The organism is Rhizobium sp. Leaf311 (genome assembly GCF_001423445.1).
Lineage (GTDB): Bacteria > Pseudomonadota > Alphaproteobacteria > Rhizobiales > Rhizobiaceae > Agrobacterium.
On the sequence record NZ_LMNZ01000007.1, the window covers coordinates 87,753 to 144,730 of the forward strand.

The 56,978-nt window shown below is 58.8% G+C and carries 56 protein-coding genes and 1 tRNA gene (2 of these 57 cut by a window edge); 37 read left to right on the forward strand and 20 right to left on the reverse strand.

Annotated features, from left to right (window positions below; genetic code table 11):
* The 3 genes from ASF69_RS10815 to ASF69_RS10825 all read right to left on the reverse strand — a co-directional run.
* Positions 1-417, reverse strand: the 5' portion of a protein-coding gene (locus ASF69_RS10815) for an ATP-binding cassette domain-containing protein (RefSeq protein ID WP_062587349.1). Its footprint begins 375 nt before the window's first position; only the first 417 of its 792 coding nucleotides appear in the window; it begins with the start codon at positions 415-417; its stop codon lies beyond the left edge, outside the window.
* Positions 417-1,481 (reverse strand): ABC transporter permease, encoded by a 1,065-nt coding sequence (locus tag ASF69_RS10820; RefSeq protein ID WP_062587350.1) that lies wholly within the window; start codon positions 1,479-1,481, stop codon positions 417-419. The genes ASF69_RS10815 and ASF69_RS10820 overlap by 1 nt, the downstream gene beginning before the upstream one ends.
* 136 nt (positions 1,482-1,617) lie before the next feature.
* Positions 1,618-2,640 (reverse strand): sugar ABC transporter substrate-binding protein, encoded by a 1,023-nt coding sequence (locus ASF69_RS10825; protein ID WP_062587351.1) that lies wholly within the window; start codon positions 2,638-2,640, stop codon positions 1,618-1,620.
* Positions 2,641-2,913: 273 nt separating this feature from the next.
* Here ASF69_RS10825 and ASF69_RS10830 point away from each other — a divergent pair, with 273 nt between their 5' ends.
* From ASF69_RS10830 to ASF69_RS10840, 3 genes are all read left to right on the forward strand, one after another.
* Positions 2,914-4,146: an ROK family transcriptional regulator gene (locus tag ASF69_RS10830; RefSeq protein ID WP_062587352.1), complete on the forward strand. Its 1,233-nt coding sequence runs from the start codon at positions 2,914-2,916 to the stop codon at positions 4,144-4,146.
* 91 nt (positions 4,147-4,237) lie between these two features.
* On the forward strand, positions 4,238-4,900 hold the full coding sequence (locus tag ASF69_RS10835; RefSeq protein ID WP_062587353.1) for a TetR/AcrR family transcriptional regulator: 663 nt from the start codon (positions 4,238-4,240) through the stop codon (positions 4,898-4,900).
* A gap of 217 nt (positions 4,901-5,117) precedes the next feature.
* Complete coding sequence (locus tag ASF69_RS10840) at positions 5,118-6,257, forward strand: serine hydrolase (RefSeq protein ID WP_062587354.1); 1,140 nt, start codon at positions 5,118-5,120, stop codon at positions 6,255-6,257.
* A gap of 121 nt (positions 6,258-6,378) precedes the next feature.
* Here ASF69_RS10840 and ASF69_RS10845 read toward each other — a convergent pair.
* A tRNA-Ser gene (locus ASF69_RS10845) sits at positions 6,379-6,468 on the reverse strand.
* Positions 6,469-6,701: 233 nt separating this feature from the next.
* Between ASF69_RS10845 and ASF69_RS10850 the strand changes: the two genes are divergently transcribed.
* The 10 genes from ASF69_RS10850 to deoA all read left to right on the forward strand — a co-directional run bounded on the left by ASF69_RS10850 (position 6,702) and on the right by deoA (position 16,002).
* Complete coding sequence (locus tag ASF69_RS10850) at positions 6,702-7,019, forward strand: hypothetical protein (RefSeq protein ID WP_062587355.1); 318 nt, start codon at positions 6,702-6,704, stop codon at positions 7,017-7,019.
* A 68-nt stretch (positions 7,020-7,087) separates the two neighbouring features.
* Positions 7,088-7,738 carry a peptide-methionine (S)-S-oxide reductase MsrA gene (msrA, locus tag ASF69_RS10855; RefSeq protein WP_062587356.1) on the forward strand — a complete coding sequence of 217 codons (651 nt, stop codon included), beginning with the start codon at positions 7,088-7,090 and terminating at the stop codon, positions 7,736-7,738.
* A 295-nt stretch (positions 7,739-8,033) separates the two neighbouring features.
* The gene (locus ASF69_RS10860; RefSeq protein WP_062587357.1) at positions 8,034-9,026 is read left to right on the forward strand and encodes a BMP family ABC transporter substrate-binding protein; all 993 of its coding nucleotides are present in this window, start codon (positions 8,034-8,036) and stop codon (positions 9,024-9,026) included.
* Positions 9,027-9,107: 81 nt separating this feature from the next.
* The gene (locus tag ASF69_RS10865; RefSeq protein WP_156462048.1) at positions 9,108-10,613 is read left to right on the forward strand and encodes an ABC transporter ATP-binding protein; all 1,506 of its coding nucleotides are present in this window, start codon (positions 9,108-9,110) and stop codon (positions 10,611-10,613) included.
* Positions 10,614-10,632: 19 nt separating this feature from the next.
* Positions 10,633-11,736 (forward strand): ABC transporter permease, encoded by a 1,104-nt coding sequence (locus ASF69_RS10870; RefSeq protein WP_062587359.1) that lies wholly within the window; start codon positions 10,633-10,635, stop codon positions 11,734-11,736.
* A gap of 5 nt (positions 11,737-11,741) precedes the next feature.
* Entirely contained in the window at positions 11,742-12,713 is a 972-nt protein-coding gene (locus ASF69_RS10875; protein ID WP_062587360.1) for an ABC transporter permease, read from the forward strand.
* A gap of 3 nt (positions 12,714-12,716) precedes the next feature.
* The gene (locus ASF69_RS10880) at positions 12,717-13,106 is read left to right on the forward strand and encodes a cytidine deaminase (RefSeq protein ID WP_062587361.1); all 390 of its coding nucleotides are present in this window, start codon (positions 12,717-12,719) and stop codon (positions 13,104-13,106) included.
* Positions 13,106-13,906, forward strand: a complete 801-nt coding sequence (locus tag ASF69_RS10885) for a purine-nucleoside phosphorylase (RefSeq protein ID WP_062587362.1) — start codon at positions 13,106-13,108, stop codon at positions 13,904-13,906. Before ASF69_RS10880 ends, ASF69_RS10885 begins: the two co-directional genes overlap by 1 nt.
* 2 nt (positions 13,907-13,908) lie before the next feature.
* Positions 13,909-14,682 carry a deoxyribose-phosphate aldolase gene (deoC, locus tag ASF69_RS10890; protein ID WP_062587363.1) on the forward strand — a complete coding sequence of 258 codons (774 nt, stop codon included), beginning with the start codon at positions 13,909-13,911 and terminating at the stop codon, positions 14,680-14,682.
* A gap of 6 nt (positions 14,683-14,688) precedes the next feature.
* A complete protein-coding gene (deoA, locus tag ASF69_RS10895) occupies positions 14,689-16,002 on the forward strand; it encodes a thymidine phosphorylase (RefSeq protein ID WP_062587364.1) in 1,314 nt (437 codons plus the stop codon).
* Between the two features lie 3 nt (positions 16,003-16,005).
* Here deoA and ASF69_RS10900 read toward each other — a convergent pair whose 3' ends face one another.
* Positions 16,006-16,539: a TIGR02281 family clan AA aspartic protease gene (locus tag ASF69_RS10900; RefSeq protein ID WP_062587365.1), complete on the reverse strand. Its 534-nt coding sequence runs from the start codon at positions 16,537-16,539 to the stop codon at positions 16,006-16,008.
* Positions 16,540-17,333: 794 nt separating this feature from the next.
* Here ASF69_RS10900 and coaBC point away from each other — a divergent pair.
* On the forward strand, positions 17,334-18,539 hold the full coding sequence (gene coaBC, locus ASF69_RS10905; RefSeq protein WP_062587692.1) for a bifunctional phosphopantothenoylcysteine decarboxylase/phosphopantothenate--cysteine ligase CoaBC: 1,206 nt from the start codon (positions 17,334-17,336) through the stop codon (positions 18,537-18,539).
* Positions 18,536-18,895 carry an MmcQ/YjbR family DNA-binding protein gene (locus ASF69_RS10910; RefSeq protein WP_062587366.1) on the forward strand — a complete coding sequence of 120 codons (360 nt, stop codon included), beginning with the start codon at positions 18,536-18,538 and terminating at the stop codon, positions 18,893-18,895. Before coaBC ends, ASF69_RS10910 begins: the two co-directional genes overlap by 4 nt.
* Positions 18,896-19,038: 143 nt before the next feature.
* On the opposite strand, the gene ubiB is transcribed toward ASF69_RS10910, so the two are convergent.
* Both ubiB and ubiE read right to left on the reverse strand, forming a co-directional pair.
* Entirely contained in the window at positions 19,039-20,613 is a 1,575-nt protein-coding gene (gene ubiB, locus ASF69_RS10915; RefSeq protein ID WP_062587367.1) for a 2-polyprenylphenol 6-hydroxylase, read from the reverse strand.
* A 37-nt stretch (positions 20,614-20,650) separates the two neighbouring features.
* Positions 20,651-21,427, reverse strand: a complete 777-nt coding sequence (ubiE, locus tag ASF69_RS10920) for a bifunctional demethylmenaquinone methyltransferase/2-methoxy-6-polyprenyl-1,4-benzoquinol methylase UbiE (RefSeq protein WP_062587368.1) — start codon at positions 21,425-21,427, stop codon at positions 20,651-20,653.
* 145 nt (positions 21,428-21,572) lie between these two features.
* On the opposite strand from ubiE, the gene mutM reads away from it, so the two are divergent.
* From mutM to dnaA, 4 genes are all read left to right on the forward strand, one after another.
* Positions 21,573-22,469, forward strand: coding sequence for a bifunctional DNA-formamidopyrimidine glycosylase/DNA-(apurinic or apyrimidinic site) lyase (gene mutM, locus ASF69_RS10925; protein WP_062587369.1), 897 nt, complete (start codon positions 21,573-21,575; stop codon positions 22,467-22,469).
* Between the two features lie 17 nt (positions 22,470-22,486).
* Entirely contained in the window at positions 22,487-23,260 is a 774-nt protein-coding gene (locus ASF69_RS10930) for an enoyl-CoA hydratase (RefSeq protein WP_062587370.1), read from the forward strand.
* Between the two features lie 254 nt (positions 23,261-23,514).
* The gene (rpsT, locus tag ASF69_RS10935) at positions 23,515-23,781 is read left to right on the forward strand and encodes a 30S ribosomal protein S20 (protein ID WP_006310170.1); all 267 of its coding nucleotides are present in this window, start codon (positions 23,515-23,517) and stop codon (positions 23,779-23,781) included.
* Positions 23,782-24,554: 773 nt separating this feature from the next.
* Entirely contained in the window at positions 24,555-26,123 is a 1,569-nt protein-coding gene (gene dnaA, locus ASF69_RS10940) for a chromosomal replication initiator protein DnaA (protein ID WP_062587694.1), read from the forward strand.
* Between the two features lie 143 nt (positions 26,124-26,266).
* Here dnaA and ASF69_RS22745 read toward each other — a convergent pair whose 3' ends face one another.
* From ASF69_RS22745 to rph, 7 genes are all read right to left on the reverse strand, one after another.
* The gene (locus tag ASF69_RS22745) at positions 26,267-26,494 is read right to left on the reverse strand and encodes a type II toxin-antitoxin system RelE/ParE family toxin (RefSeq protein ID WP_244475448.1); all 228 of its coding nucleotides are present in this window, start codon (positions 26,492-26,494) and stop codon (positions 26,267-26,269) included.
* Positions 26,482-26,754, reverse strand: a complete 273-nt coding sequence (locus tag ASF69_RS10945) for a CopG family ribbon-helix-helix protein (protein WP_062587371.1) — start codon at positions 26,752-26,754, stop codon at positions 26,482-26,484. Before ASF69_RS10945 ends, ASF69_RS22745 begins: the two co-directional genes overlap by 13 nt.
* A 73-nt stretch (positions 26,755-26,827) precedes the next feature.
* Positions 26,828-27,295, reverse strand: coding sequence for a GNAT family N-acetyltransferase (locus ASF69_RS10950; RefSeq protein ID WP_062587372.1), 468 nt, complete (start codon positions 27,293-27,295; stop codon positions 26,828-26,830).
* Between the two features lie 4 nt (positions 27,296-27,299).
* Positions 27,300-27,755: a hypothetical protein gene (locus ASF69_RS10955; protein ID WP_062587373.1), complete on the reverse strand. Its 456-nt coding sequence runs from the start codon at positions 27,753-27,755 to the stop codon at positions 27,300-27,302.
* 77 nt (positions 27,756-27,832) lie between these two features.
* Positions 27,833-29,038 carry a radical SAM family heme chaperone HemW gene (gene hemW, locus ASF69_RS10960; protein ID WP_062587696.1) on the reverse strand — a complete coding sequence of 402 codons (1,206 nt, stop codon included), beginning with the start codon at positions 29,036-29,038 and terminating at the stop codon, positions 27,833-27,835.
* Complete coding sequence (gene rdgB / locus ASF69_RS10965; RefSeq protein WP_062587374.1) at positions 29,038-29,682, reverse strand: RdgB/HAM1 family non-canonical purine NTP pyrophosphatase; 645 nt, start codon at positions 29,680-29,682, stop codon at positions 29,038-29,040. The genes hemW and rdgB overlap by 1 nt, the downstream gene beginning before the upstream one ends.
* Before the next feature lie 16 nt (positions 29,683-29,698).
* Positions 29,699-30,415 (reverse strand): ribonuclease PH, encoded by a 717-nt coding sequence (gene rph / locus ASF69_RS10970; RefSeq protein WP_062587698.1) that lies wholly within the window; start codon positions 30,413-30,415, stop codon positions 29,699-29,701.
* A 160-nt stretch (positions 30,416-30,575) separates the two neighbouring features.
* Between rph and hrcA the strand changes: the two genes are divergently transcribed.
* Together hrcA and grpE are read left to right on the forward strand one after the other, a co-directional pair.
* Entirely contained in the window at positions 30,576-31,667 is a 1,092-nt protein-coding gene (gene hrcA, locus ASF69_RS10975; RefSeq protein ID WP_062587375.1) for a heat-inducible transcriptional repressor HrcA, read from the forward strand.
* Between the two features lie 115 nt (positions 31,668-31,782).
* A complete protein-coding gene (gene grpE / locus ASF69_RS10980) occupies positions 31,783-32,418 on the forward strand; it encodes a nucleotide exchange factor GrpE (protein ID WP_062587700.1) in 636 nt (211 codons plus the stop codon).
* Between the two features lie 279 nt (positions 32,419-32,697).
* Here grpE and ptsN read toward each other — a convergent pair whose 3' ends face one another.
* The 6 genes from ptsN to lptC all read right to left on the reverse strand — a co-directional run bounded on the left by ptsN (position 32,698) and on the right by lptC (position 37,847).
* The gene (gene ptsN, locus ASF69_RS10985) at positions 32,698-33,159 is read right to left on the reverse strand and encodes a PTS IIA-like nitrogen regulatory protein PtsN (RefSeq protein ID WP_062587376.1); all 462 of its coding nucleotides are present in this window, start codon (positions 33,157-33,159) and stop codon (positions 32,698-32,700) included.
* 77 nt (positions 33,160-33,236) lie between these two features.
* Positions 33,237-33,812 carry a ribosome-associated translation inhibitor RaiA gene (gene raiA / locus ASF69_RS10990; protein ID WP_062587377.1) on the reverse strand — a complete coding sequence of 192 codons (576 nt, stop codon included), beginning with the start codon at positions 33,810-33,812 and terminating at the stop codon, positions 33,237-33,239.
* A 224-nt stretch (positions 33,813-34,036) separates the two neighbouring features.
* Positions 34,037-35,584: an RNA polymerase factor sigma-54 gene (gene rpoN, locus ASF69_RS10995; protein ID WP_062587378.1), complete on the reverse strand. Its 1,548-nt coding sequence runs from the start codon at positions 35,582-35,584 to the stop codon at positions 34,037-34,039.
* A 182-nt stretch (positions 35,585-35,766) separates the two neighbouring features.
* Entirely contained in the window at positions 35,767-36,555 is a 789-nt protein-coding gene (lptB, locus tag ASF69_RS11000) for an LPS export ABC transporter ATP-binding protein (protein ID WP_062587703.1), read from the reverse strand.
* Positions 36,556-36,589: 34 nt separating this feature from the next.
* Positions 36,590-37,138, reverse strand: a complete 549-nt coding sequence (locus tag ASF69_RS11005; RefSeq protein WP_244475454.1) for an LptA/OstA family protein — start codon at positions 37,136-37,138, stop codon at positions 36,590-36,592.
* A gap of 43 nt (positions 37,139-37,181) precedes the next feature.
* Entirely contained in the window at positions 37,182-37,847 is a 666-nt protein-coding gene (gene lptC, locus ASF69_RS11010) for an LPS export ABC transporter periplasmic protein LptC (protein WP_062587380.1), read from the reverse strand.
* 238 nt (positions 37,848-38,085) lie between these two features.
* Between lptC and sppA the strand changes: the two genes are divergently transcribed.
* From sppA to ASF69_RS11090, 16 genes are all read left to right on the forward strand, one after another.
* Positions 38,086-39,039 carry a signal peptide peptidase SppA gene (sppA, locus tag ASF69_RS11015; RefSeq protein ID WP_062587381.1) on the forward strand — a complete coding sequence of 318 codons (954 nt, stop codon included), beginning with the start codon at positions 38,086-38,088 and terminating at the stop codon, positions 39,037-39,039.
* A gap of 11 nt (positions 39,040-39,050) precedes the next feature.
* Positions 39,051-39,371, forward strand: a complete 321-nt coding sequence (locus ASF69_RS11020) for an integration host factor subunit beta (protein ID WP_280136383.1) — start codon at positions 39,051-39,053, stop codon at positions 39,369-39,371.
* Between the two features lie 124 nt (positions 39,372-39,495).
* Positions 39,496-39,846, forward strand: coding sequence for a LapA family protein (locus ASF69_RS11025; protein ID WP_062587383.1), 351 nt, complete (start codon positions 39,496-39,498; stop codon positions 39,844-39,846).
* A 271-nt stretch (positions 39,847-40,117) separates the two neighbouring features.
* Positions 40,118-41,296 (forward strand): class I SAM-dependent methyltransferase, encoded by a 1,179-nt coding sequence (locus ASF69_RS11030; protein ID WP_062587384.1) that lies wholly within the window; start codon positions 40,118-40,120, stop codon positions 41,294-41,296.
* Positions 41,293-42,153, forward strand: coding sequence for an RNA methyltransferase (locus tag ASF69_RS11035; protein WP_062587385.1), 861 nt, complete (start codon positions 41,293-41,295; stop codon positions 42,151-42,153). The genes ASF69_RS11030 and ASF69_RS11035 overlap by 4 nt, the downstream gene beginning before the upstream one ends.
* Positions 42,153-42,647 (forward strand): signal peptidase II, encoded by a 495-nt coding sequence (gene lspA, locus ASF69_RS11040; RefSeq protein WP_062587386.1) that lies wholly within the window; start codon positions 42,153-42,155, stop codon positions 42,645-42,647. The genes ASF69_RS11035 and lspA overlap by 1 nt, the downstream gene beginning before the upstream one ends.
* Positions 42,648-42,744: 97 nt before the next feature.
* Positions 42,745-45,003 (forward strand): ATP-binding protein, encoded by a 2,259-nt coding sequence (locus ASF69_RS11045; protein ID WP_062587387.1) that lies wholly within the window; start codon positions 42,745-42,747, stop codon positions 45,001-45,003.
* 93 nt (positions 45,004-45,096) lie between these two features.
* Positions 45,097-45,975: a GNAT family N-acetyltransferase gene (locus ASF69_RS11050; protein WP_062587388.1), complete on the forward strand. Its 879-nt coding sequence runs from the start codon at positions 45,097-45,099 to the stop codon at positions 45,973-45,975.
* Between the two features lie 144 nt (positions 45,976-46,119).
* Positions 46,120-48,834 (forward strand): DNA mismatch repair protein MutS, encoded by a 2,715-nt coding sequence (mutS, locus tag ASF69_RS11055; protein ID WP_062587389.1) that lies wholly within the window; start codon positions 46,120-46,122, stop codon positions 48,832-48,834.
* An 84-nt stretch (positions 48,835-48,918) separates the two neighbouring features.
* Positions 48,919-51,747, forward strand: coding sequence for a [protein-PII] uridylyltransferase (locus ASF69_RS11060; protein WP_082469704.1), 2,829 nt, complete (start codon positions 48,919-48,921; stop codon positions 51,745-51,747).
* A gap of 8 nt (positions 51,748-51,755) precedes the next feature.
* Positions 51,756-53,357: a murein biosynthesis integral membrane protein MurJ gene (gene murJ, locus ASF69_RS11065; protein WP_062587391.1), complete on the forward strand. Its 1,602-nt coding sequence runs from the start codon at positions 51,756-51,758 to the stop codon at positions 53,355-53,357.
* Positions 53,358-53,450: 93 nt separating this feature from the next.
* Positions 53,451-54,515, forward strand: a complete 1,065-nt coding sequence (gene trpS, locus ASF69_RS11070; RefSeq protein WP_062587705.1) for a tryptophan--tRNA ligase — start codon at positions 53,451-53,453, stop codon at positions 54,513-54,515.
* Between the two features lie 109 nt (positions 54,516-54,624).
* Entirely contained in the window at positions 54,625-55,116 is a 492-nt protein-coding gene (locus ASF69_RS11075) for a universal stress protein (RefSeq protein WP_062587392.1), read from the forward strand.
* A 140-nt stretch (positions 55,117-55,256) separates the two neighbouring features.
* Positions 55,257-55,820 carry a NifU family protein gene (locus tag ASF69_RS11080; protein WP_062587706.1) on the forward strand — a complete coding sequence of 188 codons (564 nt, stop codon included), beginning with the start codon at positions 55,257-55,259 and terminating at the stop codon, positions 55,818-55,820.
* Positions 55,821-55,834: 14 nt separating this feature from the next.
* Entirely contained in the window at positions 55,835-56,503 is a 669-nt protein-coding gene (gene tsaB / locus ASF69_RS11085; RefSeq protein ID WP_062587393.1) for a tRNA (adenosine(37)-N6)-threonylcarbamoyltransferase complex dimerization subunit type 1 TsaB, read from the forward strand.
* 41 nt (positions 56,504-56,544) lie between these two features.
* Positions 56,545-56,978, forward strand: the 5' portion of a protein-coding gene (locus tag ASF69_RS11090) for an N-acetyltransferase (protein ID WP_062587394.1). 61 nt of this gene lie beyond the right edge of the window; only the first 434 of its 495 coding nucleotides appear in the window; its start codon is at positions 56,545-56,547; the stop codon falls past the right edge of the window.

The window sequence follows — 56,978 nt, forward strand, 5'->3', positions numbered from 1 at the left end:
CTCGGAAAGCTTGGAGCGGGCAAACTTGTCCATGGCGGAGTGGTCGAGCTTGCGGAAAACGGAGCCCATGATGCCCGGCTTTCTCAATTCGCGACCGAGGAACATGTTGTCGGTGATCGACAGGGCAGGCGACAGAGCAAGGTTCTGGTAGACGGTCTCGATCCCGGCATCGCGGGCTTCGAGCGGCGTCTTGAACTGCACCGGCTTGCCTTCCAGACGGATCTCGCCTTCATCCGGGCGTATGGCGCCCGAAAGAGCCTTGATCAGAGAGGACTTGCCCGCACCATTGTCACCGATGACGGCAAGGATTTCGCCCGGATAGAGATCGAAATCCGCATTGTCGAGGGCAGTCACGCGGCCATAGCGCTTGACGAGGCCATGGGCGGAAAGAATGGGTTGCCTTGTGGTATCCGTCATCACACGCCTGCCTTTCTGATCCACTGGTCGATTGCGACGGCGGCGATGATGAGCCAGCCGGTCAGCATGACCTTCCATTGCGGGTCCGCACCCAGCATGTTGAGACCCATGGACACGACACCCACGAGCATGGCGCCGAACAGGGTTCCGAGAATGGAGCCGCGTCCGCCGAAGAGCGAGATGCCACCGATAACGGTCGCGGTAATGGCCTGAAGGTTATAGTCGGTCACGGCTGCGGAGGGTGAGATGGAGCCGTTACGACCGATGGCCACCCACGCCGCAAAGGCAGCGATGATGCCTGCGACCGTATAGACGCTCAACAGAACCTTGCGGGTCTGAATGCCGGAAAGCTTTGCAGCTTCCGGGTCATCGCCAACGGCGTAGACGTGGCGGCCCCAGGCCGTGTGGTTGAGGATGTACCAGAGCAGCGCGACCAGAAGAACCATGGCAATCACGCCAAGGGTCAGAATGGCACTGCCCATACGGAAATTCGTGGCGAAGATCTGCAGCAGAGGCGCGTTTTGCGACACATCGGCATCGCGGATCGTCTGGTTGGCCGAATAGATGAAATTCGTCGCCATGACGATGTTCCAGGAACCGAGCGTCACGATGAACGGAGGCAGCTTGACCACGGCGACAAGGAAGCCGTTGAACAGTCCGCACAGACCGCCGACCACAAAGCCCGCAAGGACCGCGACGCCGCTCGGCAGGCCATAATTCACGGCAACATTGCCCATGACGACGGAGGAAATCACCATCACCACGCCGATCGAAAGGTCGATACCGGCGGTCAGGATGATCAGTGTCTGCGCTGAACCGAGAATGCCGACAACGGCGATCTGCTGGAGGATCAGCGTCAATGTATAGGATGAAAAGAAGCGTCCGCCGATGGTCAGGCCGAAGATCGCGATCGACAGGATCAGCACGATCAGTGGCACCGCCGCGGGCGTCGAGTGCAGGAAGTGCTGCGCGCGCTTCAAGGGTGAAATCTTTTGATGTTCGAAAGAAGCGACGTTCTTGTCGCTACCATCGAGCACCTGCTCAAATTCCTGTATTCCGCTCATGGTTTCTCCTCCCGCTCGCCAGCCCAAGCCATCCAAGGCGCCCGATTTTTAGCCGGATAATCTGACAGCGAAGTCTTTTGGGCGACGCGGGCCGGGCATTGAGCCCGACCCGCATGAATGCATCACAATGAAGGGATCAACCCCAGCACTTGGCAAGGCCTTCCTTGACGCTGATCGAAGGCACGCCGGAAACCGGCTTGTCGGTTACGAGCGATACGCCGGTATCGAAGAAGGACTTGCCTTCAGTCGGCTTTGGCTTTTCGCCTGTGTCGGCAAACTTCTTGATTGCCTCGACACCAAGGGCTGCCATCATCAGCGGGTACTGCTGCGATGTCGCGCCGATGACGCCTTCCTCAACGGATTTCACGCCGGGGCAACCGCCGTCAACCGAGACGATCAGCACATTCTTTTCCATGCCGACGGCCTTCAGCGCCTGGTATGCACCAACAGCTGCAGGCTCGTTGATGGTGTGGATGACGTTGATGCCCGGGTCCTTCTGGAGAAGGTTTTCCATGGCCTTGCGGCCGCCTTCTTCATTGCCGTTCGTCACGTCATGGCCAACGATGCGCTTGTCGTCTTCGTCGCCAATCTTGGTTGCGTCCTTGGGGTCGATGCCGAAGCCCATCATGAAGCCCTGGTCGCGAAGAACGTCGACGCTCGGCTGGTCAGGGGTCAGGTCGAGGAAGCCGACCTTGGCATCCTTGGCCTTGTCGCCCATGGTGCCCTTGGCCCACTGGCCGATCAGCTTGCCCGCCAGCAGGTTGTCGGTCGCGAATGTGGCATCGGCAGCGTCGACCGGGTCGAGCGGCGTGTCGAGAGCGATGACGAGAACGCCTGCGTCACGTGCCTTCTTGATGGTGGGAACAATGCCCTTGGTATCGGATGCGGTGATCAGGATACCCTTTGCGCCATCGGCGATGCAGGATTCGATGGCAGCCACCTGGCTTTCGGAGTCGCCGTCGATCTTGCCGGCATAGGACTTCAGCGTAACGCCGACTTCCTTGGCCTTGGCGGTAGCGCCTTCCTTCATCTTGACGAAGAAGGGATTGGTATCGGTCTTGGTGATGAGGCAAACCGATGTGTCGGCAGCCGAAGCGACAGATGCGAAAGAAACGCCAAGCGCAAGCGCGCCGAGAAAGGCGGAAACGGTGCTCTTCATGTAGTCCTCCCAATGGTGAGACAAGTGCTTCTTCTGAAGCGACTGTTGCGGCCCTTCTCCTCCAAGATCCGGTGCCACTGGCGCAGATGGAAACACCAAATTGGCGGCCTGTCAATAAATAAATCCAATTGAATTATTAATTCCTTGTGGCATTTTATGAATTCCGTAAGCATTGGGAAATGCGGTGAGAGGACGCCGTTTTTCCGCCATTCAGGCTTGCGGAGCATTGGCGCAGGCGGCATAGACGCGCGCTGGCCGGGGAGGAAAATGCGAATGACACGCTCAGCGGAGCCGATACAGCACGCGACCGCAAACGCGCCCGATTTGAGCGGTGGCGCCAATCAGGTTCGTGTTCGCGCCTATAATGAGCGCCTCGTTCTGTCACTGGTGCGCCGCCACAGCGGCCTCTCGAAAGCGGAGATTGCGCGCAGAAGCGGGCTATCGGCGCAGACGGTGTCTGTGATCATGCGTTCGCTGGAAAATGACGGGCTTCTCATTCGCGGCCAGCCCCTGCGCGGCAAGGTCGGCCAGCCCTCGACGCCGATGCGGCTCAATCCGGATGCGGTGTTCTCCTTCGGCGTCAAGATCGGACGGCGCAGCGTCGATCTGGTCCTGATGGATTTCGTCGGTCGCATCCGGCTCAAGCTGCGCAACACCTATCCCTATCCCATGCCCGAATGGATCCTGCCCTTCGTCATCAACGGCATTGCCGAACTGGAAGAGAAATTGTCGCCGGGCGAGCGGCAGAAAATAGCTGGCATCGGCGTTGCCGCGCCCTTCGAACTCTGGAGTTGGGCGCAGGAGGTGGGGGCCCCTCAGACGGAGATGGATCGCTGGCGCGGCGTCGATCTGCGAGCGGAAATATCAGGACAGGTTCATTATCCCGTCTTCCTGCAAAATGATGCGACCAGTGCCTGCGGTGCCGAACTGGTCTTCGGCGCAGGCCAGAACTATCCGGATTTTCTCTATGTCTTCATCGGCTCCTTTATCGGTGGCGGCGTGGTGCTCAATTCAGCCCTCTTTTCCGGGCGCACGGGAACCGCCGGGTCGATTGGCCCGCTGCCTGTGCAGGGCCGAGATGGCTCGACTGTTCAGCTTCTGAAGATCGCATCGATTTTCAAGCTGGAAGACATGCTGCGGGAAAGCAATATCGATCCCAAGCCGCTGTGGTTCTCGCCCGATGACTGGGTGGATTTCGGCGAGCCGCTGGAACGCTGGATACAGAACACGGCCGCCGCCCTCGCACAGGCAGTCATCGCCGCAGCCTCCATCATCGATTTCGCCTCTGTCATCATCGATGGCGGTTTTCCGGCCTGGGTGCGCGCCCGCATCGCCGCTGCCACCCGCAAGGCGCTCGATCTGCACGATCTTCAGGGCGTCGCCGTTCCCGAGATCGTCGAAGGCGCAGTCGGCAGCCAGGCCCGCGCCATCGGCGGCGCAAGCCTGCCGCTGTTTTCCCGCTATCTGCTGGATCAGAATGTGCTGTTCAAGGAAGCTGCCGGTTGAGTTGAAGCGCTGCCGTTGCGTGGTTTCGTCTTTCCGGGGCCTCATGTATAAGGTTGGAAATCGTCAAGCAGGGCCGCTGCAGAGCATATTCATGACACTAAGCAGAGAATCCGTCCTCGAACCAAGGCGCAAACCGTTACAGGCGCGCTCTCGGGTCACCGTAGGCGCGATCCTGCAAGCTTCTGCCCGCATCCTGCTTGCGGAGGGTCGCGCAAGTTTCACCACCAACCGGGTGGCTGAAGTCGCGGGCGTCAGCATCGGTACGCTCTACGGATATTTTCCAGACAAGGAGTCAATCTGTATCGCCCTTGCGCGGCAGATCCTTGATGATGACCGCAGGCTTTTGATGGAGGCCGTTGATGCCGCTCGCAGCGAAGATGCTCTGCGGGTTCTCATCCACACGCTGTTTTCGCGCCACCGCGCCGAGCGAGAGCTGCGGCGCACGGTCATGAGTTTCTACATCGCTTCCGGCTTTGGCCCTGAGCATGATCGTTTGTTCGATGACGTCGTCCGCTCGCTTGCCAGAAAATCGAGCCATCTATTGGGTCATGATGCCCCATCGATCAACCCAATCCGCCTGTTTACCGTGTCACGCGCGGTCTTCGGCGTTGCCCGTGCCATGGCCGAACAGGGTGAAGCCAGCGACCTGCCGCTTGAGCCGCTGGTAGATGAAATGGTTGACTTTGTCCGCGCCTATCTGCGCGGTTTTCCGCAGCCGTCCAATCCGAGCAAATTTGCGGATTGCCTTTCCTGATCGGCAATATTTACTTGTTCTTTCAATTGCTTGCGTCCGCGTAGCTGCCCGCGCCAAAGCCGAGTAGAAGAAGGCGAGATTTTCTCGCATCATGCCGCGTGTGCTCGAATATGGGAGGGCACCTGCAAAGCGATGCGAGGTCAAGATGAACGGCAATAGGGATTATGATCCTGAGGTGAAAGGCCAGATACCGCGACGGAGCCTCTTGAAGAGAGGTATGGTTGCGCCACTTGCCCTGCCGGCGACGACGTTCTCCGCCAAGGGCGTGGCTGCAGCCCGTTCAGCCTCACTCAAACGCGCATCGACGCCGACACCTGCCGCCAACACCCTGCCTGTCGAAGCGCCATCGGCGCTGGGCATCGACGCAAAGGTGCTGCAGGCCATATTGGACGATGTTCAAGGTGGCGGTCATAATATTCACAGTGTGCTCGTTCTCAGACACGGAAAACTGGCGGCGGAACTGTACCGTCGAGGCTCGGATCGCTCTCTTTACAGCCTGTGGTCCTCGCGTCGTCAGTTCACGCGGGCAGACCTGCATGACATGCGCTCTGTCAGCAAAGGCATTGTCGGGCTTTTATACGGTATCCTGCTTCAACAGGGCGCCGTGCCTGCTATCGACACCCCGGTTTCGTCGCTCTACCCGCACGTTCGTGCCCTGAACGACGACGCTCGGCAAGCGATCTGCATTCGCCACCTGCTGACCATGACGGCCGGGCTGGAGTGGACCGAACCATCGCCTGTTCGCCGGGCATCGTGGACTGACGAGATAGGCCTTGCCATCAGCCCATCTGCCTATAGATTTGTGTTCCAGCGCGGCGTGGTCGCCAAGCCAGGTTCTGTGTTTACCTATAGCGGCGGGCTTACGGCTGTCCTTGCCGAAATCATGGAGCGAAGCACCCAACGCCCACTGCACCAGATTGCTCGGGAAAGCCTGTTCGAGCCCTTGGGCATCAGCGATTTTGAATGGATCGCGGACGTGACCGGCAAGCCAATGGCCGCGGCTGGATTGAGGTTGCGGCCGAGGGATCTGATAACGATTGGGGCGATGATGTTGAAAGGTGGCGAATGGCAGGGACGGCAAATCGTTCCTGCCGAATGGATTGCCCAATCGACAACACCACACATCAAGACTGCGCCGGTCGGCGGCTATGGCTACCAATGGTGGTCCATGACGACGCAATGGAAGGGCAAGGACCTGGCTGTCGCTGCGGCGATCGGAAATGGTGGCCAGCGGCTTTTTCTTGTGCCGCATCTGGATCTCGCCCTTGTCTCCACGGCCGGCGACTATGGCGATCCTGCGATCGCCGCACCTTTGAATGCCATTCTTCATTCAGTCGTCAAAGCAGTGACAGTGTGACTGCACTGCCTCCTGACTGCTGTGAAGCTTCGGGCCAGAAGCCAGAATAGCCAGTTGGGACCATGCCTTGTGAAGCAGGGGGGTGGACGGCGTCCGATATAGGGAGAGTCAGGGAAAAGGATGGCGGACAGGGTGGGATTCGAACCCACGGTACGCTTTCACGCACACACGCGTTCCAGGCGTGCGCCTTAAACCACTCGGCCACCTGTCCGTCTAAACGTCTGCATGTTTGGGAAAACTGCAAATCACTGGAACGGCGCGATATATACCGATGAATTCGCGGCGATCAACCCGAATCTGAGAGTTTTTTTATTTGTGCAATAAATCCTTCATGTGGGCGCGATTGCAAAGCGTCGTTCAGCGCTTTATCCAACGGTCAGGATGCGGGCGCAAATAATGCGTTCCTTAAGGCATCAAGCTGCGCAGAAATCGGGAGAATGTGTTGTGAAAGCTGTATTCCGGTTCATCAGTTTCGTCTTGCTGGCTGCGGCCGTCGGTGTCGGCGTTCTGGATTCGGTGCGTTCGGTCTCCACCTCGTCTGTCGATTTGCTGAGTGTGCAGGATGTCTGGGCGAAAATTTTTCCTGCGTCGCCTGCCATGGCAGAAGGGCTTGTCGCTCACTATATTCATCCCGAAGCGTGGCGTTGGGTCGAAATTGCCCTGTCTGCGGTTCCCGCCTTCGCTCTTCTGCTGGCCCTTTCCCTCCTGTGCTGGATGGTCGGGTACAGGAAGCGCAGGGTCGTGGGCCGCTTTTCCGCCTGAAACCATTTCGTCACGCGCATGATGCAGAAACCAGATGGCGGTCTGATGCGGGCCGCAAGGAGAATGCAATGTTCGGATTTGATACCCTATCCAAGAAAACCACCATGCCGACGCCGCAAACCGCCTATCCGGGCCGGGATGAGGCGCTGCCCGTGCCGGAACACCACTTCGTCAACGGCAATCCGCTGAATGGCCCCTATGCCGACAATCTCGAGACGATCTATCTCGGCATGGGTTGCTTCTGGGGAGCCGAGCGCCTGTTCTGGCAGACGCCGGGCGTCTTTGTCACGGCGGTGGGATATTCCGGTGGCATCACCCGCAACCCAACCTATCAGGAAACCACCACGGGGCTGACCGGCCACGCGGAAGTGGTCAAGGTCGTCTATGACCCCGCCAAGGTCTCTCTCGCCGCGCTGCTCAAGACCTTCTTCGAAGAGCACGATCCCACGCAGGGCATGCGCCAGGGCAATGATGTCGGCACCACCTACCGGTCGGTGATCTACACCACCAGCGATGCGCAGCTTGTTGAAGCCAAGGCCGCGCGTGACACGTTCCAGCAGGCGCTGAAGGCCGCAGGCCACCGTCCGGACATCACCACGGAAATCGAGCCGCTCGATATCTTCTATTATGCCGAAGATTATCATCAGCAATATCTGGCGAAAAATCCCGGTGGTTACTGCGGCCTGCGGGGTACCGGCGTCAGCTGCAATATCGGCTGAAGGTCCGCACGCCTGAGATAGACCCTGCAACGCCCGCTCATCTAGACAGATGGCGGGCGTTGTTTTGCATTTTCCTGCGGCGTTTGCCTGCTGATCGTAGTCGCACTTGCTGCAAAATTGCGCAGTTCACAGTTTTTCCACCGGGTCAAAAAAACCGGGTGAATTTTTCTTGCAGCCGTGCAAGGATATCCTTACGCACAGTCTGGAAAAGGCTGGCAGTTCCGCAGACATGCCCGTAGCAGGGCTTGCGGGAGGACCCTTTTAAAAAATCAAACTGTAACAACAGGGCTGCACAATGAAAAAATCCCTTCTGACGCTTTTCGCGCTTGCCGCGATGTCGGCTTCCGCTTTGGCTGCGGATATCAAGCCTGCGCTGGTCTACGGCACGGGTGGCAAGTTCGACAAATCGTTCAACGAGGCCGCTGCCGCAGGCGCCGAGAAGTTCAAGGCAGAAACGGGCACCGAATATCGCGATTTCGAGCCGACCAGCGATACGCAGGGCGAGCAGGCGATCCGCAACTTCGCAAGCCGTGGTTTCAACCCGGTTGTCGCCGTTTCCTTTGCCTGGACGTCGGCCATGGAAAAGGTCGCAGCAGAATTCCCTGACACCAAGTTCGTCATTGTCGACTCCGTCGTTGAGCTGCCGAATGTGCGCTCCGTCGTCTACAAGGAAGAAGAAGGTTCCTACCTCGTCGGTCTTCTGGCTGGCATGGCATCCAAGACCGGCAAGGTCGGCTTCATCGGCGGCATGGACATTCCGCTCATCCGCAAGTTCGCCTGCGGCTACGCCCAGGGTGCCAAGGCTGCAAACGCCAAGATCGAAGTCTTCCAGAACATGACCGGCACCACCGGCGCTGCATGGAACGACCCGGTTCGCGGTGGTGAACTGACCAAGAACCAGCTCGATCAGGGCGCTGACGTCATTTACGCGGCAGCAGGCGCGACCGGCCTCGGCGTTCTCCAGACCGCCGCCGACAACAAGAAATTCTCCATCGGTGTGGATTCCAACCAGAACCACCTGCATCCAGGCTCGGTACTGACCTCCATGGTCAAGCGTGTGGACCTCGCCGTTTACAACGCCTTCAAGGATACCAAGGACGACAAGTTCACCGGTGGCGTCACGTCGCTGGGCGTCAAAGAAGACGGCGTTGCCTATGCGCTCGACGACAACAACAAGGCGCTGATCACGCCGGAAATGATGGCTGCTGTCGATAAGGCAAAGGCTGACATCGTTGCTGGCACCGTCAAGGTCCACGACTATATGTCGGACAATTCTTGCCCAAAGTGATGTGATTTATGGATCAGGGCGCATCGCGAATTTCGCGTTGCGCCCTTTTCATATCCAGCCTCCGGAGAGTTTGGGTTGACGATGGAACCTGCAATCGAGCTTGTCGGTATCGATAAAAAATTCGGCACCGTGCACGCCAACAAGAATATCAATCTCACCGTTGCCAAGGGGACGATCCACGGCATCATCGGGGAAAACGGGGCGGGGAAATCGACCTTGATGTCGATCCTCTACGGCTTCTATCAGGCCGATTCCGGTGAAATCCGCATTGATGGCAAGCCCGTCAACATCAAGGACAGCCAGGCCGCCATCGATGCTGGCATCGGCATGGTGCATCAGCACTTCATGCTGGTCGAGAATTTCTCGGTGCTGGAAAACATCATGCTCGGTGCCGAAGGTGGCGCGCTGTTGGCCAAGGGCACAGCTGCGACCCGTAAGGAACTGAAGCGGCTGGAAGATGAATATGGCCTTGAGGTCAATCCCGATGCCATCATCGAGGATCTGCCCGTTGGCCTGCAGCAGCGCGTGGAAATTCTCAAAGCCATGTATCGCGGCGCTGAAATCCTCATTCTGGATGAGCCGACCGGCGTTTTGACGCCCGCCGAGGCCGATCATCTGTTCAAGATCCTCAGCGTTCTCAGGGATCAGGGCAAGACCGTCATTCTCATCACCCACAAGCTGCGCGAGATCATGGCCATCACCGATGAAGTCTCGGTCATGCGCCGCGGCGAAATGGTGGCGACCCGCAAGACGTCTGAAACGACGGTCGAGGAACTGGCCGAACTGATGGTCGGTCGCCGCGTGCTTCTGCGCGTGGAAAAAGGCGAAGCCAATCCGGGCGAGGTGCTGTTTTCGGTCCGCAACCTCACCGTCAAGGACAGCCGTGGCGTGACCATGGTGGATGACGTGTCCTTTGATGTGCGCGCAGGCGAAATCGTCGGCATTGCGGGCGTTGCCGGCAACGGCCAGTCGGAGTTGCTGGAAGCCATTGCGGGCATCCGCAAGCCGCATTCCGGGGAAATCCTCATGGGCGGCAAGACGGTCGACAGGGTCGATCCCGCCGTCCTGCGCAAGCTCGGCCTTGCCCATATCCCTGAAGACCGCCACCATATGGGGCTGGTTCTGAAATTCGAGGAATATGAGAACTCCATTCTCGGCTATCACCGCGATGACCGCTACGGCAAAGGCATGTTCCTCAGCCCCGAAGCCATCCGCAAGGATGCCATCGAGAAGATCGAGAAATACGATATCCGCCCGCCCAATGCCCGTCTGAAGACCGCCAATTTCTCCGGTGGCAATCAGCAGAAGATCGTCGTTGCGCGTGAAATCGAACGCGACCCCAAGATGCTGATCATCGGCCAGCCGACGCGCGGCGTGGATATCGGCGCCATCGAATTCATCCATCGCCGCATCATCGAGATGCGCGATGCGGGCAAGGCCATTCTGCTTGTTTCGGTGGAGCTGGATGAAATCCGCTCGCTGTCGGACCGCATTCTGGTCATGTTCGCGGGCCGCGTCGTCGGAGAAAAAACGGCGGAAGCCGAAGAACAAACGCTTGGCCTGATGATGGCCGGCATCGCCGCATAAGGCAAAGGCTTAAAAGCTCATGAGTACAGCTTCCGTCCCTCTTCCCAACTGGATCAGCTACGGCCTTCTGCCGTTCCTGAACATCGTCACCGCCTTTTTCATCTCCGGCCTTGTCGTGTGGGGTATTGGCGAAAATCCTTTTGCAGCATTGCGGCTTTTGATCGAGGGTTCGCTGGGCCGTGGCGATGCCATTGGCTTTACCCTTTTTTATACCACCAGCTTCATCTTCACCGGCCTGTCGGTGGCGGTCGCTTTCCATGCGGGCCTCTTCAATATTGGCTCGGAAGGTCAGGCCTATATTGGCGGCCTTGGCGCTGCCATGGTGGCCTTGGCGCTGGATCGTTACGTGCCGTGGTATGTCACCATGCCCTTTGCCGTCATCGGCGCGGCGCTCTTCGGCGCGGCATGGGCCTTCATTCCCGGCTGGCTGCAGGCCAAGCGCGGCAGCCACGTCGTCATCACGACCATCATGTTCAACTTCATCGCAGCCGCCTTGATGGTCTACCTGCTGGTCAACGTCTTCATCGTGCCCGGCAAGATGGCGCCGGAAACCCGCACCTTTCTGCCCGGTGGCCAATTGCCGAAGCTGGACTGGCTGATGGCGATGTTCGGCCTCAAGCTCGGCCCGGCACCCTTCAACGTCTCCTTCATCATCGCGCTGGTTGCTGCCTTTCTCGTCTGGGTGCTCATCTGGCGCACGAAGCTCGGTTATGAAATGCGCACGCTTGGCATCAGCCCGTCAGCTGCCGTCTATGCTGGCATTCCCTATTCGCGCACCGTCATCATAGCCATGCTCATCTCCGGCGGTCTGGCGGGCATGATGGCGCTGAACCCGGTCATGGGCGCGTCGGCTCGTTTGCAGGTGGAATTTGTCGGCGGTGCAGGCTTTGTCGGAATTGCCGTGTCGCTCATGGGCCGCAGCCACCCGCTCGGCATCGTCTTTGCGGCGCTTCTCTTCGGCATTCTCTATCAGGGTGGCGCGGATCTTTCGTTCGAAATGCCCAATATCACCCGCGAGATGATCGTCGTGATCCAGGGTCTCGTTATCCTGTTTGCAGGCGCGCTCGAATATATGTACCGCCCTGCCGTGGTGCGGATCTACCAACAATTTGTGAAGAGGTAAGGCCCATGGAAACCTTCGATATGCTGGTCAGCATTCTCGGTTCGACCGTGCGCCTGACCATTCCGCTGCTGTTTACTGCCCTTGCAGGCCTGTTTTCGGAACGCGCCGGTGTGTTTGATATCGGCCTTGAAGGCAAAATGCTGGCCGCCGCCTTCGCCTCTGCCTGCGTGGCCTATATCACGGCTGATCCGTGGGCAGGTCTTGCCGCCGGTATCGGCGTGTCCATCTTCTTTTCGCTGGTACATGGCTTTGCCGTCATCACCAACAGAGGCAACCAGATTGTCTCGGGCGTGGCGCTCAATTTCGTCGCAGCCGGTCTCACCGTCGTGCTGGGTCAGGCATGGTTCGGGCAGGGCGGTCGCACGCCGCAGATACCCGGACAGGGCCGCTTTACCCCGATCATTCTGCCGGGCGTGGATGCCATGCGGGAAATACCCTTCATTGGCCCGCTCTATGCCAATGTCATCTCCGGCAACAATATCCTGACCTATCTCGCCTTTATCGCCGTGCCGATTTCCTGGTGGGTACTCTATCGCACACGCTTTGGCCTTCGCCTGCGTGCTGTGGGTGAAAATCCGGGCGCTGTCGATACCGCAGGCATTTCGGTGACGTGGATGCGCTTCCGCGCCGTCATCGTCGCCGGTTTCCTCTGTGGCTTTGCCGGTACCTATCTGGCTGTTGCACAGTCGGCAGCCTTCATTGCCAATATGTCGGCGGGCAAGGGCTATATCGCGCTGGCCGCCCTGATCTTTGCCAAATGGAAGCCAGTGCCGGTCATGTTCGCCTGCCTTCTGTTCGGCTTTCTGGATGCGGTCGCCAACTTCATGCAGGGCAAGGCCATTCCCGGCATCGGTGAAGTGCCGGTGCAGATCTTCCAGGCGCTGCCCTATATCCTCACCTGCATCCTGCTGGCCGGTTTCATCGGCGTCGCCAAGCCGCCAAAGGCCGGTGGCGTTGCCTATACGAAGGAGCGTTAAACCATGTCGCACGAATTGTTTGAGGCAGCCCGCGAGGCCATGGCCTTTGCCCATGCTCCCTATTCCAAATTCCCCGTGGGTGCAGCCATCCGCGCTGAAGACGGCAAGATCTACAAGGGCGCCAATATCGAGAACCTGTCCTTCCCTCAAGGGTGGTGCGCGGAGCCTTCCGCCATCAGCGCCATGATCATGGGCGGGGCAAAGAAGATCACCGAACTTGCCGTTATCGCCGAAAAGCTGGCGCTCTGCCCGCCCTGCGGCGGTTGTCGCCAGAAGATTGCGGAATTTGCCTCCGCCGATACCAAGATCTACCTCTGCGACGAGGCAGGCGTGCAGAAGGTCATGACCATGGATGAACTTTTGCCCTTCAGCTTCAAGACAGAGTTGGATTGATGGATCACGCGATCATCGACGTCCTCGTGGACAGGCTGAACGGGCTGATGCCACGCACCGCCATCGTCTTGGGCTCCGGCCTTGGCTCGCTGGTGGATGAGGTGACGGACCCTATCCGCATTCCCTATGCCGAGATCCCCGGTTTTCCCGCAAGCGCCGTTTCCGGCCACGCGGGAGAGGTGGTCGCAGGCTATCTTGGCGGACAGCCCATCCTCATGCTCGCCGGTCGCGTCCATTATTACGAGCAGGGCAATGCAAATGCCATGCGCCCCGCCATTGAGGCACTGGCCGGGATCGGCGTGCAGTCGCTGATCCTGACGAACGCCGCAGGCTCTGTGCGGCAGGACATGCCACCCGGCTCGGTCATGCAGATCACCGATCACATCAACTATTCCGGCATGAACCCGCTGATCGGCGAAGAAAGCGACAAACGCTTCGTCGGCATGACCAGCGCCTATGATGCGGATCTGTCGATTGCGATGCGCAATGCCGCCATCCGCGCCACCGTGCCGCTGTTTTCAGGCGTCTATATGTGGTTTTCCGGCCCAAGCTTTGAAACACCGGCGGAAATCCGCATGGCGCGGACCTTAGGTGCGGATGCCGTGGGCATGTCCACGGTGCCGGAAGTCATCCTTGCGCGCTTTTTCGGGATGCGCGTTGCCGCCGCTTCCGTTATTACAAATTACGGTGCCGGAATGACGGGTGCCGAACTGAGCCATGAAGAAACCAAAGACATGGCGCCCATAGGCGGCAAGAGACTGGCCGCGATTTTAACGGAAATGATTTCTGGAGGAAATTGAGCATGGAACTTCAGCGCCCGCGCGAAGCCGCCGCTCTCGCCTTGTCCTTGCTGGACCTGACGAATCTAAAGGAAGACTGCACGGCGGAGCAGATTGCCGCCCTGTGCCAGAAGGCGCATACGCAATATGGCACCACCGCCGCCATCTGCATCTGGCCGCGCTTCGTGGCGCAGGCCCGTGCCGCCTTTGGCAATAGCCGTTCGGTCCGCATCGCAACCGTGGTCAATTTCCCCTCGGGCGATCTGGATGTGGCAACCGTGGTTGCCGAAACACAACGCGCCATTGCCGATGGTGCCGATGAAATCGATCTTGTCAGCCCCTACAGAAAATTCATCGCAGGCGATGAAAATGCTGTCAGCGAAATGGTCGCTGCGGTTCGCAAGGCCTGCGTCGCGCCTGTTCTCTTAAAAGTCATCATCGAAACCGGCGAGTTGAAGGACAAGGCGCTGATCCGCCGTGCGTCCGAAATCGCCATTGCCGAGGGTGCAGATTTCATCAAGACCTCCACCGGCAAGGTCGCGGTCAACGCCACGCTGGAGGCCGCAGATATCATGCTGCAGGCTATCAGAGACAGCAAGAAGAAGGTCGGCTTCAAGCCCGCCGGTGGCATCGGCACGGTTGCAGATGCGACGCTTTATCTGCGTCTGGCGGAAACCATCATGCAGCCCAACTGGGCCATGCCCTCCACCTTCCGCTTCGGTGCATCCGGCATTCTGGACGATATTTTGAATGTGCTGGCTGGCGGCGAGCCGGCCAAGTCCGCAAGCGGCTATTGATCCGCCATGATCCCGCAGGAAATCATCCGCCGCAAACGTGACGGGCAGGTTCTGACGGCGGATGAGATTTCCGCCTTCATATCCGGTCTCTCCAGCGGCGCGATTTCCGAGGGGCAGGCCGCAGCCTTCGCCATGGCCGTCTTCTTTCGCGGCATGAGCCGGGATGAGACGGTGGCGCTGACACTTGCCATGCGCGACAGCGGCGATGTTCTCTCCTGGGCAGATATCGGCAAACCCATTGCCGACAAACATTCCACTGGCGGCGTCGGCGATAATGTCTCGCTCATGCTGGCCCCCATCGTCGCTGCCTGCGGTCTCGCGGTGCCGATGATCTCAGGCAAAGGCCTTGGCCACACCGGCGGCACGCTGGACAAGCTCGAATCCATCGCAGGCTATGATATCATGCCTGACGAAGCCCTCTTTCGCCGCACGGTCAAAACGGTCGGCTGCGCCATCATCGGCCAGACGGGCGATCTCGCCCCCGCCGACAAGCGGCTCTATGCCATCAGGGACGTGACGGCTACGGTGGACTCGGTCCCGCTCATCACAGCCTCCATTCTTTCGAAGAAGCTCGCCGCCGGTCTGGAAACGCTGGTGCTGGATGTGAAATTCGGCAATGGCGCCTTCATGCAGGGTGCGGAGGAGGCGCAAGCGCTCGCCCGTTCACTTGTCGAGGTCGCCAATGGCGCGGGCGTCAGAACCTCCGCGCTCATCACCGATATGAACCAACCCTTGGCGGATGCCGCTGGCAACGCACTGGAAATCATCCATTGTCTGGATTTCCTGTCGGGCAAGAAAGCCGGAACTCGCATTGAAACGCTGGTTCTCGCCTTCGCCGCCGAAATGCTTCTCCAGTCCGGCTCTGTTGCCAGCCTGCCGGAAGGTGAAGCCATGGCCCGCAAGGCGCTTGTTTCAGGTGCTGCCATGGAGCGTTTCGGCCAGATGATCACGGCTCTCGGCGGTCCCTCGGATTTCATCGAAAAGCCCGACCATTATCTCAAGCCCGCCCCTCACATCGCGCCGGTTCTGGCAACCGAGGACGGGTTTCTATCCACCTGTCAGACGCGGGATCTCGGAATGGTCGTGGTTGCCCTCGGCGGTGGCCGTCGCCACCCCGGCGATGTCATTGATCATCGTGTGGGCATTTCGCATATTCTGTCTTTGGGAACGAGGGTGGAAAAGGGCCAGCCAATCGCAATGGTGCATGCGGCAACTGAAGAGAGCCTGAGCGTCGCACTTCAGGCCGTGTCGGATGCCTATAGCATCTCGCAGACCGCGCCCGCAGATCAGCCTATCATTCTCTCGCGCATCGGTGCCTGAAGGCTAACGCGTCAGGATGAGCCTGCCGTTTTCCGATTTGAAGGATTTCAGCTGCTTGAGAAAGGTCATGCCGATCAGCACTGTGTCCAAGGCGCCGTCCTTTGATACGGCTGCCTGCACGTTGCGGGCAACGATATTGCCGAGCTCAACCCTCTCAAGCGTAATGACGGCGATGGATTTGACACCGTTTGCCGTCGAGGTCTGATATTTGTAGTCGCTGTCTTTGAGCACATAGCCCAGCCGCCGGGCCGTGCTCTCATTGAGAGAAACCAGGGATGCGCCGGTATCGATCAGCCCTTCGATCTGCTTGCCGTTGATTTTCAGCTTGGCGGCATAGTGGCCACGCTTATCCGCATTCAGCGTCACCGTGCCAGCACTTGTCGGCGTTGCAAGCGCACCGGCTTTGGCAACAGGTTCGGCAGGGCTTGTCACCTTCGCCTCGGAAGGCTTGGAGAGATAGGTTTCAAGGTATTGAGGGGCGGCAACGGCCAGCATGATGATGCCGCCTGCCGCGAAAAGAAATCCTCGTGACATCATCTTCGCCAGACCCTCCCCCTGCGAACCACCCTGGGACGTATGATGTGGTGAGAATGCGTGAAAAAGTTGCTAATGCAGCACTGAAAACCAGCGCAGAAATGGGCCCTGATGGCTCAAAGGCGCGATGTGCCTAACCAAGAGTTCAAACTCAGGCTACTTGCGTCTCAAATCCGAACAGTCAGCCGCAGGCGTGATTGTCTTGCGAAAAATAAAAATATTAAAATTCAACTACTTGATGGAAATTCGACAAAAAACTTTCTGCATTTCATTCACACCCTGCGAATCGGCCGCACACTGTTTGCACTTTCGCCACCCGCATGTTTCGCGAGACATGATGGCGGCGAAGGCTGGTGGTTGGCCGCAGACGTGCGGCCAGACATCAGGAATACCATGTCAGGGCAAGCCCGGTGGACCCGACGATCTCGACGCGAAAGACCATTCACGGCTTTCGGAAAGGGCGAGGCAGGACGGTCCGGCGGAAACTGCCCGTCACGCCCAGCCCGGATCATTCACGCTCCGGTCTGGGCAAGACATGGCCTGCAAGACCGGAAGACCGAAGGCCACGCAAATGCGCACGCCAACAGTATACATACCAGAGACTTCCCGCATTTGCGTGTGTTATCCGGGTCAAGACAAAACATGCCACGGGTGCATCGCACCGCGTGAACGGCGAAGCGCATCCTGAAGGATGGCTCGAGGTTCACGCGGTTGCGGTTGAGAGCCAGCAGCAGGGGCGCTTTCCTTCGGCACGGAAAGGCTCTAGTTTCCCGTCAAACAGGAATTCGGTCGGCATCATGGCACTTTCAGGCAAGCACATTCTCCTCATCATCTCCGGCGGCATTGCGGCCTATAAGAGCCTTGATCTCATCCGCCGCCTGAAAGAGCGCGGCGCGAAGGTGACGCCCGTGATGACCAGGGGCGCGCAGGAATTCGTCACGCCGCTTGCCGTCGGCGCTCTTTCGGCCACCCACGTCTTCACCGAATTATTTTCCCGTCAGGATGAGCAGGATGTTGGCCATATCAGGCTGGCGCGCGATTGTGACCTCATCCTCGTGGCACCTGCGACTGCCGATCTGATGGCGAAGATGGCCAATGGCCTTGCCGATGATCTCGCCTCCACCATATTGCTGGCCACGGACCGCAGGGTGCTCGTCGCACCCGCCATGAACCCCAAAATGTGGAGCGCAAGGCCCACCCAGCGCAACATTTCGACGCTGAAAGCCGATGGCATCCATTTCATAGGCCCCATGGCGGGCGAGATGGCGGAAAAGGGCGAGGCGGGCCTTGGGCGCATGGCAGAACCTTTGCAGATCACCGAAGCCGCCCAGAGCCTTCTCGATGACCGGCCAAAGCCGCTTACAGGCAAAAAAGCCATCGTCACATCGGGCCCGACCCATGAGCCGATCGATCCCGTCCGCTACATCGCTAACCGCTCCTCCGGCAAGCAGGGCCACGCCATTGCCGCAGCATTGGCGCAACTGGGGGCCGACGTCACGCTCGTCTCAGGCCCGGTGACGATTGCCGATCCCGCAGGCGTCAAGACCATCCATGTCGAACGCGCCGAGGAGATGCGTGACGCCGTGCTGTCGCATCTGCCCGCCGATATCGCCGTCATGGTTGCCGCCGTCGCCGACTGGCGCGTTGCGAGTGCCGTGGATCAGAAGATCAAGAAACAGCCGGGCGATCAGCCTCCGGTGCTGCAAATGGTTGAGAACCCGGATATTCTCAAGACCGTCGGCCATCACGCGCAAAGGCCGCAGATTGTCGTTGGCTTCGCAGCGGAAACGCAGGATGTCGAAACCAATGGCCGCGCCAAGCTGGAGCGCAAGGGGGCCGATATCATCGTCGCCAATGATGTCTCCGCCGAGACCGGCATCATGGGCGGCGACCGCAACAGCGTGAAGATCATCTCGCGCGACGGCATCGATACCTGGCCCGATCTCGACAAGACGGACGTAGCCCAACGCCTGGCAGCGCTCATTGCGGAGCGTCTGGCGTGAGCCCGTTTGAGCGCAACGGTTTCGATAAGAGCTTAAGCGAATGGCCCGGCGTGACCTTTGTCGACCAATGGGACTCGCATGTCGCCAAGGTGGGGCCCAAGGTCTTTGCCGTTCTGGGCGAACGGGACAACTGGCGCCTCGTCCTCAAATGCTCCGAAGAAAGCTTCGAGATCCTCACCGCACTCGACGGCATTGCCCAGGCACCCTATTTCGCCAGGCGCAAATGGATATCGATCTCGGACCACTCACCGCTGGAGGCGGATGATTTGCAGCACTACCTGCGCCGATCCTACGAACTGGTTGCAGCGGGGCTGACGAGGAAGCTGCGGGCAGAGCTGGGGATTGTGCTGGGCTGAAGCCTATGCGGCAAATATCACATTCTTCCGTCATTCCGGCCTTGAGCAGGAATCCAGCTGCGGCGCGAAAGAGTTTTCTGCGATCAGGGACCTGATCGCGCTGGACCCCGCATCAAGTGCGGGGTGACGGCCATTCTGGAGTATTAGCTAATCCGCACCGCAATATAGACCAGCACCAGTGCAATCACCCAAAGCGCAATCCGTCCCCAGCGGGTGTGTCGGGCCTCGGCCTTGCCGATGGCTTCTGCCGTGCTGGCGTCGAAGCGCAGGCCGTGTTCGCTCATATAGACGAGATCGGCGTGGAGCTTTTCGGTCTTGGCGGCGATTTCGGGGGCGGCTTCGGCGAGTTTCACGGCGGCTTTCAGGCCGTCCTTGAGGTCGGTCACGATGCGCTTGGGGCCGAGATTGTCGCGGATCCAGCTGCTGACGACGGGGTCTGCGGCTTTCCACATGTTGAAGCGCGGATTGAGGATGCGCGATACACCTTCCACCACCACCATGGTTTTTTGCAGCATCACCAGTTCGGGGCGCGTTTCCATGTCGAAAAGCTCTGTGACTTCAAAGAGAAGCGTCAGAAGCTTGCCCATGGAAATGGTTTCGGCAGGCTGGCCGTGGATCGGCTCGCCGATGGCCCGGATGGCCTGGGCGAAGCTGGCAATATCATGGTGGCCGGGAACATAGCCTGCTTCGAAATGCACTTCCGCAACCCGCATATAGTCGCGGGTGATGAAGCCATAGAGGATCTCTGCGAGGAAGCGGCGTTCCTTTTTGCCCAGACGCCCGGCAATGCCCATATCTACGGCAACGATCATGCCCTTGGGATCAACGAAGAGATTGCCCGGGTGCATGTCTGCGTGGAAGAAACCGTCCCGTAGCGTATGGCGAAGGAAGGACTGGATCAGTGTATCGGCGAGCGCATTGAGGTCGTGACCGGCAGCCTTCAGCGCCGCAACATCAGACATCTTGATGCCGTCGATCCATTCCATGGTGACGACATCGCGGCCTGTGCGTTCCCAGTCCACTTCCGGGACACGAAAGCCTGGGTCATCCTTTGTGTTTTCCGCAAGTTCGGAGAGGGCTGCGGCTTCAAGCCTGAGATCCATCTCGATCTTGGTCGTCTGTTCCAGCGCGCGGGTGACTTCGACCGGACGCAGACGGCGTGCCGAACGAATGAAGCGCTGCTGCAGGTCGGCAATCAGATACATGGCTTCCAGATCGTTCTGGAAACGCTGCCGCACGCCGGGGCGGATAACCTTGACGGCCACCTTTTTTGGTCCCGACGCGCTTTGCACCATCGCAGGATGGACCTGCGCGATGGAGGCTGCCGCGATGGGATTGCCGAGTTCGAGATAGAGCTCGGAAACGGGACGACCGAGTGAGCCCTCGATATTCGCCTTTGCTGCCGCATTGGGGAAGAAGGCCATGCGGTCCTGCAGCCGGGAGAGATCCTCGGCAAAATCCGCGCCGACCACATCGGGGCGGGTGGCCAGAAACTGGCCCATCTTGACGTAGGATGGCCCAAGACGCTCGACCGCAGTTGCCAGACGGTCGCGCCGATCGGCATGTTTTGCCCGGTTGCGGGCAAGCGGCTTCAAAAGCGCCTTGGCAAATTTCGCCGTGGCGGGAAGCTCGTCGGAGGGTAGAGCAAGCACCACGCCCTCACGCACGAGAACCCAGCCGACCTTTGCAAGCCGGAAATATGCGCCAAGCGTACTCATGCGAATGCCTTCTTCCTGCCCTTGCCTGCCATAAGTCTCAGAGCTTCCAGCCGGAATGCAGCGCGGCGATGCCGCCGGTGTAATTGGTATAGGTCACGCGCGAGAAGCCAGCAGTGCGGATCATCGCCGCAAAGTCTTCCTGATTGGGGAACTTGCGGATCGATTCGACCAGATACTGATATGGCTCGGCGTCGCCGGTGATCATCTTGCCGAAGCGGGGAATGGCATTGAAGGACCATGCGTCGTAGAACCGGTCCAGAAGAGGCATCTCCACCTCGGAAAACTCCAGCACCAGCAGGCGTCCGCCACGCTTGAGCACGCGGTGTGCTTCCTTCAGCGCCACATCGATGCGCGGCACGTTGCGAATGCCGAAGGCGACCGTATAGGCATCGAAGCTGTTGTCCTCGAAGGGCAGCTCCTCGGCATTGGCTTCCACGAAGGTCAGATTGTCGGAAAGCCTCTTCTTGGCCGCCCGTTCTTCACCGACAGCCAGCATCGAGCCGTTGATGTCGAGAACGGTGGAATGCGCCAGCCGATTGGAGGCCTCGATGATGCGGAATGCGATGTCGCCCGTGCCGCCCGCAACATCCAGCGTCCGGTAGGACGGGTCCTTGCGCGGATTGAGCGCTGCAATCATCGCATCCTTCCAGACGCGGTGCATGCCGGCGGACATCACATCATTCATGATGTCGTAACGCTTGGCGACCTTGTGGAAGACCTCGTTGACCATGCCCTGCTTTTGACCTTCATCGACCTTGTGAAAGCCATAGGAGGTTTCCATTCCGCCTTGTGCGGTGGTGCGAGCTTCGGTCATCGGTGGTCTCCATCTTTAATTGCGGTGCGGACCATAGCGGAAAGGCGATTGCAACGCTATCTGTTGCGACAACAAGTGCCTGCGACATGTATGCCCGCAGGCTGCCAATCACAAGACCGTTGCGGTAACATGTGGGATAAACTCCATGCCAGAACTGCCCGAAGTAGAAACCGTCAGACGTGGCCTTGCCCCGACCATGGAAGGCGCCATCCTTGAAAGGGCGGTGCTTGCGCGGCCTGACCTGCGCTTTCCATTCCCGGAGGGCTTCGCCGGATTGGTGGAAGGCAAGCGCATCATCTCGCTGGGTCGTCGTGCGAAATATCTGCTGATCGAACTGGAAGACGGGCTTACCATCATCGCCCATCTCGGCATGTCCGGCTCTTTCCGAATCGAGGAACAGCAAGGTACAGCCGAAACGCCGGGTGATTTCCACCATGCGCGCTCCAAGGATGGCAAGCACGACCATGTCGTGTTCCACCTGCAACGGCAGGGGATGCCCCCCGCGCAGGTCATATATAACGACCCGCGCCGTTTCGGCTTCATGCATCTGGTAGAGCGCGCCAATATCGATCTTTACCCCGCCTTTACGGATCTCGGACCGGAGCCGACGGGGAATGCGTTGAGTGCCGAGTATCTGGCAGGCCGCTTTCAAGGCAAGAGCCAGCCGCTGAAAAGCACGCTGCTGGACCAGAAGGTCATCGCGGGTCTTGGCAATATCTATGTCTGCGAAGCGATGTGGCGCGCGCATCTGTCGCCGTTGAGAGCGGCGGGAACGCTGGTGACAAAAACCGGCAAGCCCAAGGCGCAACTCGTCGATCTGACGCAGAAGATCCGTGAGGTCATCGCCGATGCGATTGCGGCTGGCGGCTCGTCCCTGCGCGACCATATCCAGACAGACGGCCAACTCGGCTACTTCCAGCATTCCTTTTCGGTCTATGACCGGCAGGGCCATGCTTGCCCCACACCCGGTTGCGGGGGTACGGTTGAGCGGATCGTGCAGGCCGGTCGCTCTACCTTCTATTGTGCCGCTTGCCAGAAGTGATGGAGAGGATAACAGCCATGGACTACGAAACGCTGATCGTTGAAAAGCGTGATGAAGTGGGCGTCATTACGCTCAATCGCCCGCAGGCCCTGAATGCGCTGAATTCGACCCTGCTGAAGGAGCTGCGCCACATTCTGGCGTCCTTCTCCAGGGACGAGTCGATTGGAGCCATCGTCATTACCGGTTCGCCGAAGGCTTTTGCTGCTGGCGCAGATATCAAGGAAATGCAGTCGCTGGATTTCGTTGATGCCTATCTCGGCGATTTTCTGGGCGGCTGGGACGATGTGGCCTCGACGCGCAAGCCCGTCATTGCCGCAGTCTCCGGCTTTGCTCTGGGCGGTGGATGCGAACTGGCCATGATGTGCGATTTCATCATCGCATCGGAAACGGCAAAATTCGGCCAGCCGGAAATCACGCTGGGCGTCATTCCCGGCATGGGCGGCTCGCAGCGCCTGACACGCGCGGTGGGCAAGGCCAAGGCCATGGATCTGGTGTTGACGGGCCGCAAGATGGATGCCGCCGAAGCCGAGCGGTCAGGGCTGGTGTCGAGGGTCGTGCCGCAGGAGCGCCTGATGGATGAAGCCATCGAGGCGGCAACCACCATAGCGTCCCTGTCGCGTGCCTCGGTGATGATGGCAAAGGAAAGCGTCGAGAGATCCTTCGAGGTTTCATTGAGCGAAGGTCTGCGGTTCGAACGCCGCCTGTTCCAGGCGCTTTTTGCGACCGAGGACCAGAAGGAAGGCATGGCGGCTTTTGTGGAGAAGAGAAAGCCGGTCTTCACAAATCGCTGATGGATCGCTAAAGCGGGGAGGCGGCAAAGACCTGACCTATTTTGCCATCCGCCCGCTCCAAGGATTCGGAATATCAGCGTTTTTGCTGAAAATGCGCGTTGACGGGCACCCGCTTTAAGGTTATATGCCCGGCCACGGTTAGGAAAAGCCATCCGGCTTATTCCAATTACTCCCGCATCTTTTGGAAAGCGAGGTCTTCGAAAGACCTGATCCTGTGGTTGCGGATTTTGGTTTGAATTCGAAGAGAGGCATACATGGCCAATACAACTTCGGCGAAAAAGGCGACTCGCAAGATCGCTCGCCGTACTGCAGTCAACAAGGCTCGCCGTTCGCGTGTTCGCGGTTTCATCCGCAAGGTCGAAGAGGCCATCGCAACGGGCGATCTCGCAGTCGCAACAGAAGCACTCAAGGCAGCTCAGCCGGAGATCCAGCGCGCAGCCACCCGCGGCGTCCTGCACGGCAACACAGCGTCCCGCAAAGTGTCGCGTCTGGCACAGCGCGTGAAGGCACTTTCCGCCTGATCTGACGAATGCGAATTAATTTGAAAAAGCCTGGTCGTTCGACCGGGCTTTTTCTGTTTCTAACAACTTGTTAACGATTGATTGTCTAGCATGACAGTTCCACGTCAATGCGATGACGGAAAAACATCAATAAATTCAATAACTTGGGGAAGGTGGCTAAAAATTTCCTTTCCTCCCCCTGCGGAAGGTTGGCCGAGAGTAGAGTCAAGAGAATTTTTATTTTTCTGCGAAAAGCCGCTTTAAAAATAGCGCAAAAATGAATCTCATTGATTCATAAGAGATTCTCCAAACGCCTATTCAATCGATGCAAAACGGCCTTAACGAGTCAATGGCCGATCTTCTTTTTTGGAGAAAAATCGCCATTGATCTCCACCCCCGATCCTGCCTAAATGCATCTCGACAAGGGGCAAGGATTTCTATCCACAAGCTATCTCGATCCTTGAGTATCGAAGGTACATGCTTCTTGCGGACGAGTTCTGTTTGAGTTCGTTTTTTCAAGTATCGGGGCCGGATTGGCCGCAATCTCAAAGGTTGCGGAAATGCTGATCTTTGCCTTCGAGCGGCATATGTTGAAGTTGTGTTGTGGGAGTAGATGTTGAGTAATCGCAGGCCTCTCCATGATGTAGAGGGAAATGGGATAACCGGCTCGCGGTGATACAAATGGCTTGAGGACAGGTCTTTCGAGGGGAGTGTCCGCAAGTAAAAATAACGAGGGGTATCCCTGATGGGCGTTTGCCTGTCAGGCTATGATTGGCAATTTGAAAGGCGGCAATATGCAATTGAATTTGGTGATGGGTGCGGTGGCAAACGGGGACCGCACGCCAAAGGCATGTGATGCAGCTGGTACTGATGCGGCAGGGGACAAGCAGGATATGAAGCACGACGCGCTGTTCGAGCGTTTTAGCGCGCGGCTGAAGGCACAGGTTGGACCAGAGGTTTACGCAAGCTGGTTTGCACGTCTCAAGCTCCATTCGGTTTCCAAAAGTGTTGTACGGTTTACGGTTCCTACGACGTTTCTCAAATCGTGGATCAACAATCGCTATATCGATCTCATCACCACGCTCATTCAGAGCGAGGATGCAGATGTTCTCAAGGTGGAAATTCTGGTGCGCTCCGCCAGCCGTCCGGTTCGCCCGGCCCAGGTAGAAGAGCGTGCGCTGCCGGCGCCTGACATGAGCACCGCCGCACAGCGGGCAAAGCCATTCATTCCGCCGCAGCCGATGAGCAGCGCACAGCCATCCGGCATGTCGCCATCGGCACCGGTCACACGCCATTCGGGTTCCGGTCCGTTCTTCGGTTCGCCGCTGGACAGCCGCTTTACCTTCGATACCTTCGTTGAAGGCTCGTCCAACCGCGTAGCGCTTGCCGCCGCAAAGACGATTGCCGAGGCTGGAGCAGGCGCGGTGCGTTTCAATCCGCTCTTCATCCATGCGGGTGTCGGCCTTGGAAAGACGCATCTTCTGCAGGCCATTGCCAATGCGGCCATCGACAGCCCGCGCAATCCGCGCGTCGTCTATCTCACAGCCGAATACTTCATGTGGCGCTTCGCAACCGCGATCCGTGACAATGATGCGCTGACGCTGAAGGACACGCTGCGCAATATCGACCTTCTGGTCATCGACGACATGCAGTTCCTGCAGGGCAAGATGATCCAGCACGAGTTCTGCCACCTGCTCAACATGCTGCTCGACAGTGCCAAGCAGGTTGTGGTGGCCGCAGACCGCGCGCCTTGGGAACTGGAATCGCTCGATCCGCGTGTGCGTTCGCGCCTTCAGGGTGGCATGGCCATCGAAATCGAAGGCCCGGATTATGAAATGCGCTACGAAATGCTGACCCAGCGTATCGCAGCCGCCCGTCAGGAAGATCCGAGCTTCGACATTCCCGAAGAAATCGTCTCCCACGTCGCCCGCAGCGTGACCGCCAGCGGACGTGAACTGGAAGGCGCCTTCAACCAGCTGATCTTCCGCCGCTCTTTCGAGCCGAACCTTTCGGTCGAGCGCGTGGACGAGCTTCTGGCACATCTGGTCGGTACCGGCGAAGCCAAGCGCGTGCGCATTGAAGACATCCAGCGCATCGTCGCCAGACACTACAATGTCTCGCGTCAGGAACTGGTCTCCAACCGCCGCACCCGCGTCATCGTCAAGCCGCGCCAGGTTGCCATGTATCTCGCCAAGATGCTGACACCGCGCTCCTTCCCGGAAATCGGCCGCCGCTTCGGCGGACGCGATCACACCACGGTCCTTCATGCCGTGCGCAAGATCGAAGAACTGATCGGCGGAGACAGCAAGCTCGGCCACGAGGTGGAGCTTTTGAAGCGGCTGATCAACGAAAACAACGCTTGAGAATGAGAAAAACGGTCAGGGCAACCTGACCGTTTTTTACGATCTGATGAGGCTGCGAAGCTTTTGGTTGGGTGCCTTAATAACCAGCGTCTTTCTGATGCCGGAAGGCTAGGATATAGACTGTGTCGTCTAGCGGCTCATGCCTATAAAGTGCTACGTAACTGGAATTCCCAAAGGCGATAACCCAACTCGCGCAATTCCGCTTCATCGGGAATGGGGCGTCCCATATTGGGGGACATCTCCAGCAATATGAATTGTTGCTGAATGGCTTGACCGACACGTCGTGCCGCTTCAGGAGCTTTGGCGACGAGATATTTTCGGCACCACTCCAATCCTTGTGCGGCACCTTCGGTGATGATTACTTGTGGCAATCGGGCACCGGCTTTGCATCATCCGTACCCCAGCTTTCCAACCAGGTGTTGACTTCTTTTCGCGTCAAGTGGCGGCCCGTTTCCTGATAGCTTTCCCAAGAGGTCAGCGCCTCCTGCTTAAAGCTCTCTCTTGCCTCTTCCCGCTCGACATATTGTTGAATCGCTTCCAGCATGATCCAGTGCGATGACCGACGGCGCTGGCTGGCCAATTGCTGGACGCGTTCTTTCAGCGTGTCGTCGATCTTGAGAGAGGTAGCCATTGAGGCCTCACATCACGAGGTAATACCAAGTGATGATTTATTGCCACAACAACGCCACGTCCACAGCGGAAATTTACAAGCAATACCGCATGACAACATTGTCCTCGCCATTGGCGGGGTCGCGACCGATCGTTTCCCATCCGAGTTTACGGTAATAGTTTTCCTGATCGGGCGTATAGAGATAGAGATCGGTGATGCCGATCTTTGCGGCATGGGCGACGATGGCGCGCAGCATGAGCGTTCCAATGCCCTTGCCCCGCTGATCGGCGGCCACGATGACATCACCCACCCAGAATGTCTTGTCCGGGTGGTGCGGGAGTTCGTCTCGCGTAATGCTGACGCTTCCTGCGAGTTTTACATCGTCGAGTGCGACCAGTGCCAGCGGTGCCGCATGGATTTGCAAACGACTTTCGATAACAGTCTGAAGCGCTACCGGGTCGCTCCAATTCGAAAGGGAGCCCCACTCTGTATGCAGCATTTCAACCAGCGGCGCGACATAATGCGGATGTTCGCTCAGCGGCACTATTCTGATTTGGCCCATATCCTTAATCCTCCTTCGATGACTGGATATCGGCGAGGGCTTGTCTCAGCTTGGACACAAGCGCTCCGCAATCATCACCGGAAGATTTGGGGGAATCGGGCCAGGAATAGCCCATGCAAGCGGGACGATGGCGTTTGTCTGTCGGTTCGGAATCGTATCTGGGCATGATATGGGCGTGCAGGGCAGGCTCTGCATTTCCCCATATCTCATAGTTTACCCGCGCACACCCGGTCACGTTCAGAAGCGCATCACCCACCACAGCCATATCGTTCAAAAATATGAGACGCTCCTGAGCGTCAAGATGGTTGAGACTTGGGACGACCGGGTCCGCAAGCAAAAGACAATAGCCGGGAAGGGGTTGCACGTCGCCAATGACCAGCCAACCTGAAGCCATCCGGGCAATGACGAAGGGGTTGGTGCCCTCCCGTGCCCTCGCCACCCGTTCCTCAATCAGATTCATGGTTGCCTTTCTTCAAATTCCGGGTGCCTGGATCAGCTTGCGTCCAAGAGGATGCTTCCCTTTGAACAGACGTGTCATCAACACGCCAGATCAGCCACCACCGAATCCAAAATCAGCATGCCCGCAGGTGTGCAGCGCAGGCGGGAATTGCCGATGCGCTCTATGAAGCCGTGCTGGAGGAGGAATTCTTCCTTGTCGGGGTCGAGATCGCGGCCGGAGAGGTCGCTCCAGCGGGCTAGGTCTACGCCTTCGCGCAAGCGAAGGCCCATCAGCAACAGCTCGTCGGACTGTTCTTCGACACCAAGCAATTCCTGATCCACGATGCCGTGGCCATCACGCTCGACCGCATCGAGCCATGTTTCCGGCTGGCGCTCGGTGGCGGTGGCAAGCTTTGCGCCGCCTTTGGTCAGGCGTCCATGGGCGCCGGGGCCGATGCCGGCGTAATCGCCATAGCGCCAATAGGTCAGGTTATGGCGGCTTTCCGCGCCGGGCTTGGCGTGGTTGGACACCTCATAGGCTGGCATGCCATGGCGGGCGGTAATCTCCTGCGTTGCCTCGTAGAGCAAAGCGGATTGATCGCCATCGGGAACGATCAGTTTGCCTGCCTTGTGCAGGCCGTAAAAGGCGGTGCCTTCTTCGATGGTCAACTGGTAGAGCGAGAGGTGGTCAACGGCATAGGAGATGGCCTCGACCAATTCCTTCTCCCACTCTTCGACCGTCTGGTTCGGGCGGGCATAGATGAGGTCGAAGGACATGCGCGGGAAGATTTCGCGCGCCAGCCTGATCGCTTTCAGCGCATCCGCCACATCATGCAAACGGCCCAGAAATTTCAGGTCGCGGTCGTTCAGCGCCTGCACACCCATGGAGACGCGGTTGACGCCAGCGGCCCGGTAGCCGCGAAAACGCTCCGCCTCCACGCTGGACGGGTTGGCCTCCATGGTGATTTCGATGCCATCTGGCACATGCCAGAAGCGGGCGATGCCATCCAGAATGGCGCCCACCGTCTGCGGGTCCATCAGCGAGGGCGTGCCGCCGCCCATGAAGATGCTGGTGACCACCTTCGCGCCGCTTAAGCTTCGCATGGTCTGCATTTCCCGCAGGAAGGCGGCGACGAAGCGCTCCTGATCCACCGGCTTGTGACGGACATGGCTGTTGAAATCGCAATAGGGGCATTTGGCCGCGCAGAAGGGCCAGTGCACATAGATGCCGAAACCGGGATCACCAGTATCGGGCGCAATCGTCATATTGGGGGCAGGGGAGAACCTGCTCCCAAGATCGGTCATCATGCGTCCAGACAGGTTTCGACGAATGTCTTGAAGGCGCGGGCGCGGTGGGAAAGCGCCTGCGGGTCGCCAGGCTTCCAGCCGTGCTTTTCCTCGGCGCTCATTTCACCGAAGGTCGTCTCATAGCCTTCCGGCTGGAAGACGGGGTCGTAGCCGAAGCCGCTTTCACCGCGCGGGGGCCATGCAACGGTGCCTTCGATTTCGCCGCGGAAGAATTCCGTATGGCCATCGGGCCATGCGAGGCACAGCACGCTGACGAAGCGGGCGGTGCGGGCCGAAGGCTCGGTCGCGCCGCGTTCGCGAAGCGCATCTTCGACCTTCTGCATCGCCATGGCGAAATCGCGCGTACCGTCAGCCGTTTCGGCCCAATTGGCGGTATAGACGCCGGGCGCGCCATCCAGCGCGTCGATGACCAGACCGGAATCGTCAGACAGCGCTGGCAGGCCGGAGGCCTTCGCCGAGGCGAGCGCCTTGATCGCGGCATTTTCCTCGAAGGTCGTGCCGGTCTCGTCGGGCTCTGCGAAATTCAGCTCGGCCGCAGACTTGGCGGAAAAGCCGAGAGGGCCGATCAGATCGGCAATCTCGGCAATCTTGCCCTTGTTGTGGCTGGCAACGACAATGGTGCGTGTCTCGAGTTTGCGCATGGTGCTTCGCTCCGGATCAGGCGATTGCCTGCTTCTGCATCTCAACGAGTTCTGCGCAGCCGGTCTTGGCAAGGCCGAGCAGCGTCAGGAATTCCTCTTCCGAGAAGGGTGCGCCTTCCGCCGTGCCCTGGATTTCGACAATGCCGCCGGATCCGGTGATGACGAAATTCGCATCGGTTTCAGCCGAGGAATCCTCGAGATAATCGAGATCGATCACCGGCTGGCTGGCGAAGATGCCGCAGGAAATGGCGGCGATATGGTCTTTCAGGACCTTCTCCACCTTGATCATGTTGCGGCTTTCCATCCACTTCAGGCAGTCATGAAGGGCAATCCATGCGCCGGTGATGGAAGCGGTGCGGGTGCCGCCATCGGCCTGGATGACGTCGCAGTCGATGCTGATCTGGCGCTCGCCAAGCGCCTGCAGATCGACAACGGCACGAAGAGAACGGCCAATCAGCCGCTGGATTTCCTGGGTTCTGCCACCCTGCTTGCCAGACGCGGCTTCACGCTTCATGCGCTCATGGGTGGAGCGGGGCAGCATGCCATATTCGGCGGTGACCCAGCCCTTGCCGCTGTTGCGCAGCCATGGTGGCGTCTTTTCTTCAAGGCTTGCGGTAACGAGCACATGCGTGTCACCGAACTTGACCAGACAGGAACCCTCTGCGTGCTTGGAGAAATTGCGCTCAAAGGAAACTTTGCGCATCTGATCGGTTTTTCTGCCTGAAGGCCGCATATGGTTCTTCTCCATTTTGATTTCCGCCTTCTAAGGCTGCCTCGGCCTTTTTGCAAAGGAAAAGCGGGCTGCAGCTTAACCCTGCGCGGAATTTCCGATTTCACTTAAGGCCGTGAGCGACTATATTCGCGATGTTGCTGACATAATGAAGAGTGGGCGAATGGGCGTTTCTCCTCCGATCGGAAAAGAACCGGGTGCGCTGCTGGATGATCGCTCACGCGAGATCTTTCGGCGCATTGTCGAGGGATATCTGGAAAATGGCGAGCCGCTGGGGTCGCGCAATCTTTCACGCCTGTTGCCGATGTCGCTTTCCCCGGCCTCCGTGCGCAATGTCATGAGCGACCTGGAAGAGCTCGGGCTCATCTACTCGCCCCATATCAGCGCCGGTAGACTGCCCACGCAGACGGGGCTGCGCTTCTTCGTGGACGCTTTCATGCAGGTGGGGGATCTACCCGCAGAGCAGCGCGAGAGCATCGATCGCCAGATTGGCCCCGTCTCCGGACGCGAACAGCCGATTGAGGGCTTGCTGACCGAAGCGAGCCGCATGTTGTCAGGCATGTCGCGCGGCGCAGGACTTGTGCTGACCACGAAAAGCGATGCTGTTCTCAAGCATGTCGAATTCATCCGTCTGGAGCCGACCAAGGGCCTCGCCATTCTTGTCGGCGACAACAATCAGGTCGAAAACCGGATCATCGACCTGCCAGCTGGCATCACCTCCTCGCAACTCACCGAGGCCGCCAACTTCATCAATGCGCATCTGTCGGGCCAAACGCTGCCAGAACTCAGATCGCAGCTTTTGCAGCAGAAATCGGAGCTGCAGTCAGCCCTTAGCACGCTTGCACAGGATCTCGTCACGCGCGGTCTTGCGGTCTGGTCAGGGGACAATGAAGAAGGCAAGCTCGGACGGCTCATCGTGCGCGGGCGCTCCAATCTGCTGGAAGGCTTGGCCGGCGAGGAGGATATTGATCGTGTCCGCCTGCTTTTCGACGATCTGGAGCGCAAGGACAATCTCATCGAGGTGCTGAACCTCGCCGAAACCGGCTCGGGTGTCAGAATTTTCATCGGCTCGGAGAACAAGCTCTTTTCGCTTTCCGGCTCATCGCTCATCGTTGCGCCCTACAGGGACGATGAGAACCGCGTGGTGGGCGCTGTCGGCGTTATCGGGCCAACGCGTCTCAACTACTCCCGCATCGTGCCGATGGTCGATTACACGGCCCAGATCATGGCCCGTCTTTCCAGCCAAAGACGCTGATATCGAAAAGACATCATTCAATAATAGATGGTTTTGCTCGCAAGCCTTGATTTTTGCTTGGCAAAGCTCGATATCGGGCGCAACCCCATGAACACATGTGAAGCTGGAGACCGTCATGACCGATGACACCAAAAAAGCCGGACCTGACGCAGACGTCGTAGACGAGGCGGCCGAAGCGGAAGCGGCAGAAAACGCCGTGCCTGAGCAGGCAGAGCCCGATCCGATTGATGTGCTGAAGGCCGAAAACGCCGATCTGCGCGACAAATTCCTGCGCCTTGCAGCCGAGATGGACAATCTTCGCCGCCGTACCGAGCGTGAAGTCAAGGATGCCAAGGCCTATTCCGTCGCAGGCTTCGCCCGCGACATGCTCGCCGTTTCCGATAATCTTCGCCGCGCGCTGGAAGCCATTCCTGCCGAGCTGAAGACGAACTCGGAAGCCGGTATTTCAGGCCTCATCGAAGGCGTGGACATGACCGAACGCGCGATGCTGTCTGCGCTCGAGCGCCATGGCGTTCGCAAGATCGACGCAGAAGGAGAGAAGTTCGACCCGAACTTCCATCAGGCGATGTTCGAAATCCCCAATACCGCCGTTCCCAACAACACCGTCGTGCAGGTGGTGCAGGCAGGCTTCACGATTGGTGAGCGTGTTCTGCGCCCGGCAATGGTCGGTGTCGCCAAGGGCGGCCCCAAGGGCGATGCGCCGGTCTCTGCAGAGCCGGGTACAAGCAGCGTCAACGAAAAAGACGCTTAACCCAAATCGACCGTCGTCGCCCCGCACCTGCCGGGGCGGCGCGCAACACGGCGCCTGGCAGTGTCGCTGACCTTGCCCAGGCCATGTCTAAGCAGGCGTTGGTTTTTAAAGCCGCTCGCCGCACGCATTCTCCAAGGCTGAAATCTCAAGCCCAAATCCCTCAAGTCCCAGACAGCTAAACCCCTGCGCTTGCAAAACGTAGCGGCCTGCAACGCATCCCTGCGCGCGGGCACAGCGGGTCAGTCAACCGCGAGATTTCAATGTGTCAGATGGGAGAGCTCAGGCGGCGTTGGCCTGTTCCTGATTGAGGAAGGTGTAGATGGCGGTGTCCGATTCCGTTGCGCGCAGTTTGGCCACCAGTTCGGGATCGCGAAGAACGCGGGCAATACGCGACAGCGCCTTCAGGTGGTCAGCACCGGCACCCTCGGGTGCCAGCAGAAGAAAGACGAGATCGACGGGCTGATCGTCCAGCGCTTCGAAATCGACCGCATTTTCAAGACGGGCGAACACGCCGACGATCTTGTCGATGCTGGCGAGTTTTCCATGGGGAATGGCGATACCGTGGCCGACACCGGTCGAACCGAGCCGTTCGCGCTGCAAGATGACGTCGAATACTTCCCGCTCAGCCACGCCGGTGATTCTGGAGGCCCTCGCCGCCAGTTCCTGAAGGAGCTGCTTTTTGGAGTTGACCTTGAGGGCGGGAATAATCGCATCTTGTTGCAGCAAATCTGCCAACGCCATTCTCTTTATCCTTCATGCCGTCGAGACAGGAAGCGCAACGTACGGGACGCTGCGCTTCCAGTGTCTTTTCAGACTATTCAGTTCTTGATCGTCGCCGCGTCAATCCAGCCGATGTTGCCATCGTTGCGACGGTAGACGATATTCAGTTCCTTGCCGGGGCTGCGAAACAGCAAAACCGGCTCATCCGTCATGTCCAGCGCCATGACTGCGCTTGCGACCGTCATCGTTTTGACCTGCTTGGATGTCTCCGCCACGATGGTCGGAGCAAAATCTTCAGGCAGTTCCTCATCTTCATCAGGTACGGCATCCATGACCGTGTATGGAAATTCTTCCATCATGCCATTTGCCGAAGCACCGTTGTGATGGTCCTTCAATTTTCTCTTGTATCTGCGCAGCCGCTTTTCGATGCGTGCGGCAGCAGCATCAAAGCTTGCCTGCGGATCATTCGCCTGTCCGGCGGCATGCAGGACAATGCCGGTATCGAGATGTATCTTGCAGTCTGCGTCGAAACGCGCGCCGGATTTCTCGACCGTTACTTGACCAGAATACCCCCCATCAAAGTATTTGGTAATCGCCAGGCTAATGTTGTCCTCGATCCTCTGACGGAACGATTCGCCGATATCCATATGTTTACCAGATACACGCACACTCATGGAAATTTTCCTTTTTCAGTGATTTGCGTGTAGCAGCTTACGTCAACCTAAGCGCTCATCCAAGCGTTTCGAGAGTCTTTCGCTCTCATTCCTTTGTCGCACCGTCACAAGCCGTGCAATTCTTCGTTGAACGGGCCCCTCTTCTCCGTGCGGCGAGCTTCTAGCCTCCGCGACATGAAGAGTCAATTAACATTATTAACGTTTTGAGATATATGAATATTTCGTTACGCAGTGGCGATTTTCGCCTGCGCCTTCTTCTCTCTTCGCCGCTGTACGGAGGAGGGAATATTCATCGCTTCACGATATTTTGCGACGGTTCGTCGCGCCAGTTCGACGCCATTTTTTTTCAGAATATCAACGATATCGTCATCCGATAGCACGGCCTCCGGCGCTTCCTGGGCGATCATTGCCTTGATGCGGTAGCGTACGGCCTCCGCCGAGTGACTGTCGCCGCCCTCGACGGCGCCAATCGACACGCTGAAGAAATATTTGAGTTCGAAAAGGCCACGCGGTGTCAGCATGTATTTGCGGGAAGTGACGCGACTTACGGTTGACTCGTGCATCTTGATCGCATCGGCAACCTGCCTGAGATTGAGCGGGCGCAAATGGTCGACGCCGTGGAGCAGGAAGGCATCCTGCTGGCGCACGATTTCGCTGGCAACCTTCATGATCGTCTTGGCGCGCTGGTCGAGGCTGCGCGTCAGCCAGTTGGCCGTCTGCATGCATTCGGCAATAAATTCGCCGTCCTCACCCTCACGCGTTCTGGTCTTGGAGACCTGCGCGAAATAGGTCTGGTTGACCAGCACCCGGGGCAGGGTCTCAGGGTTCAGCTCAATCGCCCATCCGCCCTCATTCGAAGGACGGACGATGATGTCGGGTATGATCGTTTCGGACATTCCGGTTTCAAAGCCGGCGCCGGGCCGGGGATTGAGGCCGCGTATTTCCGAGAGCATGTCGAGAAGGTCTTCCTCGCCAACACCGCAGATCTTCTTCAACGACAGGAAATCCCGTTTTGCCAGAAGCTCCAGATTATTGACGAATGCCCGCATCGCAGGGTCAAGGCGATCTCTCTGGGCAAGCTGGATGGATAGGCACTCGCTAAGCGACCGGGCAAATACGCCGGGAGGATCCATGGTCTGCAGGCAGGCCAGAATGGTCTCGATTTCGCCGGTCTGCATGTTCAGCCGCTCTGCGATATCCGGTACCGCTTCCTGCGGCAGATAGCCGGTCTCATCGAGGTGATCGAGCAGGGCGTCGGCAATGATGCGCTCGCGCGGCAATGTTACCGTAAAGGGCATCTGTTGCAGCAGATGTTCGCGCAGACTTGGCTTTCCGGCGACGAAATCATCGAGATCGTAGCCTTCCGACGCCTCGGCGCCCGGCATCGACTTCCATTGCCCCGCAAGTTCGGGAGCATCCGCCTTCAGCTGCGTCGTGTCGTCCGGAAAGACATTCTCCAAACCGGTGTCGAGCTGTTCGTTGAGGCTCGCTGCACGGTCTCCGTACCATTCGTCAGCGTCGCCAGCGGTTTCAGACGCGTGGTCCTCGATGGAAACGGTGCTGTCGGCCCTGTCATCGCCGAAGTCATGATCGCTGCCCAAATCGCTGTCGTTTGCCGCAATTTCAAGCAGAGGATTCTTCTCAACCTCCTGTGCGATGAATTGCGTGAGTTCAACATGCGTCATCTGAAGCAGCTGGATCGACTGCATCAGTTGCGGGGTCATTACCAGAGACTGGCTTTGACGCAGCTGAAGACTGGCGGACAAGGCCATGGTGAACGCTAAACTCCCATAAAGCCCTCTGTCGCAGCAGATTTGAAGAATTTTGAGCGACAAGGTCTGACTTGGCCCAAAAATTGCTTTTTATTGAAGTTTGGTCAAGCGCAACTGTGGGCCGCCGTGAAGAATCTTCATTCACGGGCCGCAGAAATCGTTCATTTTCTGGAACTGGCTTACTAAAGACTGAAGTTGTTGCCGAGGTAAAGCCTGCGAACATCGGCGTTATCGACGATTTCGGACGCTCTGCCATGCGTGAGCACTTCGCCAGCGTGGATGATATAGGCGCGGTCGATCAGACCCAGTGTCTCACGGACATTGTGGTCGGTGATCAGCACGCCGATACCGCGCGCCGTCAGATGGCGCACCAGATTCTGGATATCGCTGACCGAAATGGGATCGACGCCCGCAAAGGGTTCGTCCAGCAACATGAATGTCGGATCGGTGGCCAGAGCGCGGGCAATTTCCAGACGTCTGCGTTCGCCGCCCGAAAGGGCCACGGCAGGCGACTTTCGAAGCTGGGAAATATGAAACTCTTCCAGCAACTCGTCGAGCTTGCGATTGCGCTTCTTTTCGTCGCGCTCATGCACTTCCAGAACGGCGCGAATGTTTTCTTCCACCGTCAGACCGCGAAAAATCGATGCTTCCTGCGGCAGATAGCCCACGCCCAGACGTGAGCGACGATACATGGGCATACTCGTCACATCGTTGCCATTGATGGCGATCTTGCCCGAATCGACCGGAACGAGGCCCGTGATCATGTAGAAACAGGTCGTCTTGCCAGCACCGTTCGGGCCAAGCAGACCCACGGCCTCTCCACGTCGCACGACAAGCGAGACACCGTTGACAACACGGCGCGTGTTGTAGGTCTTCGTCAGCCCGTGGGCGATCAAAGTACCTTCATAACGGGTCTTATCTCCAGAGGCGCTATCGACCTCCGGTGCAGGTTGGGAACCGGCACCAAACAGCTTTGAAATCAAGGGAATCTTCACCGGATCGGGACTATTGCTTTTTCTGTGTTTTCGGGTCGAGCATGATGCGAACCGGACCGCCACAGCTTTCCAGCTTCGCCTGGCCGGTTTCCATGAACACCGTCAGCTTGCAGCCCGTAAACACGTTGGTTTCCTGAGAGAGCACGACCTGCTTGCCGGACAGAATGAAGGTCTGCGCCGCCATGTCGAACTCGCCCTTGTCGGCCGTCGCCTTCTGGGTGCCGGAGCTGAGATACACGGAGTTGTCGACGAAAATCTTGTCGATGTCTGCACCGCCGCTCGTGATGGACGAGTTGGCCGCCGCGCCATCGCCCTTGCTCTTGTAGAGCACGGTCATCTTGCCGGCCTGCAGCGTTGTCGTGCCCTGCACGACCTTAACATTGCCGGTGAAATAGGCCTTGTGTTCCTGATCGCGCACTTCGAGCTGGTCGCTTTCGATCGCGATCGGCTGGTCGTTGGAAAGCTTCAGGCCCTCCATGCTGCTCGTCGTGCTCTGGGCGGCAACGGGGCCCGCTGCGGAGACCAAGGCAAGCGCAGCAGCGAAGTAAACGGCGTTCATGCAACGATAGGGGCGCGAAATCTGCATCATATGGGTCGGGCTCTCACTTGCCTGCGTTCTGAATTGTGGATGCAGCTATACGAGCTCGTACCTGCCCCGAAAATGTAATCGTTTTGCCATTATCTGCTATGTGCATACTTTCTGCAATAATCGAGCCGTCCTTTGTGGTGATGGAGACCGGTTTGGCCGTATCCATCGTCCCGGCTTTCAGATCGACATTTGCAGACTGGAACTTCGCTTGTATGCCATTGGTGAGATTGATGTCAAAGGGTGCCGTCATTTGCAGCCGGTTGGTCGCCCGGTCGAAAATGCCTTCCTGCGCAATCACCTGAGCGACGATATCGTTCATGGGAACCGCAGCCATCACTTTTTCAAGCGTCATCAGATTGGGGCTGGCAATGTCCTGCAAGGCCCGCTCGGCATTCATGGAATAATCGAAGCCCTTGTTGTTGCGGCCCGCAAGGGCTGGCTTTTCCATGACGATCTTGCCATTTTCAACCGTTGCGCTTTCCAGCGAAACCTCATCCGGCAACCAGGTGCGCGCAAGCGACACGCCGATGAAGGCAAGCGCGATGACGGCAGCCCCAAGCGGAAGAATGACCTTGAGCCTCTTGACGCGGCGGGAATGGCGCTGCGCCATGGCATAGGCCTTCTCATGTCCACCGGACATGGGGAAACCGGGCGCTGGGTGGCTCATTCGTTCAAGCATCTCTTAAGTCCAGGGCGGCATCGTCGCAATCCGCCAATGACAGGGCGACGTTATCCAAGGTTGCAGTTGTATTTGGCATGGTAGCCTAGCTCTGCCAATATGGTTTTTCTCTGAAGGAGCGCAAGGGTGACGATATTTTTATCAAAACGATGCTTTCCCGTTTGTTTCCGCGCATTAGGTGTTTACAAGGCTGGCTGTGCACCAGCACGCATGACCGATCTTAGTCGAAGGTGATTGAATGGATCAGATGGCAATCGCAGATCGCAGGCAGTTGCGACGCAAGCTGACGTTCTGGCGCGTAGCCGCCATTCTGCTGCTGGCGGCGGGATGTTTCGCCGTCTATCGCTTCGCCTTCACCGAGCCGACCACCAGCGTGCGGCCGCATCTGGCGCGGGTCGAAATAAGCGGTCTCATCCAGGACGACACCGAATTGCTGGAGCGTCTCCAGAAGATTGCCGACAGCGACAGCGCCAAGGGCCTGATCGTTTCCATTTCCTCTCCCGGCGGCACGACCTATGGCGGCGAGCGGATTTTCAAGGCAATCCGCGCCATTGCCGAAAAGAAGCCTGTCGTTTCCGACGTGCGGACACTGGCTGCTTCGGCGGGCTACATGATTGCTGCCGCAGGCGACACGATCATCGCCGGCGATACCTCGATCACCGGGTCGATCGGCGTTATCTTCCAGTATCCGCAGGTCAAGCCATTGCTGGACAAGCTGGGCGTTTCGCTGCAGGAAATCAAATCATCGCCGATGAAGGCCGAGCCATCGCCCTTCCATGAGCCACCGGAAGAATCCAAGACCATGATCCGCAATATGGTCATGGACAGCTACAACTGGTTCGTCGATCTTGTCGCAGAACGCCGCAAGCTGCCGCGGGAAGAAGTCCTGAAGCTCGCCGATGGTTCGATTTTCACCGGACGCCAGGCCGTTGCCGCCAAGCTGGTCGATACGCTCGGGGGCGAAAAGGAAATTCGCAGCTATTTCGAAACGAGACAGGTTGCGAAGGATCTGCCGATTGTCGAATGGACGGCACCTCCCAAGCGCTCGGCTTTTTCGCTTTTCAGCCTCGCAGGCATTGCACAGCTGCTGGGATATGATGCAGGACTGCCATTCAATACGCCTTCCCAACTGGGCACCGACAAGTTGTTTCTTGACGGTCTTGTTTCGGTTTGGCAGGTTGGTGAGCGTTAAAAATCCAATTTATTCAGGGGGCAACCGTGATTAAGTCTGAACTGGTGCAGATTGTGGCTGCGCATAACCCGCACCTTTATCACCGCGACGTCGAAAATATCGTCAATGCGGTTCTCGATGAAATCACCGATGCACTGGCTGCGGGAAACCGCGTGGAACTGCGCGGATTTGGCGCCTTTTCGGTGAAAAATCGTCCATCCCGGTCGGGGCGGAACCCGCGCACGGGTGAATCCGTTTTCGTCGAGGAAAAATGGGTTCCCTTCTTCAAGACCGGCAAGGAGTTGAGAGAACGCCTGAATCCCGGAATGAATGACGTCGAAGACGAGGATTGAGAGCGGGAGTTTTCCCGCCTATTCCCACTGCACCTTGTCGAAACAGTTGAGGCCGGGTGATCGGGCTCCTATGTGACGTCCATGCAGGTTTGTCTGAAGGCCCCTAAAGACGGAGTATCGTTGGATGTCAAAAAAGATCGTCAATCTTGTTGTGCTTTTGCCGCTGGCCATCATCCTGGTGGTTCTGTGCGTGGCCAACCGGCAGGAAGTTACGCTGGCGCTCAATCCTTTCCGGCCTGACGACAGTCTGATGTCGTTTTCAGCGCCATTTTTTGTCTTCATTTTTCTCGCAACCATTTTTGGTGTCCTGCTCGGCTCCCTTGTGACATGGTTCACGCAGGGCAAATATCGCAAGCGTGCCCGCACCGAGGCCAAGGAAGCCGTTCGGTGGCATGACGAGGCCGCCCGGCATAAAGCTGCGGCCAATGCGGTGGTTATCGCCCCATCTGCCGATGCTCGCATCGCGGCCAAGTAAGTTCTCCACGACGTGATGGGTGTTGAAACCGCAGCCCTTTGATAATATTGCGACGTGATGCTATTCGCTGTCGCATGAGAGTCTGTTTGGAAACTCGGCGGCGGAGAACCGGCGGGTGATTTTTGTGGCTGACAAGGAGAAGATCGTAGGCGATATCGTGTGATATCGGCAAGATTTTCGACGCAGTCAGGCGCAAAAAGCGCCGCCGGGTCAACCCGTCCGATGTTTTCAAACAGACTCTAGAATGCGGTCAGACCTGGAAAGAACCCCGTTGAAGAAAAAAGAAAACCGCCCGGGCGCCAAGTCGCGCGCGGGGCAGGAAGCCCGGCAAAGAGGGCCCGTAAAGTCTGCCAAGGCAAAAGACGCAGGTCAGCGCAACCGTGCGCCTGATTATGTCCGACCTGCGTCCAACCCGGCTGCGAAGCCATCGGCCAAGGAAGGCGGGCGGACGAAAGATCAGGCCGCCTCCAAGGTCAAGGTGGCCCCACAAGAGGTGGAGCAGGCGCCCCCTCGACCGCTGAAACAGCGTAGCGGGGAATTGCCGAGCGAAAATGTGCCGGTCATTCTTGAATCTCTGGGTGCTGGTGATTTCCATCTCGTCGACAGCGGCAACGGGCTGAAGCTGGAGCAATACGGCAATTACCGCATCGTTCGCCCCGAGGCGCAGGCCCTGTGGCGTCCGACGCTCGCCGAGCGGGTGTGGGAAAATGCCGATTCGATCTTTACCGGCGATACCGATGAAGACGGCATGGGGCGCTGGCGTTTTCCAAAGGAAGCGCTGGGCGAAACATGGCCGCTTTCTCTGCTGGGCATCAATTTTCTGGGTCGCTTCACCGCTTTCCGCCACGTGGGCGTCTTCCCCGAGCAGATCGTCCACTGGGAATGGCTCAAGGCACAGATCGAAGCATCGGATCGCCCGCTGAAAGTGCTCAACCTGTTCGGCTATACCGGCGTTGCCTCGCTGGTGGCTGCCGCTGCCGGGGCCGAGGTGACGCATGTGGATGCATCCAAGAAGGCCATCGGCTGGGCGCGGGAAAATCAGGCGCTGGCGGGGCTTGAAAATGCGCCGATCCGCTGGATTTGCGAAGACGCGATGAAGTTCATTCTGCGTGAGGAGCGCCGCGGCAATACCTATGACATCATCCTCACCGACCCGCCGAAATTCGGGCGTGGCACCCATGGCGAGGTTTGGGAACTGTTCGAGCATCTTCCGCTGATGCTGGATGTCTGCCGCGAGATCCTTTCACCCAAAGCCCTTGGGCTGGTTCTGACCGCCTATTCCATCCGGGCAAGCTTCTACTCCATCCATGAGCTGATGCGCGAAACCATGCGTGGCGCAGGTGGTGAAGTGGCATCCGGCGAACTCGTCATCCGCGAGGCGGGTCTCGACGGCAAGACGCCGGGACGGGCGCTTTCCACCTCACTTTTCAGCCGCTGGGTACCGAAATGATTGATGACCGCCGTGAGAATCGACCGGGCCGGGTGGGGCAGGTCAAGGAAGTAACAAGCCTTGCCAATCCCATCATCAAGGACATCAAGAACCTGACCCAGAAAAAGGGCCGGGAGGAAACCGGCACCTTCATGGCGGAGGGGCTGAAGCTCGTCATCGACGCGCTGGAGCTGGGCTGGACGATCCGCACACTGGTCTATGCCAAGAATGCCAAGGGCAAGCCGCTGGTCGAGCAGGTCGCGACAAAGACCGTCGCATCCGGCGGGCTGGTTCTGGAAGTCACCGAAAAGGTCATCTCCTCGATCACGCGGCGCGACAATCCGCAGATGGTGGTCGGTATCTTTGATCAGAAATGGACACCGCTGCGCGACATCCATCCGCAGGAAGGGCAGACCTATATCGCGCTGGACCGCGTGCGCGATCCCGGCAATCTCGGCACCATCATTCGCACCGCAGATGCTGCGGGTGCCTCCGGCGTGATCCTTGTCGGCGATTGCACCGATCCATTTTCCCTGGAAACGGTGCGTGCCACCATGGGCTCGGTCTTTGCCACGCCTGTTGCTCGCGCGACAGTCGATGAATTTCTGGCGTGGAAGAAATCCGCCGGGGTCAGCGTCGTTGCGACCCATCTGGCGGGTTCGGTCGATTACCGGACCATCGATTACAAGCGCAAGCCAACCGTTATCCTGATGGGCAATGAGCAATCCGGCCTGCCGCCGGAACTGGCAGCCAAGGCAGACCAGCTTGCGCGCATTCCCCAGCAGGGACGGGCCGATTCTCTCAATCTGGCCATTGCAACGGCTGTCATGCTGTTTGAAGCGCGCCGCCATCTTCTCGAACTCGCACCGGTGAAATGATGGCAAAGACCGCATTGTTCTCCAAGCCTCTCCCGGCAATCGCGCTGATTGTCGTTGCGCTGATAGCCGACCAGATCATCAAGCTTCTGGTGGAAGCCTATCTGCCCTTGCAGGAAATGGTGCCGGTCATGCCCTTCTGGGCACTGTACCGAACCTATAATCTGGGTGTCGCCTTCTCCATGCTGTCGGGCATGGAGGGCTGGTTCATCGTGACCATGCGGCTGGCAATCGTCGGCTTCGTTATCTGGCTGTGGCGCAAGACGGACAAGGACCGCAGCTTCGCGCATCTGGGCTTTGCGCTGATTATCGCAGGGGCGGCCGGAAACATATTCGACCGTTTCCTCTACGGCCACGTCATCGACTATATCCTCTTTCACACCGACACATGGTCATTCGCGGTTTTCAACCTCGCCGATTCCTTCATTACCATCGGTGCCGGTTGCGTCATTCTGGACGAAGTCCTGCACGCCATGGCATCGCGCCGCAAAGCCTGAGGGCGTTATCGCCGGCCTGCCGCGAAACAGCGAAATGCTAAAAGTTTAGCGTTCAGCCCAAGCCAATCAAAACCGATCGCGTGTTAGCGGTTGTAGCATGAGCGAACCGGCGAAACTGAAACAGCAGCTTTTCGAAGCTTTCGGCCCAAGCGAGGCTGAAGGCGGCTTGCCGACGATGGCAAAATCTCTCGGCAAGCGGCAAGAGCCGGATCAGCGGCTAGGGACGCAACCACGATCCGGTTGGTTTTTGCCTGTCGTGGCCGGTGTCGGCCTTGCTTTTGTCGTTGCCGCTGCGGCAGGCGAATATGCCTCGCTTTTCATTGCGGTCGTCTGTTGCGCCATCTGCGTCGGCAGTGGTGTCTGGATGAGCGTCCGGTCGGCTTCTTTGAGACGGGCTGACAATGTCGAGGCTCAGATCGTTGAGGCGCGGCAGACACAAAATGCCGCCCTGATGGCTGAAATCCACGAGGCGATGGGCGATCTCGTCGTCACGCGGGATCTCGAGCGACGAATTCTGCACGCGAATGTCGCCTTTTGCGAAATGACGGGCTGCGCCACACCGCAGGGACGAAGCTGCGAGGAAATCGGCATCGCCTTCCGCCCCGGCGGAAAGGCGCATTGTTACGATGTGGAGATTGCGACACCCTACGGCCAGCGTATCTTTACCTGGCATGATGTCGTCACCAACGATCCGACCAGCAGCCGTCTCGTGATCAGCAGTCTTGCCCGTGATGTGACCGATGAGCGTGCGGCGCTGTTGGCCCGTGAAGATGCACGATTGCGGGCAGAAAGCGCAAATGCCGCCAAAGGCAGGCTGCTGGCAACCGTCAGCCACGAAATCCGCCTTCCGCTTTCAGGCATTCTGGGCATGAACCACCTCCTGTCGCAGACGAAGCTCAGCCGTGAGCAGCGAAACTATCTCGACAGCATGAAGCAGTCCGGTCAGGCGCTGGTGCAACTCGTCGAGGACCTCCTCGATTTTTCCACCATGGAAGCCGGGCGCTTCAAGCTCAATCCAAGGGCGGAAAATCTTCGGCAGCTGATCGAGAGCGTCGTGGAAATGCTCGCGCATCGCGCCCATGAAAAAGGCATTGAAATCGCGTCCATCGTAACGCCTGACGTTCCCGACTATCTGGACTTCGATCCCGCGCGCCTCCGTCAGGTTTTGTTCAACCTCATCGGCAATGCCGTCAAGTTCACCGAACGGGGCGGCGTGCTCGTCAAGGCGTCGATGGTGGGGCAGGCGCTGTCAATTGCCGTTTCCGATACAGGGCCCGGCATGACCAAGGCCGACCAGTCGCGGGTATTCGGCGAGTTCGAGCAGGCGGGCGCAGCCTCACAGCGCAGCGCAGGCACGGGGCTTGGCCTTGCAATCTCCGCCCGCATCGTTCGCGAATTTGGCGGGCAACTGACCGTGGAAAGCCGGAAAGGAAAGGGTAGCACCTTTACGCTCACCTTCACGCCAGCCGGTGTGACCGCTCCGCTCGGAAGCCCCTCCCGCGCGGGTGTCCTCACCAGTTCCACCGTTCTGCTTCTCGCCCCATCCGGCACCGCCGCCTTTGCCACGGTGGCAGCGATAGAGGCTCTTGGTGGCCGATGCATCCATGTTTCGACACCGGACGATCTTCAAAGACTGGAAGCCGGACACACCGCCAATATCGATGCCTTGACGGATGTCATCATAGACCATCGGGTGGCATCAGCATTCGATGCTCGGCTCAAGAGCTGGGCCAGCGCGGACAGAAAGCTGCGGCGTATCCTGCTGGTCAATCCGGAAGAGCGCGCGTCGCAGCCGCAGGAGGCATTTGACGCATGGCTGATCCGGCCTCTCAGGGAGAAATCGCTGGTGGATGTGCTGTGCGGCCGCCTGCGCGGCATGGAGCGGCGTGACGCCATCAACGACAACCGCCACCCCGGCTTCGGTTTTCTGCCCTTGCTGGAAAAGCGATCGGGCGATCTGGAGGTGCTGGTCGCCGAGGATGATCCGGTCAATGCCCGCATTGTCAGGGCCGTCCTGGAAAAATCCGGCTGCTCGGTCCGGCTGGTCGATAATTTTGGCGCGCTTGCGCTTGCCCTGTCCAGCGACACCGCAAGCCTGCCGGATCTCGTCATTTCCGATCTTCAGATGCCCGGCGGTGATGGGCTGGAAATATTGCCGCGCCTGTTTGCGACACTGAAGGCCAGAAAGACCGTGCCTTTCATGGTGCTGAGCGGAGATACGACGCCGGATACCAAATCCGTTCTGCAGGCGGGCGGCATCGCCTGCGTGCTGGCAAAACCGCTGGAACCCAAGCGCGTCATCGAGGAGGTTCTCCGGCTGTTTCCCCAAAAAGGCAACAGCCGGTTGGAGAATTGAAACCTGCGGCCTTTGCGCGGCTAACTGTCACTGTTTTGTCGTCAAGAAGTGATTTATGACAGCCAGAACCAAACGGTGGTGGGGCGATTCTCCATGGTCACGGAAATTCTCGAACACGATATTCGCGAGCGAAATGTCATCAGCGTCCGGCCTGCCTTGCAGACGCGCAATGATGACGTCTTTGGCCGCATCGGATCCCTGGAAACCCGGCTTGCCCGAAACGAGCGTGAAATTGATGCCGCACAGCATGTGCGCTTTCGCGTTTTTGTCGAGGAGATGGGCGCGCGCCTTCCCGCCGATGCCATGCGCCGCAGCCGCGACGCCGACGCCTTCGACGCGGTCTGCGATCACCTGCTGGTCCTGGATAACTCGATAGAGGGTGACACCGAAGACCAGATCGTCGGCACGTACCGTCTGCTGCGGCAGGAAACGGCCTTTGCCCATAACGGTTTTTATTCCGCCAGCGAATTCGATATCGAAGGGCTGATTGCCCGCCATCCCGGCAAGCGGTTCATGGAACTTGGACGCTCCTGCGTGCTGCCGGAATATCGCACCAAGAGAACGGTGGAACTGCTGTGGCAGGGCAACTGGGCCTATGCCGTGCGCCACCGCATGGACGCCATGATCGGCTGCGCGTCCTTCCCCGGTGTTCAGCCCGAGGCCCATGCGCTGGCGCTCTCCTTCCTGCACCACACCTGCGGCGCCAAGGGTGACTGGGCAGCTTCCGCACTGCCGGACCTCTACCGCGAGATGGACATGATGCCGATGGAGGCGATCAATCCGCGCAAGGCGCTGAGCGGAATGCCGCCGCTGATCAAGGGCTATATGCGCCTCGGTGCCATGTTCGGCTCCGGCGCGGTCGTCGATCACGCCTTCAACACCACGGATGTCCTCGTCATCCTGCCGGTCTCCTCGATTGCGGGTCGCTACATCAATTATTACGGCGGCGAATCCTATCGTTTCAACGGCTAGGCCAGCTGCATCCAACTGGAAAGCTCGGTGCCGTCAGGCTGCAAGCTTCCTGTGGGCAGCGGGCTTCTGGCTGTTGTGGTGAAGGGGCGGGGCCGTTAGTCTCTGCGCTCGTTTCCCGCAACACACAGCGATATTGAAAAGCCATTGACGGACGTACACTCCACTGCCTCGCTCATTTCGCAGGAGAGCCGCGCCTCGGCCACTCCGATGATGGAGCAATATATCGAGATCAAGGCGAACAATCCCGGTTCGCTGCTGTTCTATCGCATGGGAGACTTCTACGAGCTTTTCTTTGACGATGCCTCGGAAGCCTCGCGGGCGCTGGGCATTACGCTGACCAAGCGCGGCCAGCATCTGGGGCAGGACATTCCCATGTGCGGCGTGCCGGTTCATGCAGCCGATGACTATCTGCAAAAGCTGATCCTGCGCGGCTACCGCGTCGCCGTTTGCGAACAGGTCGAAGACCCCGCAGAAGCCAAGAAGCGCGGTTCGAAATCCGTCGTGCGCCGCGACGTGGTGCGGCTGGTCACGCCCGGAACGCTGACGGAAGAAAAGCTTCTGTCGCCAACGGAATCGAACTACCTGATGGCGCTTGCCCGCATCCGCGGCAGCGCGGAGGCACAGTTTGCGCTGGCCTGGATCGATATTTCCACCGGCGTCTTCCGGCTGGCCGAGACGACGCTGACCCGGCTTCTTGCCGATATCTGGCGGATCGATCCGCGCGAGGTCATCGTTGCCGACAGCCTGTTCCATGATGAGGAGCTGAAGGCGGTTTTCGATGTGCTGGGCCGGGTGGCCGTGCCGCAACCTGCCGTTCTCTTCGACAGCGCCACCGCAGAGGGCCGCGTCGCCCGCTATTTTGGTGTCAGCACGCTGGATGGTTTCGGCACGTTTTCACGGGTCGAGATGGCGGCGGCTGCCGCAGCCGTTGCCTATGTGGAGAAGACTCAGATTGCCGAACGCCCACCTCTGGGGTTGCCGGAGCGGGAAAGTGCGGCATCCACGCTTTTCATCGACCCCGCCACGCGGGCCAATCTGGAACTGACGAAGACGCTGTCTGGCGAGCGCGACGGTTCGCTCCTTCATGCCATCAATCGCACCGTGACGGGCGGGGGAGCGCGCCTGCTTGCCGAGCGTCTGATGTCGCCGCTGACAGACCCGACCAAAATCAACGCCCGCCTGGATGCCGTATCCTACCTGCTGGATGACGTCGCGCTTTCGGATGGATTACGCGACGCCTTAAAGCAGGTGGCCGACATGCCGCGCGCCCTGTCACGTCTTGCGCTGGATCGCGGAGGACCGAGGGATCTGGGAGCGCTGCGGCTTGGGCTCGCCGCAGCGGCTGATGTGGCCGAACTGCTCGACCGCGGCCTGCTGCCGGATGAGCTGGCAGACGCGCTTGCCGATCTGAAAGCCCTGCCTGCCACCCTGTGTGCAATGCTGGGCGCAACGCTTGCCGACGAGCTTCCCCTGCTCAAGCGCGACGGCGGCTTCGTGCGGGATGGTTTCGATCCAGAACTGGACGAGATAAGGGCGCTGAGAGACCAGTCGCGCCGGGTCATTGCCGGGCTTCAGCTTCAATATTCAGAGGAAACCGGGATAAAATCGCTGAAGATCAAGCACAACAATGTGCTTGGCTATTTCATCGAGGTTTCCGCTGGCAATGCCGATGTCATGATGGCGGGCGATGAGGCAAAGGCGCGCTTCATTCATCGCCAGACCATGGCGGGCGCCATGCGCTTCACCACCACGGAGCTTGCCGATCTGGAAAGCCGGATCGCCAATGCCGCCGCACAGGCGCTGTCCATGGAATTGCAGGCTTTCGACAGGATGGTTCAGGCCGTTGTCGCGCAAGCCGAAGTGATCAAGGCGGGCGCCCTGGCGCTGGCGCGGATCGATGTTGCCGCAAGTCTGACCTATCTCGCCGCCGAGCAGGCCTATTGCCGACCCGTCATCGACGATTCCATGATGTTCCGGATCAAGGGCGGACGGCATCCGGTCGTCGAGCAGGCGCTGCGCCGCCAGTCCACCGGCCCCTTCATTGCCAATGACTGCGATCTGTCGGCTGCGATTGGTGACAGAAATGGTGCCATCTGGCTGCTGACCGGCCCCAACATGGGCGGTAAATCGACATTCCTGCGCCAGAATGCGCTGATCGCCATTCTGGGCCAGATCGGTTCCTTCGTTCCGGCAGATTCGGCGCATATCGGCATCGTCGATCGTCTGTTCTCGCGCGTCGGTGCATCGGATGATCTGGCGCGCGGTCGCTCGACCTTCATGGTCGAAATGGTCGAGACAGCCGCCATTCTCAATCAGGCCACGGATCGCTCGCTGGTCATTCTGGATGAGATCGGGCGCGGAACGGCGACCTTTGACGGGCTTTCCATCGCCTGGGCTGCGGTGGAGCATCTTCACGAGGCAAACCGGTGCCGGGGGCTGTTCGCCACCCATTTCCACGAATTGACCGTTCTTTCGGAAAAGCTGCCGCGTCTTTCTAATGCAACCATGAAGGTGCGCGAATGGGAAGGCGATGTGATCTTCCTGCATGAGGTCGGCCCCGGTGCGGCTGACAGGTCCTACGGCATTCAGGTCGCCCGCCTTGCCGGACTTCCGGCGTCGGTGGTGGAGCGGGCAAAGGATGTGCTGACGAAACTGGAGGATGCGGACCGCAAGAACCCGGCAAGCCAGCTGATCGATGACCTGCCGCTGTTCCAGATTGCGGTGCGTCGCGAGGAAAAGCGCAGCCTTGGAAATTCGAAGGTGGACGAAGCCCTCAAGGCGCTCAATCCCGACGAGATGACCCCGCGCGAGGCGCTGGACGCCCTTTATGCTCTCAAGAAACAACTTGGCAACGCTTGAGATTTACAGTGCCTGTCCATCACGCCTAAAAAACGCTATAGGGCTGTGCCAAAGGCAAAGCCAGTAGAAATGGATGTCGGCTCAATGGCCATCAAGGACCTGGATTTTTCCGCGATACTGGATGTTGCGGCGCTCAAGCACGAATGCGACGCAGTGTTCAAGCAGGACGGAAAACGCGTATCCGATGTGCGCGCCGACCTCTTGCCGATCTTCAAGAAAGCCAGCGGGCAGGGACGCGACAAGGCGCGCGAACTGCTTGACACCGAAGGCGGCGGCATTGATTGCGCCCGCCGGATTTCCTGGTTGCAGGACCGGCTGATCGAAGTCCTCTACGATCTGACATGCACCTATGTCTATCCGCAGGACGCCCCGCAGGTGGCGATCACGGCTGTCGGCGGATATGGACGCGGCACGCTTGCGCCGGGATCGGATATTGATCTCCTGTTCCTGCTTCCGCCCAAGGCCACGCCTGACATGAACAAGGCCATCGAGTTCGTTCTCTACATCCTCTGGGATGTGGGCTTCAAGGTCGGCCACGCCACGCGTTCCGTGGATGAATGCATCCGTCTTTCCAAGGCGGACATGACCATCCGCACGGCCATTCTGGAAATGCGTGCCATCTGCGGCAAGCAGGCGCTTGCCGATGAGCTGGAGCGGCGCTTCGAAACCGAGGTGGTGACCAGTAGCGGACCGGAATTCATTGCCGCCAAGCTTGCCGAGCGCGACCAGCGCCACCGCAAGGCGGGCGATACGCGCTATCTGGTCGAACCGAATGTCAAGGAAGGGAAGGGCGGACTGCGCGACCTGCACACGCTGTTCTGGATCGCCAAATATTATTACCATGTTCGCGACACGGCGGAACTCGTCAAGCTGGGCGTCTTGTCCCGGCGCGAATTGAAGCTGTTTGAAAAGGCGGACGACTTTCTCTGGACCGTCCGGTGCCAGATGCATTTCATCACGGGCAAGGCGGAAGAACGCCTGTCCTTCGATATCCAGCGCGAGATCGCTGCCGCCCTGAACTATCAGCCCCGCCCCGGTCTTTCGGCGGTGGAGCGGTTCATGAAGCACTATTTCCTCGTTGCCAAGGATGTCGGAGACCTGACACGCATTTTGTGCGCGGCGCTGGAAGACAAGCAGGCCAAGGACGTGCCCGGACTTTCCGGGGTCTTCAGCCGCTTTGCCCATCGTCTGCGCAAGATCCCCGGTTCGGATGAATTCGTGGAAGATCGCGGCCGCATTGCGCTTGCCAATGCCGAAGTGTTCCGCAGGGACCCGGTCAGCATCATCAGACTGTTCCACGTTGCCGACATCAACAATCTCGAGCTGCACCCCGACGCGCTTCGCGTGGTCACCCGGTCGCTGGCGCTCATCAATCACGAGCTTCGCGAAAACGAGGAGGCCAACCGGCTCTTCCTTTCGATCCTGACCTCGAGACGCGATCCGGCACTGACCCTGCGGCGGATGAACGAGGCCGGTGTACTCGGCAAGTTCATTCCTGAATTCGGCAAGATCGTCGCGATGATGCAGTTCAACATGTATCACCACTATACGGTGGATGAGCATCTGATCCGCTCCGTCGCCGTTTTGTCCGAGATCGACAAGGGGCAGGCGATCGATACCCATCCGCTGGTCAATCAGCTGATGCCGGCAATCGAAGACCGTGATGCGCTCTATCTCGCCGTCTTGCTGCACGATGTTGCCAAGGGACGACAGGAAGACCATTCCATTGCCGGGGCCCGCGTGGCGCGCAAGCTGTGCCAGCGTTTCCGCCTGAGCAACAAGCAGACCGAAACGGTGGTCTGGCTGATCGAACAGCACCTGCTGATGTCGATGGTTGCCCAGACGCGAGACCTTCACGACCGCAAGACCATCACCGATTTTGCCGACAAGGTGCAGTCCATGGAGCGGCTGAAAATGCTGCTCATCCTAACGGTCTGCGACATCAGGGCCGTGGGGCCGGATGTGTGGAACGGCTGGAAGGGCCAGCTGCTGCGCACGCTCTATTATGAGACCGAGCTTCTCCTGTCCGGCGGCTTTTCGGAGACATCGCGCAAGGAACGCGCAAAGATTGCGCGGCAGGCACTTTACGATGCGCTGACCGACTGGGGCCAGAAGGCGCGTCGCAAATATACCGGCCTGCACTACGAGCCCTATCTGCTCTCGGTCGATCTGCAGGACCAGATCCGCCACACCCGCTTTCTCAGAGAGTCGGACAAGCGCGAAACGGCGCTTTCGACGATGGTGCGGACCCATTCCTTCCATGCCATTACCGAGATCACGATCCTTGCGCCCGACCATCCCCGCCTGTTGTCCATCATAACAGGCGCCTGTGCCGCTGCCGGTGCCAATATCGCGGATGCGCAGATCTTCACCACCTCAGATGGCCGCGCGCTCGATACGATCCTCATCAACCGGGAATTTCCGATCGATGAGGACGAGACACGGCGCGCCAACAATATCGGCAAGCTGATCGAAGAGGTTCTGGCGGGCAAGAAGCGCATTCCGGAAATGATTGCGACCCGCACTAAGAGCCGCAAGAAAAGCAAGACCTTCAACATTCCTCCGTCCGTTACCATTTCGAACGGGCTTTCCAACAAGTTTACGGTCATCGAGGTGGAATGCCTCGACAGGCCCGGTCTTCTGGCGGATATGACGGCGGTGCTTGCGGATCTTTCGCTGGATATCACCTCCGCACGGATCACCACCTTTGGTGAGAAGGTCATCGATACCTTCTATGTGACCGACCTGTTTGGCCAGAAGGTGATGACGGATAACCGCCAGGCGAGTATCGCCTCCCGGCTCAAGGCTGTGATGGCCGAGCAGGAAGATGAATTGCGAGATCGGATGCCGCCCGGCATCATCGCCCATCCCGATGTTGCGGCTCTGCCCGCCGCACGCACTGCGAAAGCTTGAGATAGACAATGGGCCTCATCGCCAAATTTGCAACCGTCGGCACCGCCACACTCGGTAGCCGTCTCTTCGGTTTCGTCCGCGAAATGCTCATGGCGGCGGCTGTGGGCACCGGGCCGGTGGCGGATGCCTTCAACGCCGCATTCCGTTTTCCCAACACGTTTCGTCGGCTGTTTGCCGAGGGCGCTTTCAACTCCGCCTTCGTGCCGCTATTTGCCAAGGAAATCGAAGCCAACGGCATGGAAGGCGCCAGACGCTTTTCGGAAGAAGTATTCGGCGTTCTCTTTACCGTCCTGATGGCGCTCACGATCATCATGGAGCTTTCGATGCCGCTCATCGTGCGAACGGTGATCGCGCCTGGCTTCGTCAATGATGCCGTCAAGTTCGACAACACGGTCCAGCTGGCGACCATCATGTTCCCCTATCTGGCCTGCATGTCGCTGGCCGCCATGATGGGCGGCATGTTGAACTCGCTGCACCGTTATTTCGCCGCAGCAATCGCCCCGGTCTTTCTCAACATTATCCTCATCGGCGTGCTGGGCGCGGCCTGGTGGAAGAATTTCGATCCCTTGCAGGTGGGCTATGCGTTGTCCTGGGGTGTCATGGCCGCAGGCTTCGTGCAGCTGGCCATCGTCTGGATTGCCGTGCGCCATGCCGGCATCAAGATCGGCTTTCGCCGTCCAAAAATGACGCCAAACGTCAAGCGCCTGCTGATCCTCGCCTTGCCCGCCGCCATCACGGGCGGCATTACCCAGATCAATCTGCTGATCAACACCAATATCGCGTCCGGTGGCGATGGCGTCATCTCGTCGCTGGCATACGCGGACCGCATCTACCAGCTTCCCCTCGGCGTCGTCGGCATCGCCGTGGCGACGGTGCTCTTGCCGGAGCTTGCACGGGCGCTTAGGGGCGGTCATCAGGTCGAGGCGGCAAACCTGCAGAACCGCTCGGTCGAATTCGTGATGTTTTTGACGCTGCCGGCCGCTGCCGCCCTGCTCGTCATGGCAGAGCCGATCGTGCGGTTTCTCTATGAGCGCGGAAATTTCTCGCCATCGGCAACCGTGACAGTCGCGCAGATCCTTGGCGTCTATGGTCTGGGCCTGCCCGCCTTCGTGCTCATCAAGGCCTTCATTCCGGGCTTCTTCGCACGCGAAGACACGCGCACGCCGATGATATTTGCCGCCATTTCCGTGGTCGTGAACATCTCTCTGGCGCTGACACTGTTCCCGCTCTATGGCGGCATCGGCATCGCGACGGCAGAAATTACGGCTGGATGGGTCAATGCGGCGCTGCTGTTCGGTATGCTGATGTGGCGGGGACACTGGCAGCTGGATATTCCACTCCTGACCCGTATTCCGCGATTGATCATCTGCGCGGCGGCAATGGCGGCTGTGATCTACTATGCGCTTGGCCATCTGCAATATGAACTGTCGTCATCTGCTTCCGTCATCATGCGGGTCGGTACGCTCGCTGGCCTCGTTCTGGCGTCGATGGTCCTCTATTTCGGCCTGGCCTTCCTTTCGGGCGGTGCCAATCTGGCCATGATCAAGCGGGGATTGAAGCGCCGCAGGGCGAAGCAGGAAACTCAGACGCAGACCACCGATGACGCTTGATTGCGCGCTGTTGTGGGTGCATAAGCGCGGCCAATTTGAAACCCAATCTGAAACATGGGGCGAGGCCCTCCACCAGCCTTTTCGAGGATGAACATGAACGCATTCAAGCCGCTGGTTTTTTCGGGTGTCCAGCCCACGGGAAACCTCCATCTCGGTAACTATCTCGGGGCTATCCGCAAGTTCGTGGCGCTGCAGGAAGACAATGACTGCATCTATTGCGTCGTCGACATGCACGCGATTACCGCCCAGCTCGTCCATAGCGACCTCAAGGCACAGACACGCTCGATTGCAGCCGCCTTCATCGCGGCGGGCATCGATCCGGTCAAGCACATCGTCTTCAACCAGTCGGCTGTTCCGCAACATGCCGAACTGGCATGGGTGTTCAACTGCGTTGCGCGCATCGGCTGGATGGAGCGCATGACCCAGTTCAAGGACAAGTCAGGCAAGAACACCGAGCAGGTTTCGCTTGGTCTTCTGGCTTACCCAAGCCTGATGGCCGCAGACATTCTGGTTTACCGCGCCACGCATGTTCCCGTTGGCGACGACCAGAAACAGCATCTTGAGCTTGCGCGCGATATCGCCCAGAAATTCAACATCGATTTCGGCAATCATATCCGCACCACGGGCCTCGGCGTCGATATCAAGGTGGGCGATGAGCCCGTACACGCCTATTTCCCGATGGTGGAGCCGCTGATCGGCGGGCCCGCACCGCGCGTGATGTCCCTCAAGGACGGCACGAAGAAGATGTCGAAGTCGGACCCATCCGACCTGTCGCGCATCAATCTGATGGACGATGTCGATGCGATCTCCAAAAAGATCAAGAAGGCAAAGACAGACCCGGATGCGCTGCCAAGCGAAGTCGATGGCCTGAAGGGCCGCGCGGAAGCGGAAAATCTCGTCGGCATCTATGCCGCGCTCTCCGACAAGACCAAGGCGGACGTGCTCTCGGAATTCGGCGGCCAGCAATTCTCGGCCTTCAAGCCCGCGCTGGTGGATCTGGCCGTGACGGTGCTTGCGCCCATCAACGCAGAAATGCGCCGCCTGCTGGACGATGTCAGCCATATCGACGCAATCCTCAAGGATGGCGGCGAGCGGGCGGGCAGCATTGCCGAGAAAACCATGAACGAGGTCCGGGACATCATCGGCTTCCTGCGCTGATCACCTGTGAATGCGGACGAGAGAGCATTTTTGAATCGCGGAAATTGATATAAGGTCCGCCCGAACCGTCGGGCGGCTTTTGCCGTAACGGCGAAAACAGGAGTACGCCATGGTATCGAAACGCCTTTCGCGCCTTGAAGGACACCGACGCAAGTTTCTGGCGGTGATAGACGGCACACCCGAATGCGAAAGGGCGGTTCATTATGCCGGACGCCGCGCCAAGAATTCGAACGGTGCCCTGATCCTTCTCTATGTCATTCCCGAAGGCGATTTTCAGCAGTGGCTCGGTGTCGAGCAGATCATGCGCGCGGAAGCCCGCGAAGAGGCCGAGGCATCACTGGCCAAGGTTGCCCAGCGCATCCGTGAAACTGTGGGCATAGAGCCGGAAGCGGTCATCCGCGAAGGCAATGCTGCAGAGCAGATCCATGGTCTGATCGAAGAGGATCGTGATATCGCAATTCTGGTGCTTGCGGCGGGATCGACCAAGGATGGCCCCGGACCGCTGGTTTCCTCGATTGCCGGACGCGGCGCGGCCTTCCCCATTCCTGTCACGGTTCTGCCCGATACATTGACCGATGAGGAAATCGACGCATTGTGTTGAGGCAAGGACCTGTCAGCCCGCTGGCACGGATTTCTTGAATGGCGCAGTCATGTAAGGGCTTGAAGTCAGGCTCCGTCCGACGTATTTTGGAAGTATTCTAAATTCCGGGATGTCCAATGACGGTCCCGAAGGAGATTGAAATGTTCATTCAGACGGAAACCACGCCAAACCCGGCCACGCTCAAGTTTCTCCCGGGCAAGGTTGTTCTGGAAAGCGGAACGGCGGAGTTCCTGAATGCCTCGCAGGCGCAGGCGTCACCGCTGGCGGCTGTCCTGTTCGAGATACCGGGTGTGACGGGCGTCTATTACGGCTTTGATTTCATCACCGTCACCAAGGACGGTGCGGAGTGGCAGCACCTCAAGCCCGCCATTCTCGGCTCGATCATGGAGCATTTCATGTCCGGGCGTCCCTTGATGGGCACAGCCGTGGCCGCCGAGATTTCCGATGAAGAAGAGGAATTCTTCGAAGCGGGCGACGAAACCATTGTTGCAACGATCAAGGAACTGCTCGAAACGCGCGTTCGCCCTGCCGTTGCGCAGGACGGTGGCGACATCACCTTCCGCGGTTTCCGCGACGGCACGGTCTTCCTCAACATGAAGGGCGCCTGCTCCGGCTGCCCGTCATCGACGGCGACCCTGAAGCATGGCGTACAGAACCTGCTGCGTCACTTCGTGCCTGAGGTCCAGGAGGTCGAGGCCGTCTGACGGGATCATCCTTCATGATCATTCTTGCCATCGATACATCCGGTGTGGATTGCTCGGCCTGTCTGTATGACAGCGAGAAGGGCGTCGCACTGGGTCAGGTTACGCAGAATATCGGCAAAGGTCATGCGGAACTGCTGATGGGCATCATCGACGATGCCCTGTCGCAGTCGTCGCTTGCACTTGGCGATGTCGACCGGATCGCGGTTACGATCGGTCCCGGTTCCTTTACCGGAATTCGCGTCGGTGTCGCAGCCGCGCGCGGCTTTGCGCTGTCGCTCGGCGTTGAAGCCGTCGGTGTAACGACGCTGGAGACTCTGGCAGAGCAGCACCTGCGGGATAACCCCGGCCAGGCAGTCGCGGTTGCGCTGGATGCGAAGCGGCAAGAGACCTATGTCCAGCTTTTCGCAGATAGCGGAACGCCCTCCACCGATGCAGCGCTCGTGTCGCTCGACGAGGCGCGGTCGATGCTGGTCAATTTCGATGGAGCAATCATCGGGTCTGCGGCCCCTCTTCTGGCGGGTGGCGATGCAGGGTCCGGTCCAGATCGGTTTCCCATCGATATCGTCGCCCGTATCGGTGCGCAAAAGCTGCGTGGTATGCCCAAGCCTGCGCCACTGTATCTGCGTGGACCGGATGCCAAGATACAGTCAGGATTTGCACTGGAACGCAGGCCGGTTGCCTGATACGGGGCCATTCATGCTTTGAATGCGGATGATTCCCTGCGATGTTTGACGATTACCTCAGCTGGAAGCCCTATTTTGAGATCGTTCCCATGGTGCACGCCGATTGCGCCGATGTGTCGGAACTGCACGGCCAGCGTTTCTCGCATAAATGGGGTGACGGAGAGTTTTCCGGGCTCCTGAGCCAGCCAAGTGTCTTTGGCGTGGTTGCGCGACAGACCAACGCCTTTTTCAGCAAGCCTTTGGGCGGCTTTGTTCTGGCCCGTGAAGCGGGAGGCGAGGCGGAGATTTTGACAATCGCAGTCGGCGAAAAATTTGCCGGGTCCGGGCTGGGCTGGCGGCTGATGCTGGCAGCCATGCGCGAGGCGGATATGCGCGGCGCCGAAACCATGTTTCTGGAGGTCGATGGTGCGAATGCATCGGCCATACGGCTCTACCGGAAGCTTGGTTTTGAAACGGTTGCGGAGCGGCAGGCCTA

Coding starts and splice junctions, on each gene's coding strand:
- ASF69_RS10820 (WP_062587350.1), bottom strand. CDS start 1,481: ATGAGCGGAATACAGGAATTTGAGCAGGTGCTCGATGGTAGCGACAAG.
- ASF69_RS10825 (WP_062587351.1), bottom strand. CDS start 2,640: ATGAAGAGCACCGTTTCCGCCTTTCTCGGCGCGCTTGCGCTTGGCGTT.
- ASF69_RS10830 (WP_062587352.1), top strand. CDS start 2,914: ATGACACGCTCAGCGGAGCCGATACAGCACGCGACCGCAAACGCGCCC.
- ASF69_RS10835 (WP_062587353.1), top strand. CDS start 4,238: ATGACACTAAGCAGAGAATCCGTCCTCGAACCAAGGCGCAAACCGTTA.
- ASF69_RS10840 (WP_062587354.1), top strand. CDS start 5,118: ATGGTTGCGCCACTTGCCCTGCCGGCGACGACGTTCTCCGCCAAGGGC.
- msrA (WP_062587356.1), top strand. CDS start 7,088: ATGTTCGGATTTGATACCCTATCCAAGAAAACCACCATGCCGACGCCG.
- ASF69_RS10860 (WP_062587357.1), top strand. CDS start 8,034: ATGAAAAAATCCCTTCTGACGCTTTTCGCGCTTGCCGCGATGTCGGCT.
- ASF69_RS10865 (WP_156462048.1), top strand. CDS start 9,108: ATGGAACCTGCAATCGAGCTTGTCGGTATCGATAAAAAATTCGGCACC.
- ASF69_RS10870 (WP_062587359.1), top strand. CDS start 10,633: ATGAGTACAGCTTCCGTCCCTCTTCCCAACTGGATCAGCTACGGCCTT.
- ASF69_RS10875 (WP_062587360.1), top strand. CDS start 11,742: ATGGAAACCTTCGATATGCTGGTCAGCATTCTCGGTTCGACCGTGCGC.
- ASF69_RS10880 (WP_062587361.1), top strand. CDS start 12,717: ATGTCGCACGAATTGTTTGAGGCAGCCCGCGAGGCCATGGCCTTTGCC.
- ASF69_RS10885 (WP_062587362.1), top strand. CDS start 13,106: ATGGATCACGCGATCATCGACGTCCTCGTGGACAGGCTGAACGGGCTG.
- deoC (WP_062587363.1), top strand. CDS start 13,909: ATGGAACTTCAGCGCCCGCGCGAAGCCGCCGCTCTCGCCTTGTCCTTG.
- deoA (WP_062587364.1), top strand. CDS start 14,689: ATGATCCCGCAGGAAATCATCCGCCGCAAACGTGACGGGCAGGTTCTG.
- ASF69_RS10900 (WP_062587365.1), bottom strand. CDS start 16,539: ATGATGTCACGAGGATTTCTTTTCGCGGCAGGCGGCATCATCATGCTG.
- coaBC (WP_062587692.1), top strand. CDS start 17,334: ATGGCACTTTCAGGCAAGCACATTCTCCTCATCATCTCCGGCGGCATT.
- ubiB (WP_062587367.1), bottom strand. CDS start 20,613: ATGAGTACGCTTGGCGCATATTTCCGGCTTGCAAAGGTCGGCTGGGTT.
- ubiE (WP_062587368.1), bottom strand. CDS start 21,427: ATGACCGAAGCTCGCACCACCGCACAAGGCGGAATGGAAACCTCCTAT.
- mutM (WP_062587369.1), top strand. CDS start 21,573: ATGCCAGAACTGCCCGAAGTAGAAACCGTCAGACGTGGCCTTGCCCCG.
- ASF69_RS10930 (WP_062587370.1), top strand. CDS start 22,487: ATGGACTACGAAACGCTGATCGTTGAAAAGCGTGATGAAGTGGGCGTC.
- rpsT (WP_006310170.1), top strand. CDS start 23,515: ATGGCCAATACAACTTCGGCGAAAAAGGCGACTCGCAAGATCGCTCGC.
- dnaA (WP_062587694.1), top strand. CDS start 24,555: ATGCAATTGAATTTGGTGATGGGTGCGGTGGCAAACGGGGACCGCACG.
- ASF69_RS10945 (WP_062587371.1), bottom strand. CDS start 26,754: ATGGCTACCTCTCTCAAGATCGACGACACGCTGAAAGAACGCGTCCAG.
- ASF69_RS10950 (WP_062587372.1), bottom strand. CDS start 27,295: ATGGGCCAAATCAGAATAGTGCCGCTGAGCGAACATCCGCATTATGTC.
- ASF69_RS10955 (WP_062587373.1), bottom strand. CDS start 27,755: ATGAATCTGATTGAGGAACGGGTGGCGAGGGCACGGGAGGGCACCAAC.
- hemW (WP_062587696.1), bottom strand. CDS start 29,038: ATGACCGATCTTGGGAGCAGGTTCTCCCCTGCCCCCAATATGACGATT.
- rdgB (WP_062587374.1), bottom strand. CDS start 29,682: ATGCGCAAACTCGAGACACGCACCATTGTCGTTGCCAGCCACAACAAG.
- rph (WP_062587698.1), bottom strand. CDS start 30,415: ATGCGGCCTTCAGGCAGAAAAACCGATCAGATGCGCAAAGTTTCCTTT.
- hrcA (WP_062587375.1), top strand. CDS start 30,576: ATGGGCGTTTCTCCTCCGATCGGAAAAGAACCGGGTGCGCTGCTGGAT.
- grpE (WP_062587700.1), top strand. CDS start 31,783: ATGACCGATGACACCAAAAAAGCCGGACCTGACGCAGACGTCGTAGAC.
- ptsN (WP_062587376.1), bottom strand. CDS start 33,159: ATGGCGTTGGCAGATTTGCTGCAACAAGATGCGATTATTCCCGCCCTC.
- raiA (WP_062587377.1), bottom strand. CDS start 33,812: ATGAGTGTGCGTGTATCTGGTAAACATATGGATATCGGCGAATCGTTC.
- rpoN (WP_062587378.1), bottom strand. CDS start 35,584: ATGGCCTTGTCCGCCAGTCTTCAGCTGCGTCAAAGCCAGTCTCTGGTA.
- ASF69_RS11005 (WP_244475454.1), bottom strand. CDS start 37,138: ATGAACGCCGTTTACTTCGCTGCTGCGCTTGCCTTGGTCTCCGCAGCG.
- lptC (WP_062587380.1), bottom strand. CDS start 37,847: ATGCTTGAACGAATGAGCCACCCAGCGCCCGGTTTCCCCATGTCCGGT.
- sppA (WP_062587381.1), top strand. CDS start 38,086: ATGGATCAGATGGCAATCGCAGATCGCAGGCAGTTGCGACGCAAGCTG.
- ASF69_RS11025 (WP_062587383.1), top strand. CDS start 39,496: ATGTCAAAAAAGATCGTCAATCTTGTTGTGCTTTTGCCGCTGGCCATC.
- ASF69_RS11035 (WP_062587385.1), top strand. CDS start 41,293: ATGATTGATGACCGCCGTGAGAATCGACCGGGCCGGGTGGGGCAGGTC.
- lspA (WP_062587386.1), top strand. CDS start 42,153: ATGGCAAAGACCGCATTGTTCTCCAAGCCTCTCCCGGCAATCGCGCTG.
- ASF69_RS11045 (WP_062587387.1), top strand. CDS start 42,745: ATGAGCGAACCGGCGAAACTGAAACAGCAGCTTTTCGAAGCTTTCGGC.
- ASF69_RS11050 (WP_062587388.1), top strand. CDS start 45,097: ATGGTCACGGAAATTCTCGAACACGATATTCGCGAGCGAAATGTCATC.
- ASF69_RS11060 (WP_082469704.1), top strand. CDS start 48,919: ATGGCCATCAAGGACCTGGATTTTTCCGCGATACTGGATGTTGCGGCG.
- murJ (WP_062587391.1), top strand. CDS start 51,756: ATGGGCCTCATCGCCAAATTTGCAACCGTCGGCACCGCCACACTCGGT.
- trpS (WP_062587705.1), top strand. CDS start 53,451: ATGAACGCATTCAAGCCGCTGGTTTTTTCGGGTGTCCAGCCCACGGGA.
- ASF69_RS11075 (WP_062587392.1), top strand. CDS start 54,625: ATGGTATCGAAACGCCTTTCGCGCCTTGAAGGACACCGACGCAAGTTT.
- ASF69_RS11080 (WP_062587706.1), top strand. CDS start 55,257: ATGTTCATTCAGACGGAAACCACGCCAAACCCGGCCACGCTCAAGTTT.
- tsaB (WP_062587393.1), top strand. CDS start 55,835: ATGATCATTCTTGCCATCGATACATCCGGTGTGGATTGCTCGGCCTGT.